Origin of the sequence: Amycolatopsis sulphurea (genome assembly GCF_002564045.1) — a bacterium.
In the GTDB taxonomy this organism is placed as follows: Bacteria; Actinomycetota; Actinomycetes; order Mycobacteriales; family Pseudonocardiaceae; genus Amycolatopsis; species Amycolatopsis sulphurea.
Genome location: NZ_PDJK01000002.1, coordinates 3,960,415 through 4,015,600 on the forward strand (window position 1 = coordinate 3,960,415; position 55,186 = coordinate 4,015,600).

A 55,186-nucleotide genomic window follows, 5' to 3' on the forward strand; every position below is an offset into this window, starting at 1 on the left:
CAGCAGCTCGTCCACCGGGCCGCGTGGAGGTAATTCGCCCGGATAGTCACGCAGAGCGTCGTGCACCTGCGCCAGAGATCTTACGGTCTCCCTCACCCCGTGCCGATGGTCCGGATCGTGGCGGGTCCAGTGTCAGAGCGTGACCGGCAGTCCGGCCGCGATATGCGGTCCGGCCGGGGGATCCGTGGTCGGTGAGACGACGCGCACACCACGTTCGGTGAGGTACGTCGACACCGCCACGTCACGCGCGAGCCACGGGGTCGGGTCCGGCCGCAGCAGACGCGTGGTGCCGGGTACCCGTGCCACCACCGGACCCATTCTCACCAGCACGTTCGAGCGTTCGTGGAGGACTGCGGCGCGGTCGGTGGGAAGCCCGAAGCGGCGCCCGGTGGCGACTGCCACGGCGACCGCCGCGGCGGTGTGGGAGCCGGTCATCCGGCGATCCAAGCAGCCGGTGCGAGCGACTGTCGGTGACGAGGGCTACGATCCTCCCCAGCCGCTCGGATCAGGCCAGTCCTGAGCCGGACGACCCGGACGATGACCACCACAAGGCTGCAGTGTTGGAGGCAGGAGTGACGGCCGTAGCCCCGAAGCCGATCGCAACGCGCCCGTATCCCGCGCGCGAGTCGGTAAAGGGTTCGTACCTGCTGCGGTTGTTCCGCACGACGGACCACAAACAGATCGGGATCATGTACCTGGTCACGTCGTTCGCCTTCTTCATGGCGGGCGGCGCGATGGCCATGCTGATCCGCACGGAACTGGCCCGGCCAGGGCAGCAGTTCCTCTCCCAAGAGCAGTACAACCAGCTGTTCACCATGCACGGCACGGTGATGCTGCTGCTCTACGCCACCCCGATCCTGTTCGGGTTCGCGAACTTCATCCTGCCGCTGCAGATCGGCTCGCCGGACGTCGCGTTCCCGCGGCTGAACGCGTTCTCCTACTGGCTGTACCTGTTCGGCGGCTTGATCGTGCTGTCCGGCTTCCTCACCCCGGGCGGCGCGGCCGACTTCGGCTGGTTCGCCTACACGCCGCTCTCGGACGCGATCCACTCGCCCGGCGTCGGCGCCGACCTGTGGATCGCCGGTCTGGCGGTGTCCGGTCTGGGCACCATCCTGGGTGCGGTCAACATGATCACCACCGTGGTCTGCCTGCGCGCGCCCGGCATGACCATGTACCGGATGCCGATCTTCACCTGGAACATCCTGATCACCAGCATCCTGATCCTGCTCGCCTTCCCGATCCTGACCGCGGCCCTGTTCGGGCTGCTGGCGGATCGACATCTGGGCGCGCACGTGTTCGACCCGGCCAATGGCGGGGTGATCCTCTGGCAACACCTGTTCTGGTTCTTCGGCCATCCAGAGGTCTATATCGTCGCGCTACCGTTCTTCGGGATCGTGTCGGAGATCTTCCCGGTTTTCAGCCGCAAACCGGTGTTCGGCTACAAGGGCTTGGTCTTCGCGACGCTGGCGATCGCCGCGCTGTCCGTTGCGGTGTGGGCGCACCACATGTATGCCACCGGCGCCGTGCTGCTGCCCTTCTTCTCCTTCATGACGTTCCTCATCGCGGTGCCGACCGGCGTGAAGTTCTTCAACTGGATCGGCACGATGTGGAAGGGCCAGCTGTCCTTCGAGACGCCGATGATCTTCTCGATGGGCTTCATCGTCACGTTCCTCTTCGGCGGCCTGACCGGCATCCTGCTGGCCGCGCCGGCGATCGACTTCCACGTGTCGGACAGCTACTTCGTGGTGGCGCACTTCCACTACGTGCTCTACGGCACGATCGTGTTCGCGACCTTCGCCGGGATCTACTTCTGGTTCCCGAAGATCACCGGCCGGATGATGGACGAGAAGCTCGGGAAGTGGCACTTCTGGACCACGTTCATCGGCTTCCACGCCACGTTCCTGGTGCAGCACTGGCTCGGTGCCGAGGGCATGCCCCGCCGCTACGCGGACTATCTGGCCAGCGACGGGTTCACCACGCTGAACACGATCTCCACGATCGGCGCGTACATCCTCGGTGCGTCCACGCTGCCGTTCATCTGGAACGTGTTCAAGAGCTACCGCTACGGCGAGATCGTGACCGTCGACGACCCGTGGGGCTACGGCAACTCCCTGGAGTGGGCCACGTCCTGCCCGCCGCCGCGGCACAACTTCACCGAGTTGCCCCGGATCCGCTCCGAGCGTCCGGCGTTCGAGCTGCACTATCCGCACATGGTGGAGCGACTGCACACCGAAGGCGAGATCGGGTTCTTCGGCAAGCCACGCCATGTGGCCGCGCCTTCGCAGAAGCTGGTCGAGGCCACCATGCCCGGTGACCACGACAAGGACAACGCGAGCGAGCGGTAGCCTCGCGGCAGACCTCGAACGAGGCGGGCGTCCCCGCACCCAGGGCCGCCCGCCTTTTTCGTGCCCGGAAAGCTGTGAAGGGTCCCTTCACAGCCGCAGAGTCCAGAGGCCCGGCAAAGTTGGTCGAGGACTCGTGATCGGCAGAGAGAGTCGTGGCTGCCGCGTCATCATCGACGACGCCTGCCCTCTCGATCGATTGCGCCCGGCAACGCACGATGCGGCGGTGTTCGAGACGCGCGACCACCTCGCGCTGTGCGCCAGACCTGTCCCGGGTCTGTGAAGGGGCCCTTCACGGACTCAGAGTCTGTGAAGGGTCCCTTCACGGACCTTCACGGACCTTCACGGACCTCCGCAGTCTGCGCAGGGCCCCACACCGACTTTGCCGACACCTTGGCCGCAGAGTCCGTGAAGGGGCCCTTCACGGACCTTCACCGACCTCCGCGGTCTGCGACGGCGTCTCGGAACCGCCCACAATCGCCCGTTCGTGGAGTGCGGGTGTGAAGCCGGGCACGCGGGCATGCTGCATTCCGGCCGGGAGGGCCAGACTGGTCGGGTCTCGCATCCGCCTTACGAGGGAGAGCTCCCAGTGACCCAGACTCCCGTGCTCATCACCACCACCGGGCCGGACAAGCCGGGTGTTTCGTCCGTGCTGTTCGCCGTGCTGACCCGGCACGACGTGGACGTGCTCGACGTCGAACAGGTGGTGATCCGGGGGCAGCTGGTGCTGGGTGTGCTGGCCGGCGTCTACCGCGATCCGGAGGGGCTGCAGGAGTCCGTGGAACAGGCTATGGCGACCGTCGGGATGGAGGTCGAGGTCCGCATCGGCGACGCGATCGGTGCCGATCCGTTCGCGCTCGGGCGGCGCGATTCCTCGCACGTGCTGGTGGTGCTCGGGCGCCCGGTGACCGCGCGCGCGTTCTCCGAGGTGGCTCGCCGGCTGGCCTCGGTCGGCGCGAACATCGACTCGATCCGCAGCGTCGCCGACTACCCGGTGACCGGCCTGGAGCTGTACGTCTCGGTGCGGGAGGACAGCGAGATCGCCGACGCCGAGCTGCGTTCCGAACTGGCCGACGCGGCCTCCACGGCCGGGATCGACGTTGCGGTGGAGCGGGCGGGCATCACGCGCCGGGCGAAGCGGCTCGTCGTCTTCGACGTGGACTCCACGTTGGTGCAGGGCGAAGTGATCGAGATGCTGGGCGCGCACGCCGGTGTCGAGGAGCAGGTCCGCGAGATCACCGAGGCCGCCATGCGCGGCGAGCTGAACTTCACCGAATCGCTCGAACGCCGGGTGGCGCTGCTGGCCGGGCTGCCGGCCTCGGTGATGGACGAGGTCGCCGCCCAGCTCGAACTCACGCCCGGCGCCCGGACCACGGTGCGCACGCTCAAGCGGATGGGCTTCCGCTGCGGTGTGGTGTCCGGCGGGTTCTCACAGATCATCGAGCACCTGGTGGCGGATCTCGGGCTGGACTTCGCGGCCGCGAACGAACTTGAGGTGGCAGACGGCAAGCTCACCGGCCGGGTGACCGGCGAGGTCGTCGACCGCGCGGGCAAGGCGACCGCGTTGCGCCGGTTCGCCGGGGAGTACGGGGTTCCGCTCGGCGCCTGCGTCGCGGTCGGCGACGGGGCCAACGACATCGACATGCTCGCCGCCGCCGGGATGGGCGTGGCATTCAACGCGAAGCCCGCGCTCAAGGAGGTCGCGGACACCGCGATCTCCCACCCGTATCTGGACGCGGTGCTGTTCGTCCTCGGCGTGACCCGGGCCGAGGTGGAGGCGGCGGACGCGGCGGACGGGCTCGATCTGGTGCGCCAGTGAGCCAGATTCTCGAACCACTGCGCAGCCGTTACGCGTACTGGCTGGGCATGCCCGCGGAGGCGACGTCCGACACTTCCGACGAAGATCCGGACCAGGTGCGCGCGATGCCGATCATCCTGCGCATCGAACGTGCCGAGCCGCCCGGCCGGACCGCGTTGCTGGAGGCGGCTGCCGCGGCTGCGGTCGCGGTCTGCCTGGACGAGCGTTCCGAGGCCGGCGGGGAATGGGCCGAACCCGTCCATTTGTGGCTGGACAATCGGATCCGGAAGGTTTCCCGACGGGCTCGTGGGGCGCATTGGCGAGCGGTGCTCGACTTGCCCGGAGTCACCGTGGAAGTCGGCGGAGCGGAGGTCCGGGCACTGGTGCCGGGGCTGGTTTCCGAAGCGCCGAAAGAGGTTTCCCGGTTGCAGATCTCCGGGAGCGAGCTGCCGATGGATACCCCCGGAGCGGCTCCGGGCAATGTGCCGGTGCTGCTGCTCAATCCCGACGTGGCGATGACTGTCGGGAAGGCCGCCGCTCAGGTCGGGCACGCCACGATGATTCTCGCGTCGCTCCTGCCGGACGAGGCGCTGGGTGCGTGGGCGGCGCGGGGGTATCGGGTGGCGGTGCGGACGCCTTCTTTGGCGCGGTGGAAGGAATTGTGCCCGATCGAGGATCCGGAAGGGGGCTGGCGGAACGATCGGGTGGTGGCGGTGCGCGACGCCGGGTTCACCGAGGTGGAGCCGGGGACCATCACTGTGCTCGCGCAGTATCCGGAGGGCGGGATTTCGGGATGACGCTTGAAGTACGGCGTGCGGGCGAGCACCGGTTCGTCGGGCGCAATGATCGTGGGGCGGAGGTCGTGCTGGGGAGGGCCGGGGCGGAGGGGGCGTTCTCCCCGGTGGAGTTGCTGCAGATCGCGGTGGCGGGGTGTTCTGCAGTGACGGCGGAGGAGCTGATCGTGCGGAGGGTGGGGGAGGACGCGGAGTTCCGGGTGGTGGTGAGTGCGGATCGGCGGGTGGGGGTGGCGGAGCTGGACGGGGTCCGGGTGGTGTTCGAGGTGGATCTGGCGGGAGTGGCGGGGGATGTTCGGGAGGGGATGGTCCGGGCGGTGGAACGTGCGGTGGAGCGGTTGTGCACGGTGCGGAGGACGTTGGTGAAGGGCGTGCCGGTGGTGGAGGAGTTCTCCGGCTCGGAGCGGTGAGCCGGCACCTCGGGACGTCGTAAGGCTGTGAAGGGTCCCTTCACAGCCGCTGAATCCAGGGTGTCGGCAAAGTCGGTGTGGAGGTCTGTGAAGGGGTCCTTCACGGACTCTGAGTCTGTGAAGGGCCCCTTCACAGACCCGAAACCGGTCCGGTGCACGTCACGAGGTGGTCGCACACACCTCAGCATCGCCCGCTGCCGGGTCCCCGACCAACTTTGCCGGAACCCTGGCCGCTGAATCCGTGAAGGGACCCTTCACAGCCGACGGCTCGACGGTGGCGCGGATGAGTGCGGGGGAGAGGGAAAGACCGGTGGGCCGCGAACCGCGTCAGCTTTGCCAGACCACGTAGGCCTGGTCGGCGTCGGTGGTCATGGCTTCGATGAAACGGTCGTTGTCGAAGCCGGGGAGGGTTTGCAGGCGTTCGATCAGGGCGTCGGCCGCGGGGTCGCCACTGGGGATGGCGGTGCCTTTGCCATCGGAGCCGACGAGCATGAAGAAGACGTCCTCGTTCCAGGGGCCGTCGGGGATGACTCTGACCATCACGGACTGCAGCTCCGACCACGTGACGGCCTCTTCGCTGCCATCGGCAAGCGTGCGCCGCACCCCGGTGTCGTCGACACTGACGGTCCGGGATCGTGCGCTGGACGGATCCTGGGTCAACCGGTGCTCCCTGTCGTAAACGTTGCCGATTACCGTACCCGCCGGGTCCTCGCCCCGTCTCATGCGGGCGCGGCCGCGTCCAGTCGCTTCAACGCATCGCGCGCGACCTGCGGGTCCGTGGTCGGCCAGAACGGCGCCAGGGACGCACGCAGGAATCCGCCGTAGCGGGCGGTGGCAAGCCGCGAATCCAGCACCGCGATCACCCCGCGGTCGTCGATCGCGCGGTGCAGCCGGCCGGTGCCCTGCGCGAGCAGCAGTGCGGCATGCGTCGCGGCGACGGTGAGGAAGCCGTTGCCGCCCCTGGCTTCCACGGCGCGCTGCCGGGCCGAAGACACCGGATCGTCCGGCCGCGGGAACGGGATCCGGTCCACCACGACCAGCTGCAGCGACGGACCGGGCACGTCCACGCCCTGCCACAGCGTGAGCGTGCCGAACAGACAGGTCCGCGGGTCCTCGCTGAACTGCCGCACCAGCAGCCCAGTGGCATCGTCGCCCTGGCACAGCACCGGATGGTCGAGCCGTTCGCGCATGGCCGCGCTGGCCTGCTTCGCCGCGCGCATCGAGGAGAACAGCCCGAGCGTACGTCCGCCGGCGGCCTCCACCAGCTCGGCCAGCTCGTCCAAAGTGGACTCGCCGAGGCCGTCGCGGCCCGGTGAGGGCAGGTGCTTGGCCACGTAGAGGATGCCGTTGCGCCGGTGGTCGAACGGCGAGCCGACATCGAGGCCGGTCCACTTCGGCCCGCCGTCCTCGTCCGAGGGGGCTTCCTTGTCGGTCGCCGTGCCGGGCGACTTCTCCACCCGGGCACCGGACGGCGGCAGGCCCCACTGCCGCGCCATGGTGTCGAACGCGCCGCCGAGGGTCAGCGTCGCCGAGGTGAGCACGGTGGTGTGCTGATTGAATACGCGCTCCCGCAGCAGCCCGGCCACGCCGAGCGGGGCGACTTTCAGCGCGGGCGGGCGTGGGTTGGCCGAGTACTTGTCGCCGGTGAGCCACACGACGTCGCGCTGATGTGCCTGATCGTCGGTGTACGCGTCGAGCAGCCGTACCGCGACATCGTGCACCTCCTCCACCAGCGAACGCGCGAGCTTGCGCGCGGTGGCCTCGTCGACGTCTTCCTTGCGGTCGGAGCCCAGCGCGGTGAGGCATTCCTTCGCCGCGTCGCGCACCGCCGGGATCGCGCCCTTCAACGCCTGCGGCAGGGTGTCCAGCCTGCCCGCGGGCAGATCGTCGAGGATCAGCGCCAGGCCGTCGGAGGATTCCAGCAGCCGGTCCGCGATCGCCGCGTCCATCACCCGGCCGCAGCGGCGTGCGGCGGAGGCGGCCATCGCGCTGGTCAGCTCCCCGGTGGCGACGGAGGTGACCCGGTCCACCAGATCGTGGGCCTCGTCGATGATCACGAGATCGTGGTCGGGCAGCACCTGATAGCCCTGGAGCGCGTCGATGGCCAGCAACGCGTGGTTGGTGACCACCACATCGGCCTTGCCCGCCTCGCCACGCGCGCGCTCGGCGAAGCAGTCCGTGCCGATCGGGCAGCGGTTCACGCCGAGGCACTCCCGCGCGGTGACCGAGACCTGCCGCCAGGCCTGATCCGACACCCCGGGCACGAGTTCGTCCCGGTCGCCGGTCTCGGTGTCCGAGGACCACTCGTGCAGCCGGGTGATCTCCTTGCCCATCCGGGAGACCGCGAACGGATCGAACAACTGCGCGTCCTCGGGCTCGTCGGCCGGGCCGGTGTCGAGCCGGTGCAGGCACAGATAATTGCGGCGACCCTTGAGAATCGCGAAGGTCGGCGTGCGGCCGAGCGGTTTCTTCAGCGCCTTGGCCAGCCGCGGCAGATCCCGGTCCACCAGCTGGCGCTGCAGGGCGATGGTGGCGGTCGAGACGACCACCGTGGTGTCCTTCTCCACCGCGTGCCGGATCGCCGGGACCAGGTACGCCAGGGACTTCCCGGTGCCGGTGCCGGCCTGCACGGCGAGATGCTCCCCGGTGCGGATCGCGTGGCCGACGGCATCGGCCATCTTGACCTGGCCGGGGCGCTCGGCGCCGCCGACGGACTCCACTGCGTGGGTCAGGAGTTCGAGGACGCCGGGGAAATCGGTTCGGGCGGGCACAGCCAGACACGATAGCCGTCGTCCCCGACAGGATCACCGCTCCGGCGCGAACGGGCCGTTCGCGCCGGAGCGGCGGAACGCGTCAGTCCTGCTTGCGCAGCCGCGAAACCGCGGCCCACGCCAGCGGCAGCACACCGGCCGCGACGACGATCTTCAGCAGGTCACCGATCAGGAACGGCACCACGCCCTTGCCGAACGCGGTGGCGAAGTCGTAGTGCGCGGCGGCCATCAGCCAGGGCACGCCGAACGCATAAATCACCACATTGCCCAGCGCCATGGTCCCCGCCATGCGCAACGGCGTACGGTCACCACCGCGGCGGGCGAGCGCGCCGACGAGCGCACCGGCGAACGCGAACCCGACGATGTACCCCGCCGAAGCACCCGACAGCCCGGAAGTCGCGCCCTGGAACCACGGCACGCCGGCCGCGCCGACGAGCAAGTACAGCAGCAGCGAAGCGGCGCCACGGCGCATGCCGAGCGTCGCGCCCACCAGCAGCGCGGCGAAGGTCTGGCCGGTCATCGGCACCGGCGTACCCGGCAGCGGGATCACCAGCTGCGCCGCCGCGCCGGTCAGCACGGCGCCCCCGGCCACCAGCGTCAGATCGCGCACGAGTGCGCCAGGCACGAGATCGGCCAGCACCTGGCGGCGGCCGGTGAGGGAAAGCGACGACACGGGACCTCCCACGACGAAAACGGACGTCCAGGCAGGTTAACGCTCGCTAGCCTGACCCGGCGGCACAAGTTGCGTTCCTCACGACGCCACACGTCCGGGTGGTGTAGGGGCGGTGGCGTTTGGCCCCGCCATCGCGCTGCCGATCTCGATGCACGGGCGAAGGGAGAACGATGCGCGCACGGGTCCGTTCGACGGGAACGCTGGTGACGGTGCTGACCGGACTATTGCTGGGTACGGCCGCCCACGCTGCCGAGGTGACCTCCACCGGGTGGGGTTCCGCGGGCAGCCTCGACTTGCTGGTGGACGGCGAGCATGTGGTCACCGGGGAGCTGGCCCGCTGCGACGCCGACGGGCCGTTGTCCGCGCGCAGCGACGGCGGCGTCGCGGGCAACGTCGCGGACTTCGGGTTCGGCGGCTCCACCTGCGGGCGTACGGGTGCGGTGGCCACCGTGCAGGGGGGCGGACAGCGATTCGAGACCGACCTGCTGCGCCGCTGGGGCGGACCCGTGCTGAAGGTCCGCACGTACTCCTCGGGCTGCTCGACCACCGAGTCCGGCAGCACCGGTTCGATGTCTATCGGTGAGGTTTCCGGGCTCACGGTGCCGTCTTCGATCCCCGCGAACTACTCGATCACCATCCCCGGCGGCGAAGCGGGCACAGCAATGGCCACGGTCACGCTGAACGAGACTGTTACGCCACAGCCGGCCGACGGCAGCCTCGTCACGCACGCCATGCACCTGAAGCTATTCCCGCAGGGCGGCCCGGCGAGCGGAGACCTCTACCTCGGCACTGCGGCGTGCAATCCGTACGGCAAGGGCGGTCAGCCGGGCGGCAAGGCGGGTACACCGGAGTAGGCGACGTCCGCTTCGTCGAAGTCCTTCAGCGTCGCGTCCACAGTGGCCCGTGAGCCGCCAACGGTGAGGTCCAGTAGCACGCGTACGCCGAAGCCTGCGCGCGCTGCGTCGAGCGCTGTGGCGCGTACGCAGAAGTCCGTGGCGATGCCGACCACATCGACGTCGGTCACGCTCCGCGCGTGCAGCCACTCTTCGAGCGTCTCGCCAGTACGGGACTTCCCCTCGAAGCCGGAGTACGCGGCTTCGTACTCGCCCTTCGAGAACACCTCCTCGATCGGGACGATGTCGAGTGCCGGATGGAACGAAGCACCGGCCGTGCCCACGACGCAGTGCGGCGGCCAGCTGTGGTTGAAGTCTGGCGTTTCGCTGAAGTGGTCGCCCGGATCGATGTGGTAGTCGCGCGTGGCCACCACGTGCACGTAGCCGCCTGCAGCCACGTGCTGTGAGATGGCTTCGGCGGCTGCCGCCCCACCGGGCAGGCCGAGCGACCCGCCCTCGCAGAAGTCGTTCTGTACGTCCACCACGATCAGCGCGGTTCCCATGGCCTGCTCTCCCTACAGAAGCGTCGTCGGTATCGCGGGCTCGCCGTGGGAGAGCTTCAAACCTTCCCACGGCAGGCTGACCTGCGCACGCCGCAACCGGGCGCGCGCGTCGTCCAGTGTGGGCAGATCCTCCACCGCTTGGCCACCGCGCACCAGGGGTATCTGCAGGTCGCGGTCGTACTCCTCGGCCACCGGACGCTCTCCGGCAGCCGTCCACACGACATCTTCGACCGCGGTGCCGGTGGCCCGGTGCCGCCGTAGCACGTGCTTACGCCCGCCGCGGGACTCCTTGTGCGCACTGCGTTTCGCGACCGGACGGCCGTCCACTTCGACCAGCTTGTAGACCATGCCCGCGGTCGGCGCGCCCGAGCCGGTGACTACCGACGTACCGACGCCGTACGCGTCCACCGGCTCTGCGCGCAACGCTGCGATGGCGTGCTCGTCGAGGTCCCCCGACACGACGATGCGGGTGTCCTTGGCGCCCAGGGAGTCGAGCTGATCACGAGCCTTGCGCGCGAGCGGTCCGACGTCACCGGAGTCGATTCGGATCGCGCCCAGGTCGGTTCCCGCCACGCGTACAGCGGTTTCGATCCCGGCAGTGATGTCGTACGTGTCGACGAGCAACGTGGTGTCCGCGCCCATCTTTTCCACCTGCGCGAGGAACGCTGCTTCTTCGCTGTCATGCAGAAGCATGAAGGCGTGCGCCACGGTGCCACGAGTGGGAATGCCGTAGCGACGGCCGGCTTCGAGATTGGACGTGGTCGCGAAGCCGGCCAGGTACGCGGCCCTTGCCGCGGCGACGGCGGCGTACTCGTGCGTACGTCGTCCGCCCATCTCGATGATCGGCCGTCCGTGCGCGGCGCCCGCCATCCGCGCCGCTGCCGAGGCAATGGCGCTGTCGTGGTTGAGGATCGACAGCGTCAGCGTCTCCAGCACCACTGCTTCGGCGAAGCTGCCGGTGACGGTGAGGATCGGCGAGTCGGGGAAGTACAGTTCGCCTTCGGGGTAACCGTCGATGTCGCCGCTGAACTCGTAGTCCGCCAGCCAGGACAGCGTCGCCGGGTCCACGACAGCGGTCTGTTCGAGCACTGTCAGCTCGGCGTCGGTGAACCGGAAGTCGGCGATCGCGTCGAGCACGCGCGCAGTGCCGGCGACGACGCCGTAGCGCCGTCCGTCCGGCAGTCGCCGCGCGAAGACCTCGAACACGCATGGACGGTCCGCTGTGCCGTCCGAGAGGGCGCTCGCCAGCATGGTCAGCTCGTAGTGGTCGGTGAGCAGCGCCGTGCTGGCGCTGGTGACCGGCTCGGGTGAACCCATGGGATCAGCCTATTCACCCGTACGGCCGGACCTGGCGCGGCGTACCGGGTGACCGCCGTGACACCATGGGGTGCATGTCCACGCCTGTTGCCTCCGAACAGACGCAGGTCGATCCGCTCGGGGCCGCCGTCACCGAATCCGACCAGCCGTGGCGGACCGTCGTGTGGAACGATCCGGTCAACCTCATGTCGTACGTGACGTACGTGTTCCAGAAGCTGTTCGGCTATAGCCGGGACCACGCCACCAAGCTGATGCTCGACGTACACCACAAGGGCCGGGCGATCGTGTCGTCCGGCGCCAAGGAGAAGGTGGAGACCGACGTGGCGAAACTGCAGGCCGCGGGGTTGTGGGCGACCATGGAGCAGCCCTCGTGAAGGCCTGGCGCCGCAAGGGAGAGGTCATCCTCGCCGGGTTCGAGCAGCAGGAGGCCGCGGTGCTGCGCGGCCTGGTCGGGCAGCTGGAGGACATGCTGCGCGCGCGGGGCGAGGAGGCCCCGCAGGACGAGCTGGCAGAGCTGACCGGCATCCGGACCGGCCCCAGTGAGGCACCGGACGACCCGGTGCTCTCCCGGCTGCTGCCGGACTTCCACCGGCTCGACCCGGACAACCCGAGCCGGGACGACCTCGACTCCGCCGCCGCGATGCGCTCCCTGCACGAACCGGAGCTGCTGGAGGCGAAGGTCGGCGTCGCCAAGACCGTGCTCGACACGCTCCCGCGCGACGGCGGCCAGGTGCGGCTGAGCTTCGAGCAGGCCGACGCGTGGCTCGGCGCGCTGAACGACGTACGGCTTGCGCTGGGTACCGCGCTCGACGTCACCGACGACATGCCGGACGAGCTGCCGGACGACGACCCTCGCGCCCCGCACCTCGGCGTCTATCACTGGCTGACCTGGGTGCAGGAGACGCTGATCCAAGCGGTCACCGCGTGAACGCGATCACCGACGTGCCGGGGGTGCTCGTTGGGCACCACCAGCGCCTCGGCGAAGGCTGGGCGACCGGTACGACAGTGGTCCTGGTGCCGGACGGTGCCGTCGGCGCGGTCGATCAGCGTGGCGGTGCCCCCGGTACCCGCGAGACCGACTTGCTGAAGCCGGAGAACCTCGTACAGCGGGTGAACGCGGTCTGCCTGTCCGGTGGAAGCGCGTACGGCCTCGCTGCGGCCGACGGTGTGATGCGCTGGCTCAGCGAGCGCAACCTGGGTTTCCCTGTCGGCGAGCAGCCGCACGAAGTCGTGCCGATCGTGCCTGGAGCGGTGCTGTTCGATCTTCCGCGTAGCGAGTGGGGGAATCGCCCGGACGCCGGCTTCGGTTACGCGGCCTGCGAAGCCGCCACGACGACCGTCGCGCAGGGCACCGTCGGCGCCGGCAGCGGCGCCGTCGTCGGCTCGCTCAAAGGCGGAATCGGTACCGCGAGCGAGCGGGTCGGCGAGGTGACGGTCGGCGCGATCGCCGCAGTGAACGCAGCCGGTGAGGCAGTGGACTTCAAGACCGGCCGGGCCTTCGCCGCGGACCACGAGGTGGACGGCGAGTTCGGCGTCCGCTGGCCGGACCGGCTTGGCGCCGTACATGGGCAGCGCACCGACCTGAACACCACAGTAGGCGTCGTGGCCTGCGACGCGGCCCTTTCGAAGGGCGAAGCACGCCGTCTCACCGTGTCCGCCCAGGACGGCCTGGCGCGCGCGGTCCGGCCGGCGCACAGCATGTTCGACGGGGACACGGTGTACGCGCTGGCCACCGGTACACGCGAGCTGCCGCAACAGTCCGGTTCCTTCGCGAGCGCCGCACGCGCGGGCGCGTTGGACGCGCTGTGCGCGGCCGCCGCACGGGTCTTCGCCCGCGCGATGGTGCACGGCCTCCTCGCCGCGACGGCAGCCGGGGGAGTAGCCGCCTATCGCGACGTATGGCCGGAGGCCTTCGGCCCTTCGTGACCGGTTTGGAGGTGGCGTGCGCCACTTCTCGCCATGTGGACAGCCTAGGTCCACGACCTAAGATGTCGGTGTGCTCCGGATCCGCCGTGAACTCGTCGACCAGATCGTCGCCCACGCCCGTCGTGATCACCCCGACGAGGCGTGCGGGGTGATCGCCGGCCCGGTGGGGTCCGATCGGCCGGAACGGTTCGTGCCGATGCTGAACTCGGCCCGTTCGCCCACGTTCTACCAGTTCGACTCCGGCGAGCAGCTCAAGCTGTACCGGGAGATGGACGCGAACGACGAGGCGCCGGTGGTGATCTATCACTCGCACACCGCGACCGAGGCCTACCCCTCGCGCACCGACGCGAACATCGCCGGCGAGCCGGAGGCGCACTACGTGCTCGTCTCCACCAAGGATCCCGATTCGCACGAGTTCCGCTCGTACCGGATCGTGGACGCCGAGATCACCGAGGAACCGGTCGAGATCCTCGACTGAGCTGCCGGAATAAGTGCGGCGTCGGCAGCGTCGAGCCCAAGGCGTCCGCGAGAAAAACCCACCGGAGGTAGAAACCCATGGCCGTGACCGTCTCCATCCCGACCATCCTGCGTACGCACACCGGCGGCGAGAAGTCCGTCGCAGCGGCGGGCAAGACCGTCCTCGAGGTGATAGACGACGTCGAGTCGCGCCACGCCGGGATCAAGGCGCGCCTGGTCAAGGAGGAGAAGCTGCACCGCTTCATCAACGTGTACGTCAACGACGAGGACGTACGCTTCGCCGGTGGTCTCGAGGCGGAGGTGAAGGACGGCGACACGCTCACCATCCTGCCCGCCGTGGCCGGCGGCGCGCGCTGAGCCGATGGCCCGTTACGAGTCGCTTCTCGACGCGCTCGGCGGCACCCCGCTCGTCGGGCTGCCGCGGCTGTCGCCGACGCACGACGTGCGGCTGTGGGCGAAGCTCGAGGACCGCAACCCGACCGGCTCGATCAAGGACCGCCCCGCGCTGGCCATGATCGAGGCGGCCGAAAAGGAAGGCCGGCTCCGGCGCGGGTCCACCATCCTGGAGCCGACCTCGGGCAACACCGGGATCTCGCTCGCCATGGCCGCCAAGCTCAAGGGCTACGGCCTGGTGTGCGTGATGCCGGAGAACACGTCTAGCGAACGCAAGCAGCTGTTGCAGGCGTACGGCGCGCGGATCGTGTTCTCGCCGGCCGCAGGCGGTTCGAACGAAGCGGTGCGGCGAGCCAAGGAGCTGTCCGAGCAGAACCCGGACTGGGTGATGCTCTACCAGTACGGCAACCCCGCCAACGCCGATGCGCACTACCGTGGCACCGGCCCGGAGCTGCTGAAGGACTTGCCGACGCTCACTCACTTCGTCGGCGGTCTCGGCACCACCGGCACGCTCGTGGGCGTGGGCCGGTACCTACATGAGGCGAAGCCGGACGTACAGATCATCGCGGCCGAGCCGCGGTACGGCGAACTCGTGTACGGGCTGCGAAACCTCGACGAAGGCTTCGTACCCGAGCTGTACGACCCCACCGTGCTGAACGGCCGCTACTCCGTCGGCGCGTACGACGCGCTTCGCCGCACGCGCGACCTGCTGGAGCACGAAGGCATCTTCGCCGGCATCTCGACCGGCGCGGTGCTGCACGCGGCACTCGCGGTAGCTGAGAAGGCCGCAGCGAAAGGCGAAAAAGCCGACGTTGCCTTCGTCGTCGCAGACGGGGGCTGGAAGTACCTCTCCACCGGCGCGTACGCAGGCTCGCTGGACGAAGCAGCCGAGCGCCTCGACGGCCAGCTCTGGGCCTGAGCGACAGCCCGTCGCGGCCGCTGATGGCCGTGACGGGCGCTTAAGCCGGGACCCACCCCAGGGATCAGGGATTTCACCCGAGGCGGGATACACCGGACGCGTCGTAACCTGGAGGCGTGAGCACATTGCCTCCCCTTCCGACGCCGCCCACGGGTGGTGGTGCGAATCAGGCCACGGATGTGGCGAAGCGAATCCTGCCGCCGAATCCGAAGGCCGCGGCGTTCGTTGCGCTTGGCTTCACTTTGGTGCTCTACCTGGTGGAGCTGGCCGATGTGATTCTGCCGGGGGATCTGGACCACGCCGGGATCGTGTCGCGGCAGGCCGGCGGGCTCGACGGCGTCCTCTGGGCGCCGCTGCTGCACGCCGGCTGGTCGCACCTGTTCTCCAACACGGTGCCGGTGCTGGTGTTCTCGTTCCTCGCGATGGCAGCGGGCATCGGCCGCTGGGTGGTGGTCACCGCGATCATCTGGCTGGTGTCCGGGCTCGGCGTATGGCTCGTGGGGCCGGCCGATACCTACACCGTCGGGGCTTCCGGGCTCGCCTTCGGCTGGCTGGCCTACCTGCTGGTGCGGGGATTGTTCCACCGCTCGATGCCCCAGATCCTGGTCGCCGTGGTGCTGCTCGGGGTGTGGAGCGGGATGCTGTGGGGTCTGTTGCCGGGCGATCCGGGCGTCTCCTGGCAGGGGCATTTGTTCGGCGCGCTCGCCGGGGTCCTGGCGGCGTGGCTGACTTCACGTGGGGAGCGGGGTAAAGCGACGAAGGCGCTTCCGGCGTCTCCCGGTAACCTCGGGGCGTGAGTTTCCCCGACGCGCCGATCGGTGTCTTCGATTCCGGCGTCGGTGGTCTCACCGTCGCGCGCTCGATCCTTGAGCTGCTGCCTGCCGAGAAGCTGCGCTACGTCGGTGACACCGCCCGCAACCCATACGGCCCGCTGCCCATTGCCACAGCACGCGCGTACGCGCTCGAAGCGCTCGACAGTCTCGTCGAGAGTGGCGTGAAAGCGTTGGTGATCGCGTGCAACACGGCTTCGGCAGCGTGCTTGCGTGACGCGCGCGAGCGCTACGACGTGCCAGTGGTGGAGGTCGTGTTGCCTGCCGCGCGGAGGGCTGCGGTGGCCACACACAGTGGGCGCGTAGGCGTGATCGGCACCGAGGGCACTGTGCGTTCGAGAGCGTATGACGACGCCTTCGCGGCAGCTCCGGACGTACAGCTCACCAGTGTGGCTTGCCCACGCTTCGTCGACTTCGTCGAGCGCGGCATCACGTCGGGGCGGCAGATCCTCGGGCTCGCGCAGGGATACCTGCAGCCGTTGCTCGAAGCCGAGGTCGACACGCTCGTACTCGGGTGTACGCACTATCCGCTGCTGTCCGGCGTGCTGCAGATCGTCATGGGCCAGGACGTCACCCTGGTTTCGAGTGCCGACGAGACCGCGAAGGATCTTTACCGTGTGCTCACCGAGCGCGAGCTGCTCGTGGAACGAGCCGGCGCGCCGCAACACGAGTTCGTCGCGACCGGTTCGCCGGAACCGTTCACCAGGCTGGCGCAGCGGTTCATGGGTTTCGCGCCCGGTGTGCTGGCCCCGGCCAGCGCGTGACGGCGGAGTTAGGGTGTCGGGGTGCGACTGACGATCCTCGGGTGCTCCGGCAGCGTCCCCGGGCCGAATGCCGCCGCGTCCGGGTACTTGCTGGAGGCGGAGGGTTTCCGGCTCGGGCTCGAACTCGGGAACGGGGCGTTCGCTCAGCTCCAGACCGTGCTCGATCCGTTCGAACTGGACGCGCTTCTCCTGTCGCACTTGCATTCCGACCATTGCGCAGACGTCAATGCGCTCACCGTGCTGCGGCGCTACCACCCGGCACCGCCGTACCCGGCCCGGCCGCGGCGGTTGCCGGTGTACGCGCCGCCGGACGCTCCGTCGCGTCTCGGGCATCTGTACGCGGCCGACCCTGCTGAACGAGCGTCCGTGGATCTGTCGGACGTGTACGAGTTCCATGCGCTGCGCGAAGAGACTGTGGTGATCGGGCCGTTCGACGTCACGGCAGTAGCGGTGTATCACCCGACGCCGGCGTTCGGCCTTCGCATCACGTACGGCGGCAGCATTCTTGCGTACACCGGTGATACCGGGAAGTGTCGCGTACTCGGCGAGCTGGCCGATGGCGTCGACGTACTGCTTTCTGAAGCGTCTTGGACGGATGGTGAGAACCGGCCCAAGGGCGTGCACCTTTCCGGTAAAGAAGCCGGTGAGCTGGCCAAGGAAGCCGGGGTCGGGCGGTTGCTGCTCACCCACATCGCGCCGTGGACCGACCGGCAGGCGGTGCTCGCCGAGGCGCGGGCGGTCTTTCCCGAAGCCGAGCTGGTGAGCCAGGGCGCGGTCTACGAGATCTGATCGCGGTTCTGCCGGGGGAAGGGCCTACAGTGCATCCCGTGGCGAGAAAAGACGGCAGGACCGACGACCAGCTCCGCGAGATCAAGATCACCCGTGGGTTCCAGAAGTGGCCGGCCGGTTCGGTGCTCATCGAGTTCGGCAACACCCGCGTGCTGTGCGCGGCCAGCGTCACCGAGGGCGTGCCGCGCTGGCGGGCCGGCTCCGGGCTGGGCTGGGTGACCGCGGAGTACGCGATGCTGCCCTCGGCGACCAACACCCGCAGCGACCGCGAGTCGGTGAAGGGCCGCATCGGCGGGCGTACGCACGAGATTTCCCGGCTCATCGGCCGTTCGCTGCGGGCCTGCATCGACCTGGCCGCCCTCGGCGAGAACACGATCGTGATCGACTGCGACGTGATCCAGGCCGACGGCGGCACCCGCACCGCGGCCGTGACCGGTGGCTACGTGGCGCTGGCCGACGCGATCACCTGGCTGGCCGCGGCGAACCGGCTGAACGACCCGAAGCCCCTGTCGGCTTCCGTGGCCGCCGTAAGCGTCGGCGTGGTCGATGGCCGTGTACGCCTGGACCTCCCGTACGAGGAGGACGCGCGCGCGGAGGTGGACATGAACGTGGTCGCCACCGATGCCGGCACCCTGATCGAGGTGCAGGGCACCGGCGAGGGCGCCACCTTCGCCCGGTCCACCTTGGACACCATGCTGGACCTGGCGCAGGCTGGCTGCGCGGAGCTGACCGTCAAGCAGAACGAGGCGCTCGCCCTGCCCTATCCCGGTGAACTGCCCGAACCCCGGCCGGACAAGAAGAAGGGTGCGAAATGACCCGGGTCCTGCTGGCCACCCGCAATCAGAAGAAACTCGGTGAACTGCGCCGGATCCTGGCCGCCGAGGGCGTCGCCGGAATCGAGATCGTCGGATTGGCCGACATTCCGGAATTCCCGGAGGCCCCGGAAACCGCCCCTGATTTCGAAGGCAATGCGGTGGCCAAGGCCAGGGACGCAGTGGCGGCCACCGGCCTGCCCGCCATTGCCGATGATTCCGGCCTGGCCGTCGATGCGTTGAACGGAATGCCCGGTGTCCTCTCCGCCCGCTGGTCCGGAAAACACGGAGACGACGAAGCGAACCTGGACCTGGTGCTGGCCCAGCTGACCGACACTCCCGCCGCCCGCCGCGGCGCCGCCTTCGTCTGCGCCGCCGCCCTGGTCACCCCCACCGGCAAGGAAACCGTCGTCCGAGCCGAATGGCGCGGCACCCTGACCACGGAGAAACGGGGCACCAACGGCTTCGGCTACGACCCCATCTTCACCCCCGACGGCAAGGACAAAACCTCGGCAGAACTCCACCCCGCCGAAAAGGACGAACAATCCCACCGAGGCAAAGCCCTACGCGCTTTACTCCCGGAAATAGCAAAACTGGCCATCGCATAACCCACACACAAGCGCGCCACCTCACACCGCCAGCGCACCCCGATCCGAAGCCTCCACACGGGCTGGAGCAGCTTGTCAAGGTACTCTTTCCCGTCTTGACAAGCTGCTCCAGCCCGTAGTCACAATCCCACTTCGGGGTGCCCGGTCCGCGGATCCGGCCTCCACGCCTCCCCGCTGAAGGCTGTGAAGGGCCCCTTCACAGCACCCACCGGAGTGGAGAAGGTGCGCCCCCGCGGCGGGTCAGGAGGCGAGCCCGAGATCCCGGATCAGCTTGGCGACGTGGCCGGTCGCGCGGACGTTGTAGAGCGCCTTGGCGATCTTGCCCTCCGCGTCGATGACGAAGGTCGAGCGGATCACGCCCTGCACGATGCGGCCGTAGTTCTTCTTCTCGCCGAACGCGCCCCACGCGGTGAGCACCTGCTTGTCCGGATCGGACAGCAGCGGGAAGGTCAGCCCCTCGGCCTCGACGAATTTGGCGAGCTTCTCCGGCTTGTCCGGGGAAATGCCGAGCACCTGGAAGCCGGCGTCGTTCAGCTCGGCGAGGCGGTCGCGGAAGTCGCAGGCCTGCTTCGTGCAGCCGGGCGTGCCCGCGGCCGGGTAGAAATACACCACCACGGACTCGCCGCGGAAGTCGCTCAGCGAGACGTCCTTGCCCGTGCTGTCGGGCAGGGTGAAGCCGGGGGCGGGGTCGCCGGGAGAAAGTCGCTCGGTCATGAGCGCAGCGTAATTCAGGCGGTGCCGCCGTAGGAGACCACGGCGGGTTCGCTCGCGCTCGGCCGCAGCCACAGCTCCAGCCGGGCAGCCTGCGCGGGCACCGCGAACGCGATGGTGAACTGGGCCGAGCGGCCGGGCAGCAGGTCCTTGCCCGCGTCCGTGATCCCGCCGAGGCCCTGGGTGGCGTCCACGACCTGCTTGGCCTGCTGCCCGCCGATGGCCGCGGTGATCGCCAGCCCGGAGAGGCGGTAGGTGTCCGAGCCGTCGTTGCGCACTTCGACGGCGAACGACGCGGCGCGCGGGCTGCGCGGGTAGGCCGCCGCGCTCGGCTGGAACGAGCCCGGCGCGGACACCGAGACGGTGATCCCGCTGGTGAACCGGTGCTCGGCGCCGAACTGCAGCTCGCCGGCGACCGGTGCGGTGGCGGGCTTGGCGGGCGCCCCGGCCGAGCCGCCGGAATCCGTGCCGAACGCGGCGGTGCTCTCCCGGACGTCGACCCCGCAGGCCGTCGCCAGGCACAGCAGGCAGGCGGACAGCAACAGCTTCGGGGTGCGCGGGGGCGCCATCGCGGTTTACTCCAGTCGGGGTGGGGCGGGGAGTCCGTTCGGATCAATCGCCGGACGAACCCGGTCCACTCTGACCGCACTCGCAGCTGCACGGGCGGGAAGACGCGGACCTGGTGTACAGCCGTGGCCGATCCGTGATCGAAGAAGCACTGGGCGTGACAGTCGTCACTGAAGTGCAACTCAGACGGCGAACGCGAACAACAGGATGAATACTGCGACGCCCCCGCCCCAGGCGACGATCAGCCAGCCGAAATCACGGACCGGGTCGACCGCCCGGCTCTCCTCACCCGGGACGTACACCCCGCGGTTCTCGAACCAATCCGCGCAGGTGCGCAGGAGGTGCAGGGGATTACGTGACGGCACGGGGCACCTCCCTGGTCTGGCTGCGGCCCCAGCCTACGGGCAGGGCCGATGAGCGCGCTCGCGACTGACCCGGGGAGGTGAAGACCGCGTGCCGATTGCTTCACGACCGTCGATCTGCGCTGGTCAGCGTCATGATCGCCAACTCGGGGCAAGTATTCCTTGACTTGAATATTCTCTGTGGTGAATACTACTTCCCATGGAACGGATCGCTGCCGCACTCGGGGATGCCGCCCGGTGGCGGCTGGTGGAGTTGCTCGCCGAGCGGCCCCGCACGGTCGGCGAGCTGGCCGAGCTGGCCGGCCTGCGGCAGCCGCAGGCGACGAAGCATCTGCAGACCCTTGCGCGGGCCGGGCTGGTCGCGGTTTTCCCGCTCGGCCAGCGGCGGGTCTACGCCGCCGAGGCCGGCCCGTTGGGGCAGCTCGCGCGACGGGTGCAGGAAATGGTGCAGGCCATCGCCGAACAGGAAGGGGACCGTGACGTCCTCGGCCGGTATCGGGCCGCCATCGAGGCGGAAACCGTTGCGGCAGCAGGAGATCGGTGGGCGGACGGACGTTCCTTCACGTTTCGGCGTTCGCTGGATGCGTCGCCGGAAGCCGTCTGGCAGCAGTGGATCGAGCCGGAGCGTCTGGCGCGCTGGTGGGCTCCTCCGTCGATGACGGTCGCCGAGTGCGTGCTCGAACCCCGGCCGGGTGGCCGGGCGGTGCTCGAATACCGCGACAGCGACGGGCGGTACCGCTCCGAAGGAACGGTCCACGCCGCGACGGAACCCGCTCAGCTCGCGTTCGAGCTGTCGGTGCTGGACGCGGCCGGCGTGGCCTTCTTCACCGGCCACTACGACATGACGCTGACCGCGGTGCCCGGCGGGACCCGGCTGCAGCTGGACCTGCGCATTACCGACCTCACCGTCGAGGCGGTGCCGTTCATCGCCGGGATCGAAACCGGCTGGGAACAAGTGCTCGACAATCTCGCCGCCGTTATCGGGGGCGCTCTGGGAAAGGAAGAGAAATGACCACGACCCGAAGAATCACCGCGAACCTGAGCCTCACCCTTGACGGCCGCTACCACGGTCCCGGCGGCCCCGCCGACCTGAGCGCGATCGTGCCGTATGCGGTCAGCGAAACCGGCCGCAACCACCTCACGCGCATCTGGCAGCAGGCGACCACGGCCCTGCTCGGCCGGGGCAACGCGGAGGGATTCGTCGGCTACTGGTCGGCCGTCGCGGACGACGAGACGGCCGATCCCCGTGATCGTGGATACGCGAAATGGCTGACCAGCGTGGAAAAAGTCGTCCTGTCGACCACCTGGACCGAGCCGCCGTGGGAACACACTCTCGTGCGGAACGCCCCCGCCGCCGACGTCGTTGCCGAGCTGAAGGCGGTGGGGGAGGGTGACATCCTGGTGAACAGCAGCGTCAGCGTGCTCAAACCGCTGCTCTCCGCGGATCTGGTCGACCGGCTGTACCTGATGATCTGCCCGGAAATCGCCGGCAGTGGCGCGCGATTGTTCGAGGACGGCCTGCCGGGCACCAGGTGGACGCTCGCCGACAAGGAAATCGGTGATCTGGGCGAACTCTCGCTGGTCTACGACCGCGTGCGCTGAGGGTCAGTTCCGGTAGCGGAACAGGATCCGTCCGCGGTCGAGGTCGTACGGGCTGATCTCCACGAGGACCCGGTCGAAGGGCAGGATCTTGATGTAATTCTTCCGGATCTTCCCGCTGATGTGCGCGAGTACGTGGTGCCCGTTCTCCAGTTTCACCCGGAAGGTGGCGTTGCGAAGGCATTCGGTGACCGTGCCCTCGACTTCGATTCCTCCGGATTTTCCGGCCATGGAGGGTTATTCAGGCAGCCGCATAGAAGTGCAGAGCGATTACCGTTGAGATGGTTTCCGCGAAGGTCTCAATGGGCCGTCGGTAGTCGGCGTGCAGGATCCTCCAGGTTTTGACGTTGGCGATGGTCTGCTCGATGACGTAGCGAATCTTGTTGATCTGGGTGTTGAATTCCTTCTCCCAGTCCAAGAGCTTGCGGTGCTTCGGCTTCTTGATCGGGGTGAGCATATAATTTCCCACGTATCCTTTGTCGCCCATCCAGTTGTCCGGATTCAGAGTCAGAAGCGCCCCGGATTCCTTCAGGCAGTACGTGTCGTGCCGGCGTCCTTCGATGGGATCGGAGATCCACGCGAGTCGTCCGTCAAGGGTGCAAGCGATCTGTACGTTCATGCCGGTCGTCTTGTGCTTGCCGGAGTACAGCTCCGGGCGATCGGCCCATGACCAGCACGGCAGCAGGGTTCCGTCCACGATGTACTGCGTCTGGTCGTCCAATTCGTCCGCCGTCGGCACGAACTTCCTGAGAACACGTTCTATCAGAGGCGTCATTCCGGTGATCGCACGACTGATTGTCGGTTGAGATACCTCGTACGCTTCCGCCAGTTCGGCCTGAACCCGATTGCATCGCATGTATGTCAGCGCGATCACCGCCGAGTTGAACAGGCCCAGAATCGGTGGCCACCTACGCTGCTCAGCTGTGGTATCCATGTCGACCAACCCGCACAGGTCGGTGATCTGCTCGATGGTAAGTCCAGTGGTATGATACATGTTAGGCGGTCCGTTTTTGTGAGTACTGAGTGTGGAAACCCAATTCTCTCAATAAACGGGCCGCCGTTCATGTTGACACGCCGGAAACGGCAATCTCAGGTGCCGTGAATAAGCCTCATGATGTTTCCTTTCGGTCAGGCGTTCGGTGTTCCGGGGAGAACCAGCTCAAGCGTGCTGGAATTCCACTGGGCACCGATGCCTTCGAATAATGTGCGTGCCGCTTCGCCGGATTCGTCGGCTTCCGCCGAAGCGGTGGTGATTCCGGCGTGATACAGGGCGCCGAATACGGACGCGAGCAATGCCCGGCCGGTACCACGCCGCCGTTGCCCGGCCCGGACCGCGACCAGCCCGATGCGCGGTTGCCGGAGCGGGACCACCCGCACCAGCCCGACATACTCCTCGCCGAGCGCGGCGACGCAGTACTTCAGCGGGTCGACCAACGGTGTCCCGTCCGCCCGCGCGAGAACCTCGGCGGGCATGGAATCCCACCCCGCAGTCGCTTCGACCTCGGCCCGAATCGCTTGATACGCCGCACGAAGCGCCGTTTCCCGCGCGGTTCCGGCGGGCAGGATCCGCACGCCATCCGGCGGGACGACCGAGTCAAGACCGGTGCTCCGTGGATCCGTGGCTATGCGGTATTCCCGCTTCCGTCGGTGGACGGAGAACCCGGCCTGCCGCCAGTTCGCATGTGATTCCGCATCGGCTTCGGGAAGGACGGTGTACAGCGGCCTGGGCAATTCCGCCTTCGCCACTTCGACGAGCTGTTCGAAAACCTCGTCATGCCAGGAATCGATGCCCAGAAACAGCCGCCCGTCCGGCCGAGGACAAACCTCCGCACGCCCGACGACGCGATCGCCGTCCACCGCATGCCATTGCCGATCCGCGACGCGGGTGAACACCACGGCGCCGCGGCCGGAATCGAGATACGCCGAATTCATTTACCGGTGCCTTTCGAGAGAGCCTGCTACGGCGCTCCCGGCGACACCTACTTCATCGCCCGTCCGTGGCGGCGAAGGGGAGCACCCATATCGATGCACGCATGGGACTCACCTCCTCGGTCCAGGCCACGGTCGCCGGAAGGCTAACCGGGCTGTGGTCCCCGGGTCCACCGGTTTCCGGCTCCGGGACCAGGCCTGCCCGAGCCCGGATGTTTCCGGACTCGGTGGCTGTGAGGCGGCCCGACCGCTCGAGGGGGAGGGAACGGCCGGGCCGTGAGGTAATCGTACAGCCCGCCGTCACCCGGCTTCCGCGCAGCGCCGACTTCGGCGCGTTGACCTCCGATTCGGTGATCTTGCCACCGAGGTACGCGCTACGCCGTCATGCTTGGTTTCGCCGGGGAAGAGAGTCAACCGGACGCTGGGTTCGGGCGTGGCAGGTGCATGACGACCAAGGCGCCAAGCGAGTCGAGCGACGACTTCTGGGAGACCCTGCCGTCCGCCGCTGTGACCTTCGCGCACCTGCAGCGAAACCGCCGTTGCCACCCGTTCGGCAGAGGGCCTTCGCGGTCGACATGGCGCTCCACCTGACGATCGCGATCGTCGTCACGACGAAGCTCGCCTTGCCGATCTGGGCCTCGCTGGTCGGGACGTACATTGTGGTGTCGTTCATCCACCGGGTCCTGCTCCAGTGGTGGTGGGGCGCCACGATCGGCCGGGCACTCTTCGGCCCGCGCAACGCGGTGCCGGTGACGGGCGCGAAGCCGACCTTCGGTGCGCAACTCAAAGTGTGGCTTGTCCTGGGTACTTCGCCGTCATCGGCGGGGCCGGAGCCTAGGCTCCGGCCCCGCCGATGGCCCGCTGGCCGTGTCGACGCGGTGGGGCCGGAGAGACTCGAACTCTCACTGGCACGGACCTAAACCGTGTGCCTCTGCCAATTGGGCTACGGCCCCCGCGAACCTGTGGTGGATCGTAGCGCGCGCCACGTTCGTGGGTGCTCGGCGTGGCCGGTGGCCGGGACGGGGGTGCCGTCCTCTACCGTGGGCGTTTGTCAGTCCGATCCGGCGAGGAGGGCACGTGGCTCGCGATCCCGAGACCATCGAGCGTGAGATCGAGCAGGCCAGGACCGCTCTGGTCGCGACGCTCGATCAGCTGGGCACCAAGGCCAACCCGCAGAAGCTCGCCGACGCGGCGAAGGACGGTGTGCGCGCCAAGCTGGACGACCCGAAGATCAAGTATCCGCTGATCGGGTTCGGCGCGCTGGTCGTCGCACTGCTGGTTCGCAAGCTCTTCCGCTGACCCGCCCCCAGTCGGATCTCGCCACCGGCTCGGTGGCTCCCCGGCCGCTGGGGCTGATCAGCGCGGACAGGTGTTCGCGCGGCGGTAGGGTTCGCCCAAGTGGGTGAAGACTGCGCCCTCGGCGGGGCTGTGTGGGTGGTTCCGTCGAATGTACGAACGTTCCGGGCCTGTTGTCACGCTGGGTTGCGGCAATGGTGCTGTTCACGCGGCCGGGTATCACACATCCGGCCGTCACTCACTTGAGTGACGGCCGGGGTGAACGGGGTCAGGCGCGGGCGACCTGGGAGGCGGTCGGAGCTCCGGTCGCCCTGCCGGGAACCGGAACCTCGCCGGGAGCCCGGTCCTGGACTTCCTTCGCCAGTTGCTTGCTCGGGGGCAGCGCCGGCTTGCCGGCGGTGGCCTCGGGGGACGGCTCGGCGCTCGCCGGAGCCGGGACCTCCGGAGCGGCGGAATCCTCGTCGGTGGCGGACGTGCCCGAGGCACCGGATCCCACGGGGTCCGTGGCAGGCGCCGGGTCCTTCTTCCCACCCGACGGCGGTACCTCCAGCGGCGCCTGCTCCGGCAGAGTCAGCCGGGCGGTCATGTACGCGCTGGTGAACTCGAGCGCGTTGCCGTTCAGCAGGTGCACGACGGTGGGGTGCTCGTTTGAAGCGAGCTTCTCGACCAGCTGGTCGACACGGTCCCGGGCGGCGATGATGCCCGGTGCCTTCGCGGTCAGCTCCTTGCCACGGCCGCTGACGGTGATCGTCCAGTCGTCGTTGTCGTGCTCGTACGTCGCCGTGATCGTTTCCACCACTGCCTCACCCCTCTCGTCATCAGCATGCGTCACCGGGTGGGACCCAGCCACTGCACACTCATGACGCGATTCCGGCCCCCTGCCGCAATCGCGACACTCCGTGGGTCTTTCTACCCCCTCATCGATACCTCAACGAAACTCTGTGTCACAAGTAACGGCCGGGGTTTGCGGTGAGTAACGACCGAATGGCCTAATGCACGCGCATCTTCATGCGCATGTCAGCTCGCTCGCTGTGACAATCCGGTCCAGAGCACCTCCATGGCGTACCCGGTGGCCGTCTCGGGAGTCACCTCCGGGAACCGCTCGCACCAGATCGCGAGCCGCTCGCACGCGCCCACCACGATCTCGGCCGATGCCTCGGCCTGCACGATGTCGCCGGCGTCGAGGTGGTCGTTGAGCAGCGCCGTGATCAGATTCGTCTGCTGGCGGCGGGTTTCCTCGATCTCTGCTGTTGCCGAGGTCCCGATCAGTGCCATCTCCTGCCGCAGCAAGGACCACGCCTCTCGCCGTTCGCGGATGAAGACGAAGAACGCCAGCAGCCCCTTCCGCAGGGCGTCTTCGGCGGAGGTGGCGCCGAGCGTCGCCTCCGCGGTGATCTCGCGCAGGGCTGCCCGCGACTGCCGGATGCAGGCGAGCAGCAGGCCCTCTTTCGAGTGAAAGTACTCGTACAGCATCGGTTTGGACACGCCCACCTGTTCGGCGATCTCGTCCATCGACGCGGTCGCGTAGCCGCGTTCGGTGAAGACCTGCTCGGCGACCGCGATCATCTGCTGCTCGCGTTCGGCCCGGGGCATGCGCTTGCGCTTGGCGGTGGTCACGGCGCACACTCTACCGACAGTAATATTACTCACGGTAAGAATGCGCTCGCGGCCCGGTGGCCAAGCACGGAGGGGACGTTCGCGACAGGGGAGGAGCCGCGAAAAGTCCCCTCCGTGGTCCGGAGGTCGCCCCTGGCTCAGGCCGGGGCGAGGTTGCGCAGGTGCCCGACCAGTTCGGCGGTCGGCACCCCGCAGAGTTCGGCCATGCGTTCCAGCGCGGCGAAATCGAACGAGACTTCGTGCGCGGCGGTCCTGGACGGCGCCGGTGCGGCGGAATCGTTCCCCGCCCTGCCCTGCTGCAGCCGCCCCTCGGCCCAGCGGCGCAGCGGGGCCAGCTCCGGGCCTGCCTCGGCGATCACCCGGCGGAGGTCCACCCGAATCCGGCCGGGCTCGTCCACGAACACTCGCTGGTGCACCTTGGCGAGCAGGTCCTGGGGCAGCTCGTCCATGGCCACGCACAACTCGACCAGCCGCACCACCGAGCATTGCCGGGTGCCCAGCTCGTAGGTCGCCAGTGTCTGCAGGGAGATCTCGCTCTGCAGGTGCTCGTTCAGCTCCTTGCGAGTCCAGCCCCGGTCGCGCCGGAGCCTGCGCAGCTCATCCCCGAGTACTCGTTGGTAGTGCTCCGCGTCGATCACTGCCTGTCCCCTGCCCCTCACGAAATCCCGCGTCTTGCGGTGGTGAAAGTGCCGAGGTCGCGAGTCCTTACGCGGGTTCCGCGGAAAAGTTTTCGTGATTTGCCGGAGTGCCCCCCGAATGGAGTAGTCGAGCGTCAGTTGACGCAGGGCACGCCCTCGGCGGTGATCGGCTGATCGTCGGATCCGGCCGGTGCCGGTGCGGACGAGGTGGGTGCGGCGGCCGGGGCCCGCGGGGCACCCGAACCGGCCGAGGCGCCGGCGGCGGGCTGGACGTCCGAGCCGAGGAACACCGTCACGTGCCCCTTCTGCACGCTCTTGTCCTCCTGCACGGTGGCCTGCATGCCGAGTGCGTCGGCGACCGCCTTGCCGGCTTCCTCGCCGCCGCTGGGCACCCAGATCACGGAAGTCTTGCGCGAACTGGAGTTGGCCGTGTCGCCGGCGGTGAAGCCCTTGCTCGTCAGCTGCTTCGACACGCTCGCGGCCAGCCCGTCCCGGCCTGATGCGTTGCGCACGTCGACTGTGACGTTCTGGTGCGTGGCGGTGGCCCGCGGAGACGATGGTGCCCCGCTGCTCGCCTGCGGCCCGGCGAGACCCTGCACGAATGCCTTCACCTTCTCCGGGTCGACCTGGATCGCGACTCCGTCGTCCGGCGTCCGGTACTCGACGTTCTCGGTCGGGATGGTGCGGAACTCCAGCTGCCCGCCGGTCAGCCCCTTCATCTGCTGGGCGAAGCCGAAGACGTCCCAGTTCTGGTTCAGCACCACGGACTTCTTGATCGCATCGATCAGCGCGCCGAGCCTGCTCGGGTCGGTCAGGGTGCCCGCGGAGAGGATCTTGCGAGCCATCCCGGCCATGAAAACCTGCTGGCGCACCACCCGGTCGAGATCGCCGCGTGGCAGACCGTGCCGCTGCCGGACGAACTCCAGCGCTTCCACCCCGGCGATGGTGTGCTCGCCCTTGGAGAACTTCGCGCCGGAGTACTGGTCGTTCACGTTGTCCTTCAGGCACACGTCCACCCCGCCGATGGCCTGGGTGATGTCGCTGAACCCGAGCAGGTTGATCGCCGCGTAGTTGTCGATGGTGGACCCGGTCAGCTCCTGCACGGTGGCGATCAGCTGCTTCGCCCCGGCCTGGTTGGCCTGGACGTCGAGCTGCTTCGGATCCGTCACGCCCTGGGCCTGCAGGTCCTTGCGGGCCTGCAGCATCGCTCGCGCGTACGCCGAGTTGATCTTGTGCTTGCCGTAACCGCCGGGGATGTCCACGTACGAATCGCGTGGCAGCGAGATCGCCACGGCCTTGCTGCCGTCGTTCGGGATGTGCACGAAGATCAGTGTGTCGGTGTTCAGCTCGCCATCGGATTCCCCGGCCCGCAGCTGGGCGAGCTGCTCCTGGGAGAGCGGATTGCCCTGGGCGTCGGTCCGGCTGTCCAGGCCGACCAGCAGGATGTCGCGCGCGCCGTCCGCGGGCTTCTCGCCGCCGCCGTTGTTGTCGATCACGTTCGCGTAGTTCAGGCCGTTGACCAGGCCCTGCAGGGAAGCCCACGCGTAGCCGGTCAGGCCCATCACCAGCAGGGACACCACGGCGACGGCGATCTTCGCGCTGCGCAGCGGGTTCCGCCGGGGAGGGGCCGCGCGCGGGGGCGGTGGTGCCGGGCGGCGCGGCGGACCGGCTGGTGCCTCCCGGCGGCCGCGTGGCTGTTCGTACGGCTGCGGGAGGCGCCGGCCGGTTTCCCATCCGGGCGGGTCCTGCCGGGAGCGGGCGGGGCGGCGGCCGCCTTGCCCGTTCCGAGGCGGGTGGTCCACGCGGTCGGCTCCTTCTCGTCGGTTCGCCTCTCCGTTCCGGAGACGCATCGTGCCGGGGTGGGGTTGCGACGGCCGCACACCGCCCCCGGTCGTGTGGTGCCTACCACTATCGTCGGGTATCGGCGGCCGTTTCGCCCGGCCGGTGGTGCGCGTGTCGCGGGCCTCAGCCGGCCGCGCTCGCCGCCCGCCGCGTCGGCAGGACGCACGAACCGGCTGCGACCAGGGCGAACGCCGCGGTCGTGACGTGCAGCACCACGGTCGCCGCACCCGGCGCGACCCCGCTGCTCGCCGCCATCAGCGCGGGCACGCAGGCCAGCGCGCAGACCAGCCAGGTGCCGGCTCTCGCCGTGGCACCGGTCCGCACGGTGTGCAGCAGGAGCACGCCGAGCAACAGGTGTACGAGGCTCTGCACCGGGTCGAAGCGGACGCCGAGCACGTCCGCGTCGGCCGACGCGCCTCCGAAGCGGGCGAGCGCGAAACCGAACACCCCGAGCGTCGCGTAGCCGATGCCGAGCGCTGCGGCGGCTCTGGTGAGCAGGACCGGAACCCGGCCGGTCGGCGGATCCGGGCGGATCGGGGCGGGCACCGGACCGTGCTGAGAGGCACGCGGGCGCCGTTCGAACCACCAGAACACCAGTCCGGCGGGGACCAGCAGCAGCGCGAGCGCGATCGCGGTGTGCGGGCGGACCAGCCAGGTCAGGCCGTCGGCGATCCGGCCGGGCAGGTAGACCAGCGAGATCAGCAGCAGCATCCCCGCCAGGAACGCCAGGTACAGGCTCATCGGCGCACGCAGCAGCAGCCTCGTCGCGCGGCTGACCCGGCTCAGGGCGGCCCAACGCCGCAACGGCGCGGCGAACAACCCGGCCAGCCCGAACTGGCTGACGCCGAGCAGCAGCACTTCCCACGGCGCCGCGGACAGCGCGGAGGGGGCGCCCTGGCTGCCGAGCAGGACGGGCGAGGCGCCGAACGCGGTCGTCGCCACGATAAGCCCGGCCACTCCGGCGATTGCGGCCACGCCGAGCCACTGCCGCGGCAGACGTACTCCGTCGGCGTGCGCGAAGGCCACCTGCTGGGCTGCCAGCGCGAGCGCGAGCGTCGCGCCGTAGCGCGGCCAGGACGAGCCACTGACCGCCGCGGCGACTTCACCGGCCACGACTGCCGCGGCCAGCCCGGCGACCGACCACAGCCGTACGCGGCGATAGAGCGCCAGCAGCACCGGCGCGCAGACGATGGTCAGCAGGTAGACCCCCAGCAGCCACAGCGGGTGCAGCGCGATCTCCATGACCTTCGTGCTGGTGCCCCCGGGGATGCCCAGCAGCTCCAGGGCCAGCGGCACCAGGAAGGCGACCACAGCGAAGATCAGCCCCGGCCGTAGCAGCGGGCTGGCCAGCTCGGCCAGATAATGCCGGTAACCACGGTCGCGTTCGGCTCGCCAGCCCGCCGCGTTCGCGCGGCCGCAGGCGAAAAACAGCACCGGGGCCAGCTGCGCCAGCCAGGTGATCGGCGACCACGCACTATCCGGCGCACCGGCCCAGTCGGCCAGCGCGGCGACCGATTCTCCGACCACCAGCAGGACCACTCCGGCCGCCCCGGCCACCGCCCACGGACGCGGGGCACCGTGTGGGCAGGCCCGGATCGAGCTGCGGCGGGCGGTGAGCCAGCCGCGCATCCTGGCCACCAGCAGGCAGCCGATCACCAGCACCCCGGCGACCAGCGAGCCGATCGGGTCGCCGACCGGCGGACCCCAGCGCTGGTGCCACGAGTTGACCACCAGCCCAGCCGAGTACAGCGTGGCGACCAGCTGGCAGGTTTTCGGGGAATCCATCGGGTTCAGCGCGCAGGTGTGGTGCATGTCCTGCGACAGCCGCGAGTCCAGCGAGGCCCGCACCTCCGGGTCTAGGGGGTGGCCCTTCTTGTCCGCGTAGCGGAGGAGGTCATATCCCAGATCATGGGCCTTGCACGGGACGGAGTAATCCCACTTCGTGTTGTCGTCGCCCCACGGGGTGGAGCAGCCGCCGTCAACGTGCACGGCGCGCACTGTGCCGTCTCGGGCCGGCAGCACGCCCGGCCGTACGCCGGTCACCGCGGTGAAGTCCGAGGGCAGCTGGGCGAGCGCGGTCGGCGCCGGACCGGGGTGGGTGAGCGCCGCGATGGCGTTCTGCGCGGCGAGCACGTCCCCGGTCGGCGAGCCTTGGTTCGGCGGTGCCGCAGGCCGGGAGGCGATCACGCCGAACCCGAACACCACCAGGAGTACGAGCAGCAGCCAGGCAGACGTCGACCACGGACGTCGGACGCGAGCGGTGGCACGGTCGGCTGGCATGTGTTACAGGGTGCCAGCCGGTGCCGGATACCGGGAGCGGGCGTCCCGGGAGTGCTCCCCGGGGTGTCGGCAAAGTCGGTGTGTGGGGCCCTGCGCCGACCGTGGAGGTCCGTGGAGGTCCGTGAAGGGGCCCTTCACGGACTCTGAGTCTGTGAAGGGGCCCTTCACGGACTTGGGACAGGGCTGGCGCACAGCGCGAGGTGGTCGCGTGTCTCGAACGCCTCCGCTTCGCCCGCTGCCGGGCGTGATCGACGAAGACGGCAGGCGCCGTCGATGATGACGCGGCAGCCACGGCTCTCTGCTGATCACGGGTCCCGACCGACTTTGCCAGCCCCCCGGGAGTGCTCCCCGGCATCAAGGCCGCGCCGGCGGAATTGTTACGCGGCCGGTTCCCCACGGGTCGATACCGAACAACTTGCTCGAATTGCCGCCGGTGATCCGGTGCCGCGCGAGTTCGTTTTGATTTATTTCGTTCTCGCCGGCTGAGAATAATCCACTGGGCACCCGGGGCGCGCTGCCGGATCGGCGAAGACTGATCCAGTTGTCCGGCCGAACGGGTTTGCGCCGGGGGGCGCGGGGTATGCCGCAGCGGCGCGGGTAATCCGTGCCGTGTGCGTCATTCGGCTTCCGGGGGCGCGCTGTCGGCGAACCGCACCTGGTTCCGGCCGCCTTCCTTGGCCGAATAGACCGCGGTGTCGGCGGCCTGCAGGAGCTCTTCCAGGGTCGTTCCGTCCGGGCCGAGCAGGGCCACCCCGATCGAGGCGGTGCGGCCGCTGATGACCGCCGAGCCACCCCGCTTGTCCGTGGTCACGATGCGCTGTTCGGCGATCGCGGTGCGGATGCGCTCGGCGGTCACCTTCGCCGCGGTGGCGTCCACTTCCGGCAGCAGCACCAGGAATTCCTCACCACCGAACCGGCCGGTGATGTCCTTGGGGCGGGTGCTCTCGTCGAGCGTCTGCGCGACCGTGCGGAGCACGTCGTCGCCCGCCGGATGGCCGAACGTGTCGTTGATCCATTTGAAGTGGTCCAGATCGATCATCAGCAGCGCGAGATTGTCCCCGCCGCGGGTGGTCCTGACCAATGCCCGCTCCGCGTATTCGGACCAGCCGCGCACGTTGAAGATGCCGGTCTTCGGGTCGGTGCGGGCCTCGGACTGCAGTTGGTTGATTTCCGCCAGCCGGTTGCCCAGCACCGTGATGAGCACCAGGATCACGATCGCGGGCGGGAAGTTGAGCAGCAGGACGGTGGCGATCGTGCCCAGCCCGATGGTGGACAGTTCGAGCAGGTTGTCGTCCTTGGTGCCCAGCACGTTGCGCAGGGTGGGGGTGGAGGTGCCGCCGAGCGCGAGCAGCCCGCCGATCACGATCGCCTGCAGTGCCGCGTAACAGAACCCGACGAGCATCAGGATGCCGAACACCCGCAGCGAGTTCTCCGGGGACAGCCGGGCCAGCTCCGCCGAGGCGAAGGCCTGATACAGCTCGTGGGCCACCAGCGCGGAAACCGCGTGGGTGAACGAGGTGAACAGGAACTTGTGCGGTGGTCGCCGGGAATTGAACCAGCGCTGCCCGCGCACGATCAGGATCAGCAGCAGGGTCAGGTGGATCGGCAGCAGCAGCGCCCCGGGGAAGACCCAGATGCCGGACAGGTCGATGTGCACCGCGGCGATCCGGTTGCGGCGGCGCTCCTCCTGCCGCCGGGTCAGTTGGATGTGGACGGTCGCGCAGACCGCGAGCACCGCGAACCGTGCCCAGTCCAGCCCGGTCGGCCCGGTCGAGGCGATCGCGCCCGTGGCCAGCACGGCGATCGCGATCGCGTCCCAGCAGAGCAGAAACGCGATCATCCGCCGGGGCTTGGTCCACAGATCCCACGACCGCACCGGATTGCCGGAGATCAGCTCGCGCAGCCGGGCGCCGGGGCGTGCGGCCGGCTGGTGCCCGGGCTCCGGCGGTTCACCGGCGGCGGGTCCGGTTCCCGGCATCGGGCGGTGCCTCCTGCGGTGTCTGGGGCGGCGGACGGGTGGTTCCCACTGCCGCATCGGGTTCGGTTACCGGTATCATCTCACTTACCGATCGCCCGGCGGTGGCACGCCGTCCGGGGGACGATCCGGAAGTGCCCCTGTGCCGGGGGCGCATTTCGACTCGACCACCACCCGAAGACGATTGCCGGACCAGTGTCCGCGTCGTCCGTCGGAAGCGAGGTGAATTCCCATGCGCGACCGCGAGGCGTGAAGTGAGGCGTGAATATGCGCGTGCATTTTCCGGTGAATGGAGCACGGCGGGAGGTGAAGAACAGTGCGTGACCGCGAAGCGTGAGTTCGGTGATCGGCAGACGGTGATTCGTGACAATGCGGGTGGAGGTGTGTTCCGTGCGTGACCGCGAGGCGTGAAAACGTGAAAGAAACTAAGCCCCGGAATTCCGGCCGGTACGCGAACCGGCCTGCGGGGCGCGCGGCCCAGGGGCCTCACTGCCGGGTCCCGGCCGCGACGGAGTGCCGGACCCGGGTCCAGGAGAGCGCGGTGGGGATCGCCAGCACGACCCCGGCCAGTCCGGCCAGTGCGACGGCGGTGACCGCGGAGCCGGTCGCCTGGGCGACCACCCCGCCGAGTGCGACGCCGATCCCCTGCGTGACGCGCAGCCCGGTGCGGTACAGCCCGCCGGCGCCCCCGCGCAGTTCGTTCGGCACCCAGGTGGAGAACGTGGCCGTGACCGTGATGATGTAGGCGCCCAGCGCACCGGCCAGCGCGAGCAGCACGAGCGCGAGCACCAGGTTCGGCTGCAGCAGGAACAGCGCCAGCAGGGCAGAGGAACCCGTCGCCAGTACGCCGGCCAGGCGCCGGCGCTGCGGGGCGGAGACGAATTTCGACAGCAGGTACGCGCCGGCGACGAAGCCGAGCGGATCGGCGGCGAGCAGCCAGCCGACCGCGGCGGACGGAGCGTGCAGCTGCTGCGCCAGCGGTGCGGCCAGCCCCTCCGGCACCACGGTCAGCCCGACCAGCCAGGACAGGGCGATCAGCACCCGAAGGCTGCGCTGCCCGAACACCCAGCGGGTGGCCGAGAACCAGGTGCTGTGCTCGCCCCCGGCGGCAGGCCGGTTGTGCACCCAGACCCGGACCAGCACCGCGGCCACCGCGAAACTCACCGCGTCGATGGCCAGCGCCCAGGATGCGCCGACCGCGGTGACCAGGAGCCCACCTCCGGCCAACCCCAGCAGCTGCACCGTGTTCGTGGTGATCCCGCGCAGGTCCTGACTGCGTAGATACAGCTCGTCGTCGTCGAAGACCTCACGGGTGATCGCGTTCTGTGCCGCGTTCGCCGGTGATGCGGCCAGCTGCACCACCACCAGCAGCAGGCACAGTACGGCCAGCGGCATCCCGGGCACGCTCATCAGCCCCACCAGCACGGCCTGCGCGGCAGCACTCAGGCTGAGCACCGCGCGCCGCGGGTAGCGGTCGGCGAGGAAGGACAGGCCGAGCCCGCCCGCCAGCGCGGGCAGGAAGGTCAGCGCGTACACCACCGCAGCCCACAGCGCCGAGCCGGTGCGGTGATAGACCAGGATGGAGAGCGCGACCTTGGCCAGCTGGTCGCCCGCGCTCGAGATGGCTTCGGCCGCCCACAGAACGCGGTATTCGACGTTCCGCAGCGGCGCGCTCAGCCGTGCTGTCGCGTCGGTCCTCACGAGGTGCTCACTTCCCCCTTCCCGGCCGGGTCGGCCCGCCCGCATTCTGCCTGCGGCGGTGACGGCTCCGGCCGGGACGTCACATTTCCACGCCGGTCCGCTCCCCGGCGCGACCGCCAGTATGCCGCTGATCACCCGTCGGTGTCCGGCGATCGGTCCGGCCCGGTCCGGCCGATCGGCCGCCGGATACGCGGGGCAGATCGGTCCTCACTCGTTCGGCGCAGCCCTGCCTCCGTTCGTCGCGGTCGGCATGCCTGCTGGGCCGAATGGCCTAACACTGGTAAGTGATCCGGCGGAGCGGGCCTTCGCCTCCGCCGTTTCCGGGCGACGGGGAGTGAATCATGGACGGGCTGATGCAGGACAAGGCTGTGGTGGTGACCGGAGCGGGTCGCGGGCTCGGGGAGGCGTTCGCCGTGCACGTCGCGCGGGCCGGGGGCGCGGTGGTGTGCAACGACGTCGACGCCGACCTCGCCGAGCAGACCGCGGCGACCATCCGGCGGCACGGCGGTCGCGCGGTCGCCAGCGGGGACAGCGTGGCCGATCCGGCGCAGGCGCAGGCGATCGTGGACCGCTGCGTGCGCGAGTTCGGGCGGATCGACGGGCTGGTGAACAACGCCGGGCTCAACTACGAGGCGTTGCCCTGGGAGGACGACGCCGAGCAGGCCCGGCAGCTGATCGAGGTGAACGTGCTCGGCGTGCTCTACACCGGGCTGGCCGCGATCCGCGCGATGGTCGGCGCGGGCACCGGCGGGTCGATCGTGAACATCTCCTCCGGCGCCTCGCTCGGCCAGCGCAAGCTGGGTGCCTACTCGGCGAGCAAGGGCGCGGTCGCGTCGCTGACCTACTCCTGGGCGCTGGACCTGGAGGAGTCCGGCGTGCGGGTGAACGCGGTCTGCCCGCTGGCGCACACCCGGATGGTGTGGAAGTCGGAACGGGCCCTACGTGCCTGCCCGCCGGACCGCACGCCGGCGCGTATCGCCCCGGTCGTGCTGTTCCTGCTCGGCGCCGGCTCGCACGGCATCACCGGGCAGCTGATCCGCTGCAACGGCCCGCAGCTGCACGTGATGGGGCAGCCGTATCTGAAGCAGCCGATCCTCGAACGTCCGACGTGGGACACCGAGACCGTGCAGAAGGCGTTCGATGAGGTGTTCTCCGCGCATCTGGAGAACTACGGGCTGGAGAAGCGGGTGCCGCCGCGGCTGCGCAAGTTGACGGACACCTCCAGCCGGATCGCCTGAGCGAGAAGGCCTGAGCCGGGAGGGTCTGTGAAGGGGCCCTTCACAGACTCAGAGTCCGTGAAGGGCCCCTTCACAGACTTGCCTCAGGGGTAGAGCGCGGTGATGGCCTCGGCGTAGCGGTCGTTGACCACGCGGCGTTTGAGCTTCAGCGTCGGGGTCAGCTCGCCGGATTCGGGTGTCCATGGGTGGGTGATCAGGTGGTAGCGCTTGATCTGCTCGCTGCGGGCCAGCCGGTCGTTCGCCGCGGCGACTGCCTGGTCGATTTCGGCGCGGACCCGCTCGTGCGCGGCCAGCGCGCCGAGGCTGTCCGCCTCGATGCCGGTGGCCGCGGCCCAGGCGGGGGCGATCTCGTCGTCGAGCACGATCAGCGCGGTCACGTACGGGCGGCCGTCGCCGATCGCGACCGCCTGGCCGATCAGCGGGTGTTCCTTCAGCAGCCCCTCGATCCGCGTCGGCGCGATGTTCTTGCCGCTGGAGGTGATGATCAGTTCCTTCTTGCGGTCGGTGATCGAGACGAAGCCGTCTTCGTCGATGGTGCCTATGTCGCCGGTGGCGAACCAGCCGTCGGCGTCCTTCGCATCGGCGATCGTGCCGTCCTCCTGCAGGTAGCCGAGGAACACGATGGGGCCGCGGACGAGCAGTTCGCCGTCCTCGGCGACCTTCACCTCGACGCCTTCCAGCGGTTTCCCGACGCTGCCCGCGCGGAATGCGCCGGCGCTGTTCGCCGTCGCCGCACCGGTGGTCTCGGACAATCCCCAGACTTCCCTGATCTCCACGCCGAGCCCGGCGAGGAAGTAGAGCACTTCGAGCGGGAGCGCGGCGGCGCCGCTCGCGGCCACGTGGACCTGGTCCAGACCAAGGAGCGCCCGCACCGGGGCGAGCACTTTCTCGTCGGCTTCCGCGATGCGAGCGGCCAGTTCGGCGGGTACCTCTTCGCCCGCGCTGCGCAGTTTGTAGCCTTGCTGCAACAGTTCGTTGGCCGAGAGTAGCGCTTCACGTCGTTCCTCCGGCACGCCGGCGAGCATGTTCTTCAAGCCTGCGGCCATTTTCTCCCACACGCGCGGGACGCCGAAGAAGCTCTGCGGGTGCACCTTGCCCAGCGCACCGATCACACCGGCCGGGTCGGCGACGGTGTGCACGTGCCCGGCCCAGAGGATCGGCAGGTAGATCGACAGCTCGCGTTCGGCGATGTGCGCCAGTGGCAGATACGCGATGTTGCTGACGTGGAACGGTGCTTCGTGGACCGCCTCCACTGCGTAACCCTGGTGGATTGCATTGCGGTGCGACAGCACGACGCCTTTCGGGTCGCCGGTGGTGCCCGAGGTGTAGATCATCGCGAGCGGATCGTCCGGGTCGATTTGCAGCCAGGACTGCTCGAACGCGTCCGGGTCGGCGGCCAGTGCGGCGCGGCCCGCTTCGCGCAGGGCGGAGTAGGAGATGAACCGCTCGTCGTCCGGGATCGCGTCGTCGTCGAACATCACCACGTGCCGCAGTGCCGGCAGCTCGTCCAGCACCGGCAGCCAGCGGGCCAGCTCGTCCGCTCCGGCGAGGAAGACCACCGGGGCCGCGCTGTGCCGGGCGACGTAGCCGATCTGCACCGGGCTGAGCGTGGCGTAGGCGGTGCACGGGATCGCGCCGAGGTGCACCGCGGCGAGGTCGGCGATCAGGTGACCGGGGCTGCTCGGTGCCATGATCAGCATCCGGTCGCGGCGGGACAGGCCGAGCCCGGCCAGCCCGCGGGACACCTCGGCGATCGCGGTACGGAATTCGCGCCAGGTCAACGTCGGGTGTCCCGGCAGGTCGAGTGAGGTGATCGCCGGCAGGTCGCCGTATTCGACGGCATTGCGGCGCAATAGGCCCGGTATCGTCCGGCCTTCGGTCTGTTCGGCCATGGTCTGTGCGGTGGCTGCGGGATACGAGGTGGTCACCGGCGACCCTCCTCCAGAATGTGTGGTGCAGATCACTTTAAGGCCTTCCGGCTTGTCGGAACAGACCGCCGAGGCCGCGCAAAATAGCCGTCTCAACAGGGGAAACCGACAATCACCCACCGGTGGGACGGCCCGATACCGGGCTGCTTGACTGGACTCCAGCCGTCCCCGAGGAGCCTCTGATGACCGAGCTGTCCGCCCTCCGCGAATTGGCCGCCTCACTCGACGCCGCCGACCCGCTCGCGGCGAAACGCGCGGAGTTCGACCTCGATCCGGCGTTGGCCTACTTCGACGGCAACTCCCTTGGCGCGCCGCCGAAGCACGTCGCCGCGCGGGTTTCGGAGGTCGTGCGCGAGCAGTGGGGCGGGCGGTTGATCCGCTCCTGGACCGAGGGCTGGTGGGACGCCCCGGTGCGGGTCGGCGAGCGCATCGCGCCCCTGGTCGGTGCCGCGCCGGGCCAGGTCGTGGTGGCGGATTCGACGAGCGTGGACCTGTTCAAGACGCTGGTCGCCGCGGTGCGGGCGAATCCCGGCCGGGACGAGATCCTGCTTGACGCGGCGACTTTCCCCACGGACGGATACGTGGCCGCCGAGGTCGCCCGGCTCACCGGGCACACCTTGCGCCGGGTACCGGTCGCCGAGCTGGGGACCGCGGCGGGGGAGCGGACTGCGGTGGTGCTGGCGAACCACATCGACTACGTCAGTGGGCGGCTGCACGACATGGCGGGGACCACGGCGGCCGCGCACCGGGCGGGCGCGCTGGTGGCCTGGGACCTGTGCCACAGCGTGGGCGCGGTCCCGGTCCGGCTCGACGAGTGCGAAGCGGACTTCGCCGTGGGCTGCACGTACAAGTTCCTGAACGGCGGCCCTGGCGCGCCTGCGTTCGTCTATCTGGCCCGGCGGTGGCAGGCCGGGTTCGACCAGCCGCTCGCGGGCTGGGCCGGGCACGCCGACCCGTTCGCGATGGAAGCCGGGTACCGCGGGGCGGACGGCGCCGGGCGGGCGCGGGCGGGTACCCCGGACATCCTGTCGCTGCTGGCGCTGGACGCCGCGCTCGATGTGTGGGACGGCGTGGATTTGGCGGTACTGCGGGAAAAGGGCCTCGCCCTGGGGGATTTCTTCTTCCGCTGCCTGGATGTGCTGCTGCCCGGGTCGGAGGTGGCGACCCCGCGGGATCACGCGCGTGGGCACCAGGTCTCGGTCCGCGATCCGGGCGGGGAACGCACCATGGCCGCCCTGCACGAGCGCGGGGTACTCGGCGATTTCCGGCCGCCGGACGTACTGCGGTTCGGGCTGGCCCCGCTCTACACGACTTACGCGGAAGTGGTGCGGGCCGTCGAGACTTTGCGCGATGTCCGCGAGTCCGTGACCTGAGCGCGCCCGCTCGCCTCATCGGGTGAGGGAGGGCATCTGACCCGGCACCGGCCGGTAGGCTGGAAACCTGCTTTTACGCTGGTCGGTGCCGGATCCCCGGCCTGGATACCGGGTGGAAGGGGGCGGGATGGCCCAGGCGCACAGCCGGGAAGCGCTGCTCTCCCACCTCGGCACGCTGCTGGCCGGGATCGCGCTCGGCTTCCTGCTGACCCGGTTCTGGCCGGCCTTCGCGCAGTATCCGGTGGAGTCGGTGCTCATCGCCGTGCTGATCGCTTCGGTGCTGGTGCTCGCCTGGGCGTCCCGGGAGCTCCTGCACGACCTCGTTCCGTTCCGTCGCCCGGCGCCGCCGGTGGCGGCTCCGGTGCGGCGGGAATCCAACGGCGTCCGGCCGTCCGGGCTCAGCGACGGCGCAGCCGGTCGAGGGCGAAGGCGCCGGGGCCGGTGACCGCGAGGGCGAGGAAGATCCAGGAGTACAGCGCGGCAGGTTCACCCGCGTTCTGCATCGGCAGCAGGCCGAGCGGGGCGTGCACGGTGAAGTAGGCGTAGGCCATCACGCCGGACAGCACGATCGCGGCGGCCCGGGTGTAGAGCCCGGAGAGCACCAGCAGCGCGCCGAGGACCTCGATCGCGCCGGCCCACCAGCCGGGCCACACGCCGAACGGGACGGCCATCCCGTGCCCGTCGACGCCGCCGAACAGGCCGAAACCCTGTGCGCCGTGGAAAAGGAACAGCAGCGAGACCACGACCCGGAACAGGGCGAGCACCAGGGGGCGGGCCCGGTCGAGCACGGCCGGGGTGTGCGGGGCGGTGGTGGGGGCGGCGGTGGCGATGCTCATGACAGGGGTCCTTCCCGGGCTTTTTCGGCTGCTTTCACTCCTGCGTCGAACGGCCCGGCCGGGGATCGACACCGGTGCGGAATCTTTTTCCCGCCCGGCTTCCCACCTGCGCCTGGCGCCGGGCAGACTGGCCCGATGGCTGTCAGGCGCAGCGCGGGGCTGCTGCTCTTCCGCCGGTCCGCGGGCCGGGTCGAAGTGCTGCTCGGGCACATGGGCGGACCGTTCTGGGCGAAGAAGGACGAGGCGGCCTGGTCGCTGCCGAAGGGCGAGCTGGAGGAAGGCGAGGAGCCCGAAGCCGCCGCCCGCCGGGAATTCACCGAGGAGCTGGGGTTACCCGTCCCGGACGGTCCGCTCCGGCCGCTGGGCGAGGTCCGCCAGTCCGGCAAGCTGGTGACCGCCTGGGCGCTGGAAGCCGATCTCGACCCGGACACGATCGCGCCCGGCACGTTCGATCTCGAATGGCCACCGCGCTCGGGCAAGGTGCAGCAGTTCCCGGAGGTGGACCGGGTGGCGTGGTTCGACCTGGACACCGCACGGGAGAAGCTGGTCAAGGGTCAGCGTGCGTTCCTGGATCGGCTAGCCGAAGCGGGCCAGTAGCTCGCCGAGCGAAGCCGCGTCGAACGACGGCAGCACGAGATCCGCTGCGCCGAAGTCCAGCGTCGCGGTGATCGGGTTCGGCGCCGCGACGATGGTGAGCGCGGCGGCTTTCGCTGCTGCGACGCCGTTTGGCGAATCCTCGAACGCGAGGGCTTCCGCTGCAGGGACGGCCAGCGCGCGCAGCGCGGCGAGGTAGGTGTCCGGACGTGGTTTCGCTGCGTGGCGGTCGCCGGTTTCCACCGAAGTGAATTGGGCCGTGTGGCCGAGCCGGTCCAGGTGACCGCGAACCCAGGTCGCGGGCGAACTCGACGCGACGGCCAGCGTCAGCCCGCGCGTGGCAGCCTCATCGAGGTAGGTGAGCACGCCTTCGCGAGGGCCGCCGTCGGCCAGTAGCTCGTGTACACGGGCGCGCATCGCGGGCCGCAGCCAGGGTTCCGGCAAAGTTGGTCGGGGACCCGGCAGCGGGCGATGCGAAGCTGTGTGCGACCACCTCGTGGCGTGCGCCGGACCGGTTTCGGGTCTGTGAAGGGCCCCTTCACAGACCTCCACACCGCAGGATGAGCAGGGAGATCTCGTTCGGCGCGAACACGCGGAACGGCGGCCCCCAGAAACCGGCGCCGCGGCTGGTGTAGAGCTGGGTGCGCGGACCGTGCCGGGTGAGGCCGGACAGCGACGGCTGATCGAGCCGGACGAGCAGGTGGAACGGCCAGATCTGGCCGCCGTGGGTGTGCCCGGAGACCTGCAGGTCCACTCCGGCCTCGCGGGCCTGTTCGACCTGTTTGGGCTGGTGGGCGAGCAGGAAAACGGGCACGTCCGGGTCTGCTCCGGCCAGCGCGGCGGACAGGTCCGGGCCGTGCCCGGGCAGCCCCGAGGCGGTGCCGGACGGATCGTCCACCCCGGCGAACAGCAACCGCGCGCCGTCGCGTTCGAGCAGGACCGAGCGGTTGTGCAGCGGGTCCCAGCCGAGCGCGGCCATATGGTCGAGCCAGGCCTGCGCTTCGACGATGTATTCGTGGTTGCCGGTGATGTAGAACCGGCCTAGCGGCGCCTCGACGCCGCCGAGGGGGTCGACCTGCTTGCGCCGCTGAGCCACGGTGCCGTCCGCGAGGTCGCCGCCGTGGCAGACCACGTCCGGCTGGAGTCGGTTCAACCGCGCGACCAACTGCTCTGACCAGCGGGTGCGATCGATCGGCCCGAAATGCGTGTCGGTGACGACCGCCACGCGCAGCCCGTCCAGCCCGGCGTCGAGCCGGGGCAGCACCACGTCCACCTCGCGCACCGGCGGCACCCGCAGCGCGATCCGGCTCCCGGTCGCCAGCAGCACCGCCACGACGGCGAGGGTCGCCGCGGCCACGATCCGCGGGCGTGCCGGATCGTCCACCCCGGACACCAGCAGCACCAGCCGTAACAGGTGCCCGAGCACGCTCCAGGTGAACAGCACCCAGATCGTGCCGAGCAGCCCGTCCCCGAGCCGCGCCACGGCGTCCCGCCCGTTCGGCCGGTGGCCGAGGTAGATCAGAGCCGGCAACGCGAGCATGGCTCCGGCGAACAGCGCCGTGCCGGCGATCGTGGAGGCCACCGGCCATTCCGGCAGCAGGACGAACACCGACCAGGGCTCCGCGAAGAGCAGCACCAGCACCAGCACCAGCCCGAGCCCGAGCACAACACCCCGGCGAACTCCGCGCATTGTGGTCGTCCTTTCACCATGGACCATCCAGAGTAGCCGGGGCGCGGGCGCCGGGTCGGGAACGTTCGTTCCGCCAGTTCGCCACGACCTCCTCGACATCCAGCGGTCCCGCGCGCAGCGGTGGCCCCTCCTGCGGGAGCCGGTGCGCCTGGCGGATGCGCTCGTTGAGGTCCTCGACGATCTCGCGTATCTGCCGTTCCGCGTGCACGTTCGCGAGCTTGGCGGGTAGGTCCTGGATTTCCCGCGGCAAGGCGAGCGAAGGCGGCAGGAACGCCTGCACATCGAGGTCGCCCTCGCGGGCCCGGCGCAGCGCCCAGTCTGTCGCGGCGTCGCGACCGGTCGGCGGCGGCAGTGGTTTGCCCATTCCGGGCAGATCTTCGAAGTCGCCACGCGATTGTGCGTCGGAGATCTGACGGTCCACCCAGAAGCGGAACGACGTTCCCGGTGGCTTGCGGTTGGTCATGGTGATCACCCCCACGTGCCAAAGTAGCGGCCATCGGGGCGATGCGGAGGGGACAAAGGTCCCGAACCGGCGGGTACGATCCCGGGAAACGACCGGCGCAGGGGAGAGCGATGACCGTCGACCGCCGGCCTGCCGGCCATTCGTCCAGCGAAGAGGTGGATCGCACGCTGGCGCTGCTGTGGCGGGACCGCGGCGGTGATCCGGCCGAGCCGGCCCGTGGGCGCCGCCCGACGCTCACCCTTGAGCAGATCATCGCCGCCGCGGTCGCGGTGGCCGACGAGGACGGGCTGGCCGCCACCTCCATGCACCGGGTCGCCCGGGAACTCGGCGCGGGCACCATGACGCTCTACACCTACGTCGCCGGCAAGATCGAGCTGATCGACCTGATGGTGGACGAGGTCCTGCTGGAACGGCGGCTGCCCGCGCCCGGCGCACCCCGTGCGGGCGACTGGCGGGCGCAGGTGCGGCTCTACGCCGAGCGCACCCGCGACGCCTACCTGCGGCATCCGTGGCTGCGTGAGACCTCGCGGGTGCGCCCGGTGCTCGGCCCCGGCCAGTTCGCCGGACAGGAGTACCTTCTGTCCATTATGGACAGCCTGGGCCTGCCTGCCCGCGAAGCGGTCGCGGCGGCGAACTGCGTGTCCGGGTATGTCGACGCGAACGCCGCGGTGGAAGCGGAGAGCCGGCATCTGGAGCGCAGCACCGGACAGTCCGACGATGCCTGGTGGATCCAGCGTTCTTCGTTCTGGGACACCTATTTCGACATCGAGGCGCATCCGACCATGAACCGCGTCTGGCTGGCGGGTGGGTTCGACCGCGGCACCCGGGAACAGGCCGGTGACGCGTGCGAGTTCGGGCTTGACCGGTTGCTCGACGGTATTGCGGAGCGGGTGGGTCAGCCGGGCGGGTGAGGCGCGGGCGGGCCGGTGCGTGGGCCGGTCACTGCGCGGTGATGCGGAACGGAATCCCGGTCAGCTCCTCCGAGACCGTCCACAAGCGACTCGCGAGGGCCGGGTCGCGGGAGGTGGCCGGTGCGGTGCCGGGCACCGGCCGGCCGACGCCCAGGCGGGCCGGGCCGAGGTAGGCGCCGCCTTCGACGGACGGGTCGGCGGCGGCGCGCACGGCAGGCCAGGCGCCGTGGTCCTTGCCCTGGCAGACCGGGGCCAGCAGCCTGAACGCGGGCACCCGCGTGCTGATCCCCGGCCGGTCGGGGGTGGAGCGGTCCAGGCTGAATCCCGGCTGGGCCACGATCGACCGCACCGGGGAGCCCGCGGCGCGCAGCCGCCGGTCCAGTTCCAGCCCGAAGGACTGCACCGCGTGCTTCGACTGGGTGTACGCGCGGAAGTCCGAATAGGACCGGACGGACTGCAGATCGTCGAGGTCGAACCGGCGCAGCCGGGTGATCAGGCTGCCCATCGACACGATCCGCGCGGCCGAGGCGGTGAGTACCGGCATGGCCAGCGCGGTCAGCGCGAAATGCCCGAAGTGGTTGGTGCCCATGGCGAGTTCGAAACCCTGCGCGGTGCTGCGCCGGACCGGTCCGGGCGCGGTGATCCCGGCGTTCTCGATCAGCGCGTCGACCCGGCCGAGCCGCACGAGCCGTTCCGCCGCCCCGGCGACCGAGCCGAGGTCGGTGAGGTCGAGCGGGATCGTGCTCAGTCGCGCGGACCCGACCCGCGCGCGCAGGGTGGTGACCGCGGTGCGCAGCCGTTCCGGTGCGCGGCCGAGCAGCACCACGTGCGCACCGGTACCGGCCAGCTGCTCGGCGATGAAGTAGCCGATCCCGGCGGTGCCCCCGGTCACCGCGAACGTGCGGCCCGGCAGGTCGGGCAGGGCTTCGGGGTTCCAGGCCACGTTCGCTCCCGTGCTCGGCGTCGCTCGCACTATACGAACGACGCCACCGGGCTCACTTCGACGGCGAGGTGGTGGTGGTCTGCGGGGTACTGGTGGTGTTCGTGCTGGTGACGGGTGGGCAGGTCGGCGTACTGCCCGGCGGGGTGCTGGTGGTGGTCGTGCTGGTCGGCGTGGTCGTCGGCGTGCTCGGGCAGGTCGGGGTGGTGCTGGTGGTCGTGCTGCTGGTCGGCGTGCCACTGGTGGGGGTCGAGCCGGTCGGCTTGCCGCCGGTCGACGTCGACGAGGTGGGGCTGCCGCTGGTGGACGTCGAACTGCTGCTGCTGCTCGGTGGCTGGGCCGGCGTGCCCGGGGCGGAGGTCGCCGGGGGTGCCGGAGGCGGCGCGGGGACACCCGCCGGGCTGCCGGCCGCGGCCTCCACGGCGCCCGGTCCGGGCGGCGCGCCGATCGGCACCTGGCTGTCCGGCAGCTGCGAGACCCCGGCGCGGTAGGCGGCCGCGTACCCGAGCACAGTGTCCACATAGGATTGTGAGTTGTTGTACCGGCGGACGGCGAGGGCCTGCGCCGGCAGACCGGACAGGTCGAGCCCGCCGGAGCACAGATACCGCGCGGTGGCGAGGGTTTCGTCGTAGATGTTGTTCGGGTCGGACACGCCGTCGCCGTTGCCGTCCGAGGCGTAGCGTGCCCAGGTGGACGGGATGAACTGGGTCGGCCCGACCGCGCGGTCCCATACCTGGTCGCCGTCGTAGCGGCCGCCGTCGGTGTCCCGGATCGCGGCGAATCCGCCTGCCCCGTCGAGCACCGGGCCGAGGATGCGCTCCAGGCCGTTGCCGCGGGCGTCCACATAGCCGCCGCGAGCGTGGTTCGACTCGACCCGGCCGATGGCCGCGATCAGTGCCCAGTCCACGTGGCAGCCGGGTTGCTCGCGGGCCATGATGTCGGCCGCGTTGCGGTAGGCCTTGAGCATGCTGTCCGGGATGCCCAGCGGGCCGGACGGCGTGGCGGACCCGGTGCCCGCGTAGCCGGGCACGCCCAATGCTTGCGGGACCGGCGGCTGCGGCAGGCTGCCGTCCACGCCGACCGGCGGCAGGTCGGCGCCCGGCCCGGCGGCCGGGCCGCCCGCGATGGACTGCTGGTCACCGGCCGCGACCGGCGTGCCGATCGGCAGCCCGGAGGAGGTCAGTGCGGGCAGGACCACGAGCGCACCACCGGCCAGCGCGGCGACGGTCCGGCTCCGGACCGACCGCTGCTTCACGCGGTGCCGCCCGTTTTTCGCCATCCGTCTCTCCCCGCTTCTCGTCGATCCCACCGAAGGTCAAGTTATCCGAAGTTGCCCCGCAGTGGTGCGGCCGGTCCGGGAAAACCTGTCGATTCCGATCAAGTTTCGTCCATCCGGCAGAGTATCTTTGACGGTTCTTTTCCGCGGGTTCGCCTCGGTGTCGCCGTTGCGCCGTATGGAGTAGTGGTCGTCAACCGAATGGCGCATCGGGATCCCGGGCGCGCGACCGGAATGGGGCCGTGGTCTCCGCGGGAAAGCGGTTCTGAGCTGCAGGGTTGACTCTCCGGACGGCGTATGGTCGCCGCCACGAAACGCACTTCTTTCGCGCGATGGCCCTGCGGCCACTGCGGTGCGGAACTGGACCCGGATGCGCCGTGGCCGGCCCGACCGGCTGCGCCGCTCCGGCAAAAAGCTGTGAAGGGGCCCTTCACGGACTCAGAGGCTGTGAAGGGCCCCTTCACAGCCCTTGGCTTCGGGCGCCAGTGGTCAGTGGACCTGGCGGGACTGGTCGGTCCAGTAGGGGGCGCGCAGCCTGAACTTCTGGATCTTGCCGGTCGCGGTACGGGGCAGCTCGGTGCGGAATTCCACCCGCTTCGGGCATTTGTACCCGGCCAGATAGTCCCGGCAGTGCGTGATCAGCTGTTCCGCGGTCACGGTCTCGTCCTCGCTGACCACCAGGGCGGTGACCAGCTCGCCCCACTTCTCGTCCGGAATGCCGATCACCGCGGCCTCGCGCACCGCCGGGTGCGAGTTCAGCGCGTCCTCCACCTCGATCGACGACACGTTCTCGCCGCCGGTGATGATCACGTCCTTCTTGCGGTCGGCGATGGTCAGGTACCCCTCGTCGAACCGGCCGCCGTCGCCGGTGTGGAACCAGCCGCCTTCCTGGACCCGGGCGGTCTCCTCCGGGTTGTCCCAGTAGCCGTCGAGGTTTGTGTTCGACTGGGCCAGCACCTCGCCGTCGGTGTCGATCGCGATGCGCACGCCGAGGGCCGGGGTGCCCGCGCGGCCGAGCAGTTTCGCCTGCTCGTGCGGATCGAGTCCGGCCCATTCGCTGCGGAATCGGTTGACCGTCAGCAGCGGCGCGGTCTCGGTGAGGCCGTAGATCTGGATGAACTCCCAGCCGAGTTCGGCACGCACCCGTTCGATCGTGCGGGTCGGCGGTGGCGCGCCGGCGACGACGATGCGTACCCGGTCCCGGCCGGGGATCTCCCCGTCCCACTTCGCCGCTCCGTCCAGCGCGGCGGTGACCACCGCGGGCGCGGCGCACATGATCGTCACGCCGTGTTCCTCGATGCGGCGCAGGATTTCCGTACCGTCCACTTTGCGCAGCACGATGTGCTTCCCGCCGAGACCGGTGAGCGCGTAGGGCATGCCCCAGCCGTTCGCGTGGAACATCGGCAGGGTGTGCAGGAGCACGTCGTTGTCGCTCAGCGTGGTGTGCAGCCCGAAAGTCGCTGCGTTGAGCCAAAGATTGCGATGCGTGAGCTGCACGCCCTTCGGCCGCGCGGTGGTGCCCGAGGTGTAGTTGAGCGTCGCGGTGGCCGATTCGTCCCCGGCCCACGGGCGTGGTTCGCCGTCGCCGCCCCAGATCTTCTCGTCGTCTTCGCCGAGTACGAACACGTGCTTGGCGGAAACGCTGTCCCGCAACGCTTTCAGATCCGGGTCCAGGATCACCACCTCGGCGCCGGAGTGCTCCACGATGTAGCGCACCTCGGCGGGCGCGAGCCGGAAGTTCACCGGCACCAGCACCCGCCCCCAACCGGATACCCCGAAGAACGAGGTGAGCAGCCGCGCCGAGTTGTGCGACACGATCGCCACCCGGCCGCCCACGGGCACGCCGAGCGCGTCCAGGTTCGCAGCCTGCGCACGGGCGCGCCGGGCCAGCTCGCGGTAGGTGACCGAACCCCACGAAGGGGCGGGCTGGTCGGGCTCGTCGACCACGGCCACCCGGTCCGGGTACACCGTCTCCGCACGGTCGAGGAAATCGCGGACACCGAGGTCGTAGAACACGTGCCGTTCCCTTCGCTTCACCGGGCACCGCTGCCCGTGCCGAGATGATGGCTCGGCCGCCGGGGAGCGGCCACCCCACAAAGTGGGTGCTCAGCGCAGCAGGCCCGCGGCCCGTGCGCGGTTCGCCGCCTGGACTCGGTTGCCCGCGCCGAGTTTGCGCATCGCGTGCTTGAGATAGGACTTGACGGTGTTGGGCAGCAGGCCCAGCCGGTCGGCGATCTCGTCGTTGGTACAGCCCTCGGCGGCCAGCCGCAGGACGTCCACCTCGCGCGGAGTCAGCGGCCCGCCCGCCGGGGTGGGTACGGGTTGGAGCCGCTTGCACACCGCGAGCAACTGCTCCCGCGCCGCCTCGTCCTGGAGCGATCCGGCGATCGCGAGCAACTCCGCACGCAGGTCGGCTTGGTCGCGGGGGATGGGCGCGGGCGGCCCGGCCAGCCGGCGCCGGACCTCTTCCTCCACCTCGATGTCGCGCTCCAGCCGGGTTGCCACGGACCCGGCAGCACGCAGCACACGATCACCGAACGTGATGGACTCGCGGGTCGCCGCGTACAGCACCGCCCGGGTGGTCTTGCCGACGCGGATCGGCAGCGCGACGATCGCGCGCAGCTGCTCCGGAGCCACAGCGCGGTCGTACTTGTGCGTGATGCCTTGCGCGCTGAGGTAATCGCTCACTGTGGACGGCCGTGCCAGTGCCACGGCCTTGCCGCCGAGCCCGGCCCCGGTGTCGACCCGCAGATGCTGCAGCGAACGGGTCGCCGTGCCGCGCAGCTGGTCGATCACGAGCGCGCGTGACCCGGCGGTGACCGGGCCACCCATCGCGACCGGCAGCCCGGTCGTGCGCTGGAGTGCCTGCAGTGCACCGGCGATCAGCGGGCTGGTTGCCAGGGCGAGCTGTCCCGAAGACGTCATGTGGCACCGTCCTGTTCCGACCCGTGATGAGCGTCCACGGTACGCGTTGTGTCGCATCCGGACTACATGTGTGGTTCCGTGGTGGTCGTGGGCACTGCCGATTTCGACGCCGTCGCCGACCGGTTGTACTCCGTCGACCCGGCCGAGTTCGTCGTGGAACGCACCGCCGCCGCTCGCGCGGCCGGCGATGCGGATCTGGCCCGGCGTATCCGCGGCCTGCGCAAGCCGACCGCCGCCGCGGCTTTCGTGAACCGGCTCGCCCGTGCGGATTCCGCCCCGCTACGCGAGCTGGCCGACCTCGGCAGGCAGCTGCGGGAAGCCCACGAGCAGCTGGCCGGAACCCGGTTGCGCGAGCTGGCACACCGCCGGGCGAAGTTGATCCGCGAGCTTGCCGGCGAGACGAGCGGGCTGAGCGATGCCGTGGCGCGGGCGGTGGAAGAGACGCTGGAGGCCGTCGTCGCCGACCCGGACGTGGCCCGGCTCGTCTTGGCCGGTCGGCTGACGTCGACCGCGCATGCGGATGTGGATAACTGGCTTTCCTTGCCGGTCAAGGACATTCCACTTCTTGGACCGTCCAAAAAGGAGCAGCAGGCGGCTCGTCAGGCGCACGCGGCCGCGGAACGCGAGCTGGCGCGTGCCGAGCAGGCGGCCGAGGAGTCGGACGCCCTGGTGACCGTCTTGCAGCACCGGCTCGCCGACGCGGAAACCCGGGTCGCACGGGTCGCCGAGGAGCTGGCGGCGGCGCGTGCCGCCTTCGAACGGGCCGAGCAGACGGTGGCGGACCTGGGCTGAGTCCCCTGCGGACGAAGCGGCCTCAGCGCACCAGATACCGCAGCAGCACCGTGCTGTCCTCGATCAGCATCGACTGCAGGTCCAGGTGCTTCGGCTCGATCGGCACGCCCATCGCGACCCGCGCGGCGTCCCCGGCCACCAGCATCGGCGACAGCGTCAGCCGCAGCTCGTCGACCAGCCCGGCGGCCAGGAGCGCGGCGAACAGATGCGGCCCGCCCTCGCAGTCGATGCGGCGCAGACCCTGTGCCGCCAGTGCAGCGAGCGCGGCGGTCAGGTCGACGTCCCCGGCTCGGGCAGGTGGTCGCGGCTCGGTGACACTCGTCTGCCGGTCCGCGGCGGCGTGCAGCTCCGGTTCCCCGGCACCGGCGACGATCACCTCCGCGCCGGCTTCCGTCCAGGCCGCGCGCAGGTCCGGATCGGTGGCTGCGCCGGTGAGCACGATCGTCGGCACGAGCGGCCTGGTGAGCACGGGCGCGTCCGGAGGCAGGGAGCGGCCGGTGCTGACCACCGCGATCGGCGGGACGGGGGACAGCCCGTGCCGCCGACGGCGTTCCGCGGTCTGTTCGTCCGGATGGATGCCGTCGAATTCCTCGGCGACCGCCGTGCCCGCGCCGAGCAGGACCACGTCGGCGAGGTCGCTGCCGAGCCGGTACACCACCCGGTCCGCCGGGGTGGACAGCCCACGGGAGCGGCCCTGTACGGTGATCCCGCCGTCTGCACTGGACACGAAGTTCACCGCCAGCCAGCGTTCGCCCTCGGGGTAGGCGTAGAGCTGCTCGACGTCGGCCTCGGTGAGTTCCCGTGGGCCGGGGAAGACTTCGATCACAGCAGCCGCACCGCCTTCGACGGCGGGCGCGTGCCGACGATGCTGGCCACCATCTCGGTCACCTGCCGGGTTTCCTTCACCTGGTGTGCCCGGAACATCGCCGCGCCGTGCAGCGCGGCCACCGCGGTCGCGGCCAGCGTGCCGGTGACCCGCTCGCCCAGCGGCAGGTCGAGGGTTTCGCCGACGACGCCCTTGTTCGACATCGCCATCAGCACCGGCCAGCCGGTATCGACCAGCGATCGCACGTTGCGCAGCACTTCCAGCGATTGGTAGGTGTTCTTCCCGAAGTCGATGCAGGGGTCGATCATCACGCCCTCGCGAGGGACGCCCGCGGCCACGGCTCGCTCGGCCAGCGTGGTGGTCGCGTCGACCACCGCGGCCACGACGTCGTCGTACTCCGGGCGGGGCAGCTCGACGCGGGGTTCGAGGCCGTTGGTGTGCGCGCAGATGTAGCCCGCGCTGTGTGCAGCGGCCACGTCGAGGATCTCCGGCTCGTACGCGGCCCAGTTGTCGTTGATCAGGTCCGCGCCGGCGCGGCAGACCGCGTCGGCGACCTCGGCGCGGTAGGTGTCGACGCTGATCACCAGGTCCGGGAAGTGCTCGCGGGCCCAGGCCACGGTCGGGACGACCCGGCTGATCTCCTCGGCGACGGTCACCTCCGGGCCCGCACTGGCCGGCACTCCACCGATGTCGATCACATCGGCACCCTCGGTCACCGCCTGGAGGATCGCGTCCTGGGCGAGCTTCTCCTCGAAGGTGGCGCCGTGGTCGTAGAAGGAGTCGGGGGTGCGGTTCACGATGGCCATCACCAGGGCGCGGTCACTGGTGCGGCGGCGGCCTCGGAACACGAGGTCGGGGGTCTGCATGGAATTCTCCCGTACCGGACGTCGGTCTCGCCTGATGATAGGCGCGCGTGCGCGGCCGGGTCGCGTCCGGCAGGTGGCGGGCGGCAGGAATGCCGGCGAGCCGGAGGCCACCTGCTTCCGGGCGTCCTCCTCGGGGTCAGGAGGCGAGGGCCTCGTTGATGGTGTGGAAGCCGCCCGCGGTGCGGGTGGCGGAGAATTCGATCACGCGGTATCGGGCCAGCCGTTGCAGCACGAGTGGATCGGTGGCGAGCACCGCGTCCAGCTTGCCGCGCAGGCAGGGGCGGGTGAGGATGACCTGATCGGCGTCCTCGTGCCCGTTTCCGGAAACCAGGAATAATCCATGACTGAACTGCGCGCGCAACCACTCCGCGTGTTCTGCCAGTGTGTAGTCGACTTCGTTACGGGGTGCTGTGTAGGACAGCAGTGCGATGTACATGAGTTCAGAGTAGAACTCCGCGGCGCGGACTGCATCCGTCCGGCGAGTGGTGGCAGCGGCGCAATTCGTCATCGATTGGTCAAGAATCGCCAAGGTTCCTTTACGGGCCGGTGCATTTACGTCTGGCGTACGTAAATTTGCGTACCCGGGTGCCGCTGCTGGGCGGACGACGTGCGGGCCTCGTCCGCACACACTCATCGGCATGGCTTCGACTCCCTTGACGGCACTCCGCGACAGCTGGTCCGGCGGCCGCCGCATCGAACGGCTGGCGTACGCGGTCGGCGCGGTGCTGGTCATCAGTGGCGTGGTGAACGCTGTGGTGCTGCTGGTTTCCGGCGGTTCCTGGCTCGGCCCGCTGTCCCTGCGCAAGGCGGTCACGTTCGGATTGTCCTTTGGTCTCACCCTGGCAACGCTCGCCTGGGTGACCAGCCGTCTCCGGATGGGAAAGGGCGTCCGGACCTTGCTGCTCGGCGCCTTTCTCCTGGCCTCGGTGGTCGAGGTGACGCTGGTGACGATGCAGGCGTGGCGGGGCGTTCCGTCCCACTTCGACTTCGAAACCGGTTTCGACACCGCGGTTTCCCTGAGCCTCGCGGGCGGCGGCGCGGTGCTCGTGGTGACCGCGCTCGGCTTCACCGCGATTGCGTTCCGCCGTCCCGGTGACCTCGCGCCGAGCATGCGGCTGGCGGTCCGGGCCGGGCTGGTGGTGTTCATGATCGCGCTCGCCACCGGCGCGGTGATGATCGCCCGCGGGGTGACCGCCGCACGCAGCGGCGCCCCGGAACTGGCGTACACCACGGCAGGTTCGCTCAAGCCGCTGCATGCGGTCGCGATGCACGCAATCCTGGTGCTGCCCGCATTGGCCTGGCTGCTGCGGTTCAGCGGGCTACCGGAATCCCGCCGGTTACGCTTGGTGCAGTACGCGGTCGCGGCCGATTCCGTGTTCACCGCGGTGATCGGATTCGAAGCGTTCGCCGGGATTTCGCCATTCTCCGCGCCGATCGTCCTTCTGATTCTTTCCGGCGCTTCGCTCGCCATTCTCGGTGGTACCGGGGTGGTCGCGGTTATTTCCGTGGTGCGTCCGGAAAGGGAATCGCGAACCTGCCCTGGTCCCGGGTGAAGCGGCTGCTCACTCTTCGACTGCGCCGCCCACCGCACGCAGGTGCTGCTGGAAGGTGCAGGACGCGTCTTCCTCGCGGCGACGCAGGAAATCGGCGAACCCGACCTGTTTCCGCAATGACGTTCCGGAGCGGATGCGTGCCGCCTGCCGCTGCTCGGTGTCCCGCACGGATTCCGCGGCCTGGAACACCTTCTCGGCCTCCGCGGCGGGGACGAACACCACTCCGTCTTCGTCGCCGAAGACCAGATCTCCGGTGCTCACGGCCCACTCGTCGACGGTCGCCGAGGTCAGCACGTCCGGGTGCCAGGGCGTGGCAGGGTTCCGGCAAAGTTGGTCGGGTACCCGGCGGCGGGCGATGCGGAGGTGCGACCACCTCGTGGCGTGCGCCGGACCGGTTTCGGGTCTGTGAAGGGGCCCTTCACGGACTCAGAGTCTGTGAAGGGCCCCTTCACAGACCTCCACACCGACTTTGCCGACACCCTGCCGGGGTGTGGCGTGCAGCGGGCCGGTCGGGATCGAGCCGAGGCTGAACACCGGCAGCCCGATTTCCCGCAGGTCCGCGGTGTCCCGATGCAGGCCCCAGATGACGACTCCGCCGAGCCCGGCCGCGGCGAGGTCGACGACGCAGCTCTCGTCCCGACGCCCGCCATTGTCGACCACCAGCACGTCGCCGCGCCCCGCCGTGGCGATGGCTTCCAGGAAATGTCGACGCTGCCCGCATGTCGCGCGGGCAGTACGCGGCCGGCAATTCGCTCGCCCGGTATTTCGCTGTGTGTTCCTGCGGGCGCGCATCGCACGTCGAGCTGAGCGCGAATACAGCTGTTGGTCAGATGGGCGGTGGTAAGCGCGGAAAAGCGTGCTTAGAATGCGGTCATTCCCGGCCTTCCTCGGTGTGCGCAGGAATACGTTGCCGGATGAAACGCCTGTCATGGAACGGAAATCCCCCCGGGGACCGGGAGCCGACCGGTCACCGCGAGTGGTCGCGGGAGGGCCGCGGCGTCGGCTGCGCGTGGCAGTCAGTTTGGTGGGTATATCCGATTTTCACCGGTTTCCGGTTGAAGTCCTGGTGAATTCCCGGTCGGGGGCCGGGCTCGGCCAGGTTTTCCGCACTTTCCGCCCGCATAATTCCCCACCGGTAGTCCGAACGAGGTGCAGGAGAGTGGCGTGCCCGGGTCTGTGCGTACCCATGGGGTGGTGGGCTCCGCCGGGGTGGCGGTGCTCGCCGCCGCGGTGGTGATCGGTTTCGCGGTGTGGCCGGACGGGGCGTCCGCGCAGGATCCGGAGATCCAGGTCTCCCGGTCGGCCTGTGGCCTGGGCTGGACCGATCCGCATACCGGCGAGCAGACCTTCCGCCTGCGCAACACCGGGACGGTGACCGCCGAGGTGGATCTGATCGACCCGGCCACCGGGGTGATCTACGGCGAGGTGGAGGGCCTCGG

The 55,186-nt window shown here is 69.6% G+C and carries 60 protein-coding genes, 1 tRNA gene and 1 pseudogene (2 of these 62 running past the window's edge); 27 read left to right on the forward strand and 35 right to left on the reverse strand.

The window, feature by feature from the left end; all coding sequences use genetic code 11:
- Together ATK36_RS34820 and ATK36_RS34825 are read right to left on the reverse strand one after the other, a co-directional pair.
- Window positions 1-96 carry the beginning of a phosphotransferase family protein gene (locus tag ATK36_RS34820; protein ID WP_425427397.1) on the reverse strand. It extends 369 nt beyond the left edge of the window, so only the first 96 of its 465 coding nucleotides appear in the window; its start codon is at window positions 94-96; the stop codon falls past the left edge of the window.
- A gap of 36 nt (window positions 97-132) precedes the next feature.
- Window positions 133-435: a hypothetical protein gene (locus ATK36_RS34825; protein ID WP_425427398.1), complete on the reverse strand. Its 303-nt coding sequence runs from the start codon at window positions 433-435 to the stop codon at window positions 133-135.
- A 137-nt stretch (window positions 436-572) separates the two neighbouring features.
- Here ATK36_RS34825 and ctaD point away from each other — a divergent pair, with 137 nt between their 5' ends.
- The 4 genes from ctaD to ATK36_RS24285 all read left to right on the forward strand — a co-directional run bounded on the left by ctaD (window position 573) and on the right by ATK36_RS24285 (window position 5,344).
- Window positions 573-2,345 carry an aa3-type cytochrome oxidase subunit I gene (gene ctaD / locus ATK36_RS24270; RefSeq protein ID WP_098513600.1) on the forward strand — a complete coding sequence of 591 codons (1,773 nt, stop codon included), beginning with the start codon at window positions 573-575 and terminating at the stop codon, window positions 2,343-2,345.
- A gap of 586 nt (window positions 2,346-2,931) precedes the next feature.
- Window positions 2,932-4,161, forward strand: a complete 1,230-nt coding sequence (gene serB / locus ATK36_RS24275) for a phosphoserine phosphatase SerB (protein ID WP_098513601.1) — start codon at window positions 2,932-2,934, stop codon at window positions 4,159-4,161.
- Window positions 4,158-4,937 carry a peptidyl-tRNA hydrolase gene (locus ATK36_RS24280; protein ID WP_098513602.1) on the forward strand — a complete coding sequence of 260 codons (780 nt, stop codon included), beginning with the start codon at window positions 4,158-4,160 and terminating at the stop codon, window positions 4,935-4,937. The genes serB and ATK36_RS24280 overlap by 4 nt, the downstream gene beginning before the upstream one ends.
- Window positions 4,934-5,344 carry an OsmC family protein gene (locus ATK36_RS24285; protein ID WP_098513603.1) on the forward strand — a complete coding sequence of 137 codons (411 nt, stop codon included), beginning with the start codon at window positions 4,934-4,936 and terminating at the stop codon, window positions 5,342-5,344. The genes ATK36_RS24280 and ATK36_RS24285 overlap by 4 nt, the downstream gene beginning before the upstream one ends.
- A gap of 327 nt (window positions 5,345-5,671) precedes the next feature.
- On the opposite strand, the gene ATK36_RS24290 is transcribed toward ATK36_RS24285, so the two are convergent.
- From ATK36_RS24290 to ATK36_RS24300, 3 genes are all read right to left on the reverse strand, one after another.
- Entirely contained in the window at window positions 5,672-6,004 is a 333-nt protein-coding gene (locus tag ATK36_RS24290) for a hypothetical protein (protein ID WP_098513604.1), read from the reverse strand.
- Window positions 6,005-6,063: 59 nt separating this feature from the next.
- Entirely contained in the window at window positions 6,064-8,115 is a 2,052-nt protein-coding gene (locus ATK36_RS24295) for an ATP-dependent DNA helicase (protein ID WP_098513605.1), read from the reverse strand.
- Between the two features lie 82 nt (window positions 8,116-8,197).
- Complete coding sequence (locus ATK36_RS24300) at window positions 8,198-8,788, reverse strand: biotin transporter BioY (protein WP_098513606.1); 591 nt, start codon at window positions 8,786-8,788, stop codon at window positions 8,198-8,200.
- Window positions 8,789-8,958: 170 nt separating this feature from the next.
- Between ATK36_RS24300 and ATK36_RS24305 the strand changes: the two genes are divergently transcribed.
- Complete coding sequence (locus tag ATK36_RS24305; protein WP_245915066.1) at window positions 8,959-9,642, forward strand: hypothetical protein; 684 nt, start codon at window positions 8,959-8,961, stop codon at window positions 9,640-9,642.
- Here ATK36_RS24305 and ATK36_RS24310 read toward each other — a convergent pair.
- On the reverse strand, window positions 9,609-10,184 hold the full coding sequence (locus tag ATK36_RS24310) for an isochorismatase family protein (RefSeq protein WP_098513607.1): 576 nt from the start codon (window positions 10,182-10,184) through the stop codon (window positions 9,609-9,611). The genes ATK36_RS24305 and ATK36_RS24310 overlap by 34 nt on opposite strands.
- A gap of 12 nt (window positions 10,185-10,196) precedes the next feature.
- The gene (locus ATK36_RS24315; protein ID WP_098513608.1) at window positions 10,197-11,501 is read right to left on the reverse strand and encodes a nicotinate phosphoribosyltransferase; all 1,305 of its coding nucleotides are present in this window, start codon (window positions 11,499-11,501) and stop codon (window positions 10,197-10,199) included.
- Window positions 11,502-11,575: 74 nt separating this feature from the next.
- Here ATK36_RS24315 and clpS point away from each other — a divergent pair, with 74 nt between their 5' ends.
- The 11 genes from clpS (at window position 11,576) to rdgB (ending at window position 19,019) form a co-directional block, all read left to right on the forward strand.
- Window positions 11,576-11,875 carry an ATP-dependent Clp protease adapter ClpS gene (gene clpS / locus ATK36_RS24320; protein ID WP_098513609.1) on the forward strand — a complete coding sequence of 100 codons (300 nt, stop codon included), beginning with the start codon at window positions 11,576-11,578 and terminating at the stop codon, window positions 11,873-11,875.
- A complete protein-coding gene (locus ATK36_RS24325) occupies window positions 11,872-12,429 on the forward strand; it encodes a DUF2017 domain-containing protein (protein ID WP_098513610.1) in 558 nt (185 codons plus the stop codon). Before clpS ends, ATK36_RS24325 begins: the two co-directional genes overlap by 4 nt.
- The gene (locus ATK36_RS24330; RefSeq protein WP_245915069.1) at window positions 12,426-13,427 is read left to right on the forward strand and encodes a P1 family peptidase; all 1,002 of its coding nucleotides are present in this window, start codon (window positions 12,426-12,428) and stop codon (window positions 13,425-13,427) included. Before ATK36_RS24325 ends, ATK36_RS24330 begins: the two co-directional genes overlap by 4 nt.
- A gap of 70 nt (window positions 13,428-13,497) precedes the next feature.
- Window positions 13,498-13,905 (forward strand): M67 family metallopeptidase, encoded by a 408-nt coding sequence (locus ATK36_RS24335; RefSeq protein WP_098513611.1) that lies wholly within the window; start codon window positions 13,498-13,500, stop codon window positions 13,903-13,905.
- Window positions 13,906-13,982: 77 nt separating this feature from the next.
- Window positions 13,983-14,261 carry a MoaD/ThiS family protein gene (locus ATK36_RS24340; protein WP_098513612.1) on the forward strand — a complete coding sequence of 93 codons (279 nt, stop codon included), beginning with the start codon at window positions 13,983-13,985 and terminating at the stop codon, window positions 14,259-14,261.
- Window positions 14,262-14,265: 4 nt separating this feature from the next.
- A complete protein-coding gene (locus ATK36_RS24345) occupies window positions 14,266-15,216 on the forward strand; it encodes a PLP-dependent cysteine synthase family protein (protein ID WP_098513613.1) in 951 nt (316 codons plus the stop codon).
- Between the two features lie 116 nt (window positions 15,217-15,332).
- On the forward strand, window positions 15,333-16,013 hold the full coding sequence (locus tag ATK36_RS24350; protein WP_170069886.1) for a rhomboid family intramembrane serine protease: 681 nt from the start codon (window positions 15,333-15,335) through the stop codon (window positions 16,011-16,013).
- Entirely contained in the window at window positions 16,010-16,810 is an 801-nt protein-coding gene (gene murI / locus ATK36_RS24355; RefSeq protein WP_098513615.1) for a glutamate racemase, read from the forward strand. Before ATK36_RS24350 ends, murI begins: the two co-directional genes overlap by 4 nt.
- Before the next feature lie 21 nt (window positions 16,811-16,831).
- Window positions 16,832-17,599: an MBL fold metallo-hydrolase gene (locus ATK36_RS24360; RefSeq protein ID WP_098513616.1), complete on the forward strand. Its 768-nt coding sequence runs from the start codon at window positions 16,832-16,834 to the stop codon at window positions 17,597-17,599.
- Window positions 17,600-17,637: 38 nt separating this feature from the next.
- Window positions 17,638-18,414 (forward strand): ribonuclease PH, encoded by a 777-nt coding sequence (rph, locus tag ATK36_RS24365; protein ID WP_098513617.1) that lies wholly within the window; start codon window positions 17,638-17,640, stop codon window positions 18,412-18,414.
- Complete coding sequence (rdgB, locus tag ATK36_RS24370; RefSeq protein ID WP_098513618.1) at window positions 18,411-19,019, forward strand: RdgB/HAM1 family non-canonical purine NTP pyrophosphatase; 609 nt, start codon at window positions 18,411-18,413, stop codon at window positions 19,017-19,019. The genes rph and rdgB overlap by 4 nt, the downstream gene beginning before the upstream one ends.
- Window positions 19,020-19,259: 240 nt before the next feature.
- Here rdgB and bcp read toward each other — a convergent pair whose 3' ends face one another.
- The 3 genes from bcp to ATK36_RS24385 all read right to left on the reverse strand — a co-directional run bounded on the left by bcp (window position 19,260) and on the right by ATK36_RS24385 (window position 20,662).
- Complete coding sequence (gene bcp, locus ATK36_RS24375) at window positions 19,260-19,733, reverse strand: thioredoxin-dependent thiol peroxidase (protein ID WP_098513619.1); 474 nt, start codon at window positions 19,731-19,733, stop codon at window positions 19,260-19,262.
- Window positions 19,734-19,747: 14 nt separating this feature from the next.
- Window positions 19,748-20,299 (reverse strand): hypothetical protein, encoded by a 552-nt coding sequence (locus ATK36_RS24380; protein ID WP_098513620.1) that lies wholly within the window; start codon window positions 20,297-20,299, stop codon window positions 19,748-19,750.
- 180 nt (window positions 20,300-20,479) lie between these two features.
- Complete coding sequence (locus ATK36_RS24385) at window positions 20,480-20,662, reverse strand: hypothetical protein (protein WP_098513621.1); 183 nt, start codon at window positions 20,660-20,662, stop codon at window positions 20,480-20,482.
- Window positions 20,663-20,858: 196 nt separating this feature from the next.
- Here ATK36_RS24385 and ATK36_RS24390 point away from each other — a divergent pair, with 196 nt between their 5' ends.
- Together ATK36_RS24390 and ATK36_RS24395 are read left to right on the forward strand one after the other, a co-directional pair.
- Window positions 20,859-21,671, forward strand: a complete 813-nt coding sequence (locus ATK36_RS24390; protein ID WP_098513622.1) for a metalloregulator ArsR/SmtB family transcription factor — start codon at window positions 20,859-20,861, stop codon at window positions 21,669-21,671.
- Entirely contained in the window at window positions 21,668-22,261 is a 594-nt protein-coding gene (locus ATK36_RS24395; protein ID WP_098513623.1) for a dihydrofolate reductase family protein, read from the forward strand. Before ATK36_RS24390 ends, ATK36_RS24395 begins: the two co-directional genes overlap by 4 nt.
- A gap of 3 nt (window positions 22,262-22,264) precedes the next feature.
- Here the strand turns inward: ATK36_RS24395 and infA are convergent, their stop codons facing one another.
- The 4 genes from infA to ATK36_RS24415 form a co-directional block, all read right to left on the reverse strand.
- The gene (infA, locus tag ATK36_RS24400) at window positions 22,265-22,489 is read right to left on the reverse strand and encodes a translation initiation factor IF-1 (protein WP_098513624.1); all 225 of its coding nucleotides are present in this window, start codon (window positions 22,487-22,489) and stop codon (window positions 22,265-22,267) included.
- Between the two features lie 10 nt (window positions 22,490-22,499).
- Window positions 22,500-23,252, reverse strand: a complete 753-nt coding sequence (locus ATK36_RS24405; RefSeq protein WP_245914325.1) for a transposase family protein — start codon at window positions 23,250-23,252, stop codon at window positions 22,500-22,502.
- Window positions 23,253-23,386: 134 nt separating this feature from the next.
- The gene (locus ATK36_RS24410; protein WP_098513625.1) at window positions 23,387-24,190 is read right to left on the reverse strand and encodes a GNAT family N-acetyltransferase; all 804 of its coding nucleotides are present in this window, start codon (window positions 24,188-24,190) and stop codon (window positions 23,387-23,389) included.
- 876 nt (window positions 24,191-25,066) lie between these two features.
- Window positions 25,067-25,140: transfer RNA gene (locus tag ATK36_RS24415), tRNA-Leu, on the reverse strand.
- 124 nt (window positions 25,141-25,264) lie between these two features.
- Between ATK36_RS24415 and ATK36_RS24420 the strand changes: the two genes are divergently transcribed.
- Window positions 25,265-25,486 (forward strand): DUF3618 domain-containing protein, encoded by a 222-nt coding sequence (locus ATK36_RS24420; protein WP_098513626.1) that lies wholly within the window; start codon window positions 25,265-25,267, stop codon window positions 25,484-25,486.
- Window positions 25,487-25,751: 265 nt separating this feature from the next.
- On the opposite strand, the gene ATK36_RS24425 is transcribed toward ATK36_RS24420, so the two are convergent.
- The 7 genes from ATK36_RS24425 to ATK36_RS24455 all read right to left on the reverse strand — a co-directional run bounded on the left by ATK36_RS24425 (window position 25,752) and on the right by ATK36_RS24455 (window position 35,512).
- Entirely contained in the window at window positions 25,752-26,282 is a 531-nt protein-coding gene (locus tag ATK36_RS24425) for a hypothetical protein (protein ID WP_098513627.1), read from the reverse strand.
- Between the two features lie 218 nt (window positions 26,283-26,500).
- Window positions 26,501-27,100: a TetR/AcrR family transcriptional regulator gene (locus ATK36_RS24430; protein ID WP_098513628.1), complete on the reverse strand. Its 600-nt coding sequence runs from the start codon at window positions 27,098-27,100 to the stop codon at window positions 26,501-26,503.
- A 137-nt stretch (window positions 27,101-27,237) separates the two neighbouring features.
- A complete protein-coding gene (locus tag ATK36_RS24435) occupies window positions 27,238-27,738 on the reverse strand; it encodes a helix-turn-helix domain-containing protein (RefSeq protein WP_098513629.1) in 501 nt (166 codons plus the stop codon).
- Window positions 27,739-27,872: 134 nt separating this feature from the next.
- Window positions 27,873-29,540, reverse strand: a complete 1,668-nt coding sequence (locus tag ATK36_RS24440) for an LCP family protein (protein WP_098513630.1) — start codon at window positions 29,538-29,540, stop codon at window positions 27,873-27,875.
- Between the two features lie 163 nt (window positions 29,541-29,703).
- Complete coding sequence (locus tag ATK36_RS24445; RefSeq protein WP_098513631.1) at window positions 29,704-31,860, reverse strand: phospholipase A2; 2,157 nt, start codon at window positions 31,858-31,860, stop codon at window positions 29,704-29,706.
- A gap of 616 nt (window positions 31,861-32,476) precedes the next feature.
- On the reverse strand, window positions 32,477-33,838 hold the full coding sequence (locus tag ATK36_RS24450) for a GGDEF domain-containing protein (RefSeq protein WP_098513632.1): 1,362 nt from the start codon (window positions 33,836-33,838) through the stop codon (window positions 32,477-32,479).
- Window positions 33,839-34,321: 483 nt separating this feature from the next.
- On the reverse strand, window positions 34,322-35,512 hold the full coding sequence (locus tag ATK36_RS24455; RefSeq protein WP_098515149.1) for an MFS transporter: 1,191 nt from the start codon (window positions 35,510-35,512) through the stop codon (window positions 34,322-34,324).
- Window positions 35,513-35,877: 365 nt separating this feature from the next.
- Here ATK36_RS24455 and ATK36_RS24460 point away from each other — a divergent pair, with 365 nt between their 5' ends.
- On the forward strand, window positions 35,878-36,774 hold the full coding sequence (locus tag ATK36_RS24460) for an SDR family NAD(P)-dependent oxidoreductase (protein WP_098513633.1): 897 nt from the start codon (window positions 35,878-35,880) through the stop codon (window positions 36,772-36,774).
- Between the two features lie 83 nt (window positions 36,775-36,857).
- Here the strand turns inward: ATK36_RS24460 and ATK36_RS24465 are convergent, their stop codons facing one another.
- A complete protein-coding gene (locus tag ATK36_RS24465; RefSeq protein WP_098515150.1) occupies window positions 36,858-38,666 on the reverse strand; it encodes an AMP-dependent synthetase/ligase in 1,809 nt (602 codons plus the stop codon).
- 218 nt (window positions 38,667-38,884) lie between these two features.
- Between ATK36_RS24465 and kynU the strand changes: the two genes are divergently transcribed.
- Window positions 38,885-40,075: a kynureninase gene (gene kynU, locus ATK36_RS24470; protein ID WP_098513634.1), complete on the forward strand. Its 1,191-nt coding sequence runs from the start codon at window positions 38,885-38,887 to the stop codon at window positions 40,073-40,075.
- A 127-nt stretch (window positions 40,076-40,202) separates the two neighbouring features.
- Window positions 40,203-40,520 carry a hypothetical protein gene (locus ATK36_RS24475; RefSeq protein ID WP_098513635.1) on the forward strand — a complete coding sequence of 106 codons (318 nt, stop codon included), beginning with the start codon at window positions 40,203-40,205 and terminating at the stop codon, window positions 40,518-40,520.
- Here ATK36_RS24475 and ATK36_RS24480 read toward each other — a convergent pair.
- Complete coding sequence (locus ATK36_RS24480) at window positions 40,474-40,911, reverse strand: DoxX family protein (protein WP_098513636.1); 438 nt, start codon at window positions 40,909-40,911, stop codon at window positions 40,474-40,476. The two genes, ATK36_RS24475 and ATK36_RS24480, sit on opposite strands and share 47 nt — an antisense overlap.
- 135 nt (window positions 40,912-41,046) lie before the next feature.
- On the opposite strand from ATK36_RS24480, the gene ATK36_RS24485 reads away from it, so the two are divergent.
- Window positions 41,047-41,508 (forward strand): NUDIX hydrolase, encoded by a 462-nt coding sequence (locus ATK36_RS24485; protein ID WP_098513637.1) that lies wholly within the window; start codon window positions 41,047-41,049, stop codon window positions 41,506-41,508.
- Here ATK36_RS24485 and ATK36_RS24490 read toward each other — a convergent pair.
- Genes ATK36_RS24490 through ATK36_RS24500 form a run of 3 tightly spaced genes read right to left on the reverse strand, consistent with a single transcriptional unit; the run spans window position 41,488 to window position 43,658 of the window.
- On the reverse strand, window positions 41,488-42,057 hold the full coding sequence (locus ATK36_RS24490; RefSeq protein WP_342752058.1) for an HAD-IA family hydrolase: 570 nt from the start codon (window positions 42,055-42,057) through the stop codon (window positions 41,488-41,490). The genes ATK36_RS24485 and ATK36_RS24490 overlap by 21 nt on opposite strands.
- Window positions 42,044-43,195 carry a metallophosphoesterase gene (locus tag ATK36_RS24495; RefSeq protein WP_098513639.1) on the reverse strand — a complete coding sequence of 384 codons (1,152 nt, stop codon included), beginning with the start codon at window positions 43,193-43,195 and terminating at the stop codon, window positions 42,044-42,046. The genes ATK36_RS24490 and ATK36_RS24495 overlap by 14 nt, the downstream gene beginning before the upstream one ends.
- 13 nt (window positions 43,196-43,208) lie before the next feature.
- Window positions 43,209-43,658, reverse strand: coding sequence for a DnaJ family domain-containing protein (locus tag ATK36_RS24500; protein WP_098515151.1), 450 nt, complete (start codon window positions 43,656-43,658; stop codon window positions 43,209-43,211).
- A gap of 110 nt (window positions 43,659-43,768) precedes the next feature.
- Between ATK36_RS24500 and ATK36_RS24505 the strand changes: the two genes are divergently transcribed.
- Entirely contained in the window at window positions 43,769-44,569 is an 801-nt protein-coding gene (locus ATK36_RS24505; RefSeq protein WP_098513640.1) for a TetR/AcrR family transcriptional regulator, read from the forward strand.
- Between the two features lie 28 nt (window positions 44,570-44,597).
- On the opposite strand, the gene ATK36_RS24510 is transcribed toward ATK36_RS24505, so the two are convergent.
- The 4 genes from ATK36_RS24510 to ATK36_RS24525 all read right to left on the reverse strand — a co-directional run bounded on the left by ATK36_RS24510 (window position 44,598) and on the right by ATK36_RS24525 (window position 49,710).
- Entirely contained in the window at window positions 44,598-45,512 is a 915-nt protein-coding gene (locus ATK36_RS24510) for an SDR family NAD(P)-dependent oxidoreductase (RefSeq protein ID WP_098513641.1), read from the reverse strand.
- Window positions 45,513-45,564: 52 nt separating this feature from the next.
- Window positions 45,565-46,788 carry a lytic transglycosylase domain-containing protein gene (locus tag ATK36_RS24515; RefSeq protein ID WP_098513642.1) on the reverse strand — a complete coding sequence of 408 codons (1,224 nt, stop codon included), beginning with the start codon at window positions 46,786-46,788 and terminating at the stop codon, window positions 45,565-45,567.
- Window positions 46,789-47,274: 486 nt separating this feature from the next.
- Complete coding sequence (locus ATK36_RS24520) at window positions 47,275-48,801, reverse strand: AMP-binding protein (protein WP_098513643.1); 1,527 nt, start codon at window positions 48,799-48,801, stop codon at window positions 47,275-47,277.
- A gap of 90 nt (window positions 48,802-48,891) precedes the next feature.
- Window positions 48,892-49,710: a helix-turn-helix transcriptional regulator gene (locus tag ATK36_RS24525; protein WP_098513644.1), complete on the reverse strand. Its 819-nt coding sequence runs from the start codon at window positions 49,708-49,710 to the stop codon at window positions 48,892-48,894.
- A 48-nt stretch (window positions 49,711-49,758) separates the two neighbouring features.
- Between ATK36_RS24525 and ATK36_RS24530 the strand changes: the two genes are divergently transcribed.
- A complete protein-coding gene (locus tag ATK36_RS24530) occupies window positions 49,759-50,502 on the forward strand; it encodes a hypothetical protein (protein WP_245915071.1) in 744 nt (247 codons plus the stop codon).
- A gap of 22 nt (window positions 50,503-50,524) precedes the next feature.
- Here ATK36_RS24530 and ATK36_RS24535 read toward each other — a convergent pair whose 3' ends face one another.
- The 3 genes from ATK36_RS24535 to ATK36_RS24545 form a co-directional block, all read right to left on the reverse strand.
- Window positions 50,525-51,328 carry a dihydrofolate reductase family protein gene (locus tag ATK36_RS24535; protein WP_098513645.1) on the reverse strand — a complete coding sequence of 268 codons (804 nt, stop codon included), beginning with the start codon at window positions 51,326-51,328 and terminating at the stop codon, window positions 50,525-50,527.
- Window positions 51,325-52,194 (reverse strand): dihydropteroate synthase, encoded by an 870-nt coding sequence (gene folP, locus ATK36_RS24540; RefSeq protein ID WP_098513646.1) that lies wholly within the window; start codon window positions 52,192-52,194, stop codon window positions 51,325-51,327. Before folP ends, ATK36_RS24535 begins: the two co-directional genes overlap by 4 nt.
- Window positions 52,195-52,330: 136 nt before the next feature.
- Window positions 52,331-52,630: a YciI family protein gene (locus ATK36_RS24545; RefSeq protein ID WP_098513647.1), complete on the reverse strand. Its 300-nt coding sequence runs from the start codon at window positions 52,628-52,630 to the stop codon at window positions 52,331-52,333.
- Between the two features lie 202 nt (window positions 52,631-52,832).
- Here ATK36_RS24545 and ATK36_RS24550 point away from each other — a divergent pair, with 202 nt between their 5' ends.
- Window positions 52,833-53,747 carry a hypothetical protein gene (locus ATK36_RS24550; protein ID WP_098513648.1) on the forward strand — a complete coding sequence of 305 codons (915 nt, stop codon included), beginning with the start codon at window positions 52,833-52,835 and terminating at the stop codon, window positions 53,745-53,747.
- 9 nt (window positions 53,748-53,756) lie between these two features.
- On the opposite strand, the gene ATK36_RS24555 is transcribed toward ATK36_RS24550, so the two are convergent.
- Together ATK36_RS24555 and ATK36_RS24560 are read right to left on the reverse strand one after the other, a co-directional pair.
- Complete coding sequence (locus tag ATK36_RS24555; RefSeq protein WP_141544519.1) at window positions 53,757-54,008, reverse strand: RraA family protein; 252 nt, start codon at window positions 54,006-54,008, stop codon at window positions 53,757-53,759.
- A gap of 222 nt (window positions 54,009-54,230) precedes the next feature.
- Window positions 54,231-54,577, reverse strand: a pseudogene (locus ATK36_RS24560) (RraA family protein); the annotation flags it as partial.
- Window positions 54,578-54,911: 334 nt separating this feature from the next.
- On the opposite strand from ATK36_RS24560, the gene ATK36_RS24565 reads away from it, so the two are divergent.
- Window positions 54,912-55,186, forward strand: partial view of an EfeM/EfeO family lipoprotein gene (locus ATK36_RS24565; RefSeq protein ID WP_245915079.1) — the 5' portion only. The gene runs 901 nt beyond the window's last position; only the first 275 of its 1,176 coding nucleotides appear in the window; the start codon lies at window positions 54,912-54,914; its stop codon lies off the right edge, out of view.

Bases quoted from the DNA above. Each gene is read 5' to 3' on its own strand.
- clpS (WP_098513609.1), top strand. From the start codon at position 11,576: ATGTCCACGCCTGTTGCCTCCGAACAGACGCAGGTCGATCCGCTCGGG.
- ATK36_RS24390 (WP_098513622.1), top strand. From the start codon at position 20,859: ATGGAACGGATCGCTGCCGCACTCGGGGATGCCGCCCGGTGGCGGCTG.
- ATK36_RS24305 (WP_245915066.1), top strand. From the start codon at position 8,959: ATGCGCGCACGGGTCCGTTCGACGGGAACGCTGGTGACGGTGCTGACC.
- ATK36_RS24475 (WP_098513635.1), top strand. From the start codon at position 40,203: ATGGCCCAGGCGCACAGCCGGGAAGCGCTGCTCTCCCACCTCGGCACG.
- ATK36_RS24285 (WP_098513603.1), top strand. From the start codon at position 4,934: ATGACGCTTGAAGTACGGCGTGCGGGCGAGCACCGGTTCGTCGGGCGC.
- ATK36_RS24410 (WP_098513625.1), bottom strand. From the start codon at position 24,190: ATGAATTCGGCGTATCTCGATTCCGGCCGCGGCGCCGTGGTGTTCACC.
- ATK36_RS24480 (WP_098513636.1), bottom strand. From the start codon at position 40,911: ATGAGCATCGCCACCGCCGCCCCCACCACCGCCCCGCACACCCCGGCC.
- ATK36_RS24505 (WP_098513640.1), top strand. From the start codon at position 43,769: ATGACCGTCGACCGCCGGCCTGCCGGCCATTCGTCCAGCGAAGAGGTG.
- ATK36_RS24495 (WP_098513639.1), bottom strand. From the start codon at position 43,195: ATGCGCGGAGTTCGCCGGGGTGTTGTGCTCGGGCTCGGGCTGGTGCTG.
- ATK36_RS34825 (WP_425427398.1), bottom strand. From the start codon at position 435: ATGACCGGCTCCCACACCGCCGCGGCGGTCGCCGTGGCAGTCGCCACC.
- ATK36_RS24550 (WP_098513648.1), top strand. From the start codon at position 52,833: ATGGCTTCGACTCCCTTGACGGCACTCCGCGACAGCTGGTCCGGCGGC.
- folP (WP_098513646.1), bottom strand. From the start codon at position 52,194: ATGCAGACCCCCGACCTCGTGTTCCGAGGCCGCCGCCGCACCAGTGAC.
- ATK36_RS24345 (WP_098513613.1), top strand. From the start codon at position 14,266: ATGGCCCGTTACGAGTCGCTTCTCGACGCGCTCGGCGGCACCCCGCTC.
- ATK36_RS24545 (WP_098513647.1), bottom strand. From the start codon at position 52,630: ATGTACATCGCACTGCTGTCCTACACAGCACCCCGTAACGAAGTCGAC.
- rdgB (WP_098513618.1), top strand. From the start codon at position 18,411: ATGACCCGGGTCCTGCTGGCCACCCGCAATCAGAAGAAACTCGGTGAA.
- infA (WP_098513624.1), bottom strand. From the start codon at position 22,489: ATGGCCGGAAAATCCGGAGGAATCGAAGTCGAGGGCACGGTCACCGAA.
- ATK36_RS24340 (WP_098513612.1), top strand. From the start codon at position 13,983: ATGGCCGTGACCGTCTCCATCCCGACCATCCTGCGTACGCACACCGGC.
- ATK36_RS24315 (WP_098513608.1), bottom strand. From the start codon at position 11,501: ATGGGTTCACCCGAGCCGGTCACCAGCGCCAGCACGGCGCTGCTCACC.
- ATK36_RS24525 (WP_098513644.1), bottom strand. From the start codon at position 49,710: ATGACGTCTTCGGGACAGCTCGCCCTGGCAACCAGCCCGCTGATCGCC.
- ATK36_RS24465 (WP_098515150.1), bottom strand. From the start codon at position 38,666: ATGGCCGAACAGACCGAAGGCCGGACGATACCGGGCCTATTGCGCCGC.
- ATK36_RS24460 (WP_098513633.1), top strand. From the start codon at position 35,878: ATGGACGGGCTGATGCAGGACAAGGCTGTGGTGGTGACCGGAGCGGGT.
- ATK36_RS24380 (WP_098513620.1), bottom strand. From the start codon at position 20,299: ATGGCGCCCCCGCGCACCCCGAAGCTGTTGCTGTCCGCCTGCCTGCTG.
- ATK36_RS24500 (WP_098515151.1), bottom strand. From the start codon at position 43,658: ATGACCAACCGCAAGCCACCGGGAACGTCGTTCCGCTTCTGGGTGGAC.
- ATK36_RS24445 (WP_098513631.1), bottom strand. From the start codon at position 31,860: ATGCCAGCCGACCGTGCCACCGCTCGCGTCCGACGTCCGTGGTCGACG.
- ATK36_RS24485 (WP_098513637.1), top strand. From the start codon at position 41,047: ATGGCTGTCAGGCGCAGCGCGGGGCTGCTGCTCTTCCGCCGGTCCGCG.
- ATK36_RS24450 (WP_098513632.1), bottom strand. From the start codon at position 33,838: ATGCCGGGAACCGGACCCGCCGCCGGTGAACCGCCGGAGCCCGGGCAC.
- kynU (WP_098513634.1), top strand. From the start codon at position 38,885: ATGACCGAGCTGTCCGCCCTCCGCGAATTGGCCGCCTCACTCGACGCC.
- ATK36_RS24310 (WP_098513607.1), bottom strand. From the start codon at position 10,184: ATGGGAACCGCGCTGATCGTGGTGGACGTACAGAACGACTTCTGCGAG.
- bcp (WP_098513619.1), bottom strand. From the start codon at position 19,733: ATGACCGAGCGACTTTCTCCCGGCGACCCCGCCCCCGGCTTCACCCTG.
- ATK36_RS24405 (WP_245914325.1), bottom strand. From the start codon at position 23,252: ATGTATCATACCACTGGACTTACCATCGAGCAGATCACCGACCTGTGC.
- ATK36_RS24395 (WP_098513623.1), top strand. From the start codon at position 21,668: ATGACCACGACCCGAAGAATCACCGCGAACCTGAGCCTCACCCTTGAC.
- ATK36_RS24515 (WP_098513642.1), bottom strand. From the start codon at position 46,788: ATGGCGAAAAACGGGCGGCACCGCGTGAAGCAGCGGTCGGTCCGGAGC.